Source organism: Neobacillus sp. DFD-2R (genome assembly GCF_057747865.1).
Genome location: NZ_CM173228.1, coordinates 3744950 through 3802620 on the forward strand (window position 1 = coordinate 3744950; position 57671 = coordinate 3802620).

The 57671-nt window shown below is 37.5% G+C and carries 58 protein-coding genes (1 of these 58 cut by a window edge); 15 read left to right on the forward strand and 43 right to left on the reverse strand.

The genetic code is table 11. The features are described 5' to 3' along the window. From AC3ANV_RS18710 to AC3ANV_RS18755, 10 genes are all read right to left on the reverse strand, one after another. A protein-coding gene (locus AC3ANV_RS18710) for a glycosyltransferase family 2 protein (protein WP_488310189.1) crosses the window boundary here: on the reverse strand, positions 1-338 show its 5' portion. Its footprint begins 544 nt before the window's first position; 338 of the gene's 882 nt are visible here — the first part of the coding sequence; it begins with the start codon at positions 336-338; its stop codon lies off the left edge, out of view. Between the two features lies 1 nt (position 339). After that, a complete protein-coding gene (locus AC3ANV_RS18715; RefSeq protein WP_488310190.1) occupies positions 340-1662 on the reverse strand; it encodes a UDP-glucose dehydrogenase family protein in 1323 nt (440 codons plus the stop codon). Beyond that, positions 1659-2483, reverse strand: a complete 825-nt coding sequence (locus AC3ANV_RS18720; RefSeq protein WP_488310191.1) for a glycosyltransferase family 2 protein — start codon at positions 2481-2483, stop codon at positions 1659-1661. The genes AC3ANV_RS18715 and AC3ANV_RS18720 overlap by 4 nt, the downstream gene beginning before the upstream one ends. Before the next feature lie 150 nt (positions 2484-2633). Further along, positions 2634-3800, reverse strand: a complete 1167-nt coding sequence (locus AC3ANV_RS18725; protein ID WP_488310192.1) for an ABC transporter permease — start codon at positions 3798-3800, stop codon at positions 2634-2636. Further along, entirely contained in the window at positions 3778-4488 is a 711-nt protein-coding gene (locus AC3ANV_RS18730) for an ABC transporter ATP-binding protein (protein WP_488310193.1), read from the reverse strand. The genes AC3ANV_RS18725 and AC3ANV_RS18730 overlap by 23 nt, the downstream gene beginning before the upstream one ends. Beyond that, complete coding sequence (locus AC3ANV_RS18735; protein WP_488310194.1) at positions 4488-5522, reverse strand: efflux RND transporter periplasmic adaptor subunit; 1035 nt, start codon at positions 5520-5522, stop codon at positions 4488-4490. The genes AC3ANV_RS18730 and AC3ANV_RS18735 overlap by 1 nt, the downstream gene beginning before the upstream one ends. 225 nt (positions 5523-5747) lie before the next feature. Beyond that, complete coding sequence (locus AC3ANV_RS18740; RefSeq protein ID WP_488310195.1) at positions 5748-6680, reverse strand: C40 family peptidase; 933 nt, start codon at positions 6678-6680, stop codon at positions 5748-5750. Between the two features lie 54 nt (positions 6681-6734). Beyond that, entirely contained in the window at positions 6735-7658 is a 924-nt protein-coding gene (locus AC3ANV_RS18745; protein ID WP_488310196.1) for a S66 peptidase family protein, read from the reverse strand. 184 nt (positions 7659-7842) lie between these two features. After that, entirely contained in the window at positions 7843-8433 is a 591-nt protein-coding gene (clpP, locus tag AC3ANV_RS18750) for an ATP-dependent Clp endopeptidase proteolytic subunit ClpP (protein ID WP_488310197.1), read from the reverse strand. Between the two features lie 30 nt (positions 8434-8463). Beyond that, positions 8464-9186, reverse strand: coding sequence for a sigma-70 family RNA polymerase sigma factor (locus AC3ANV_RS18755; protein ID WP_488310198.1), 723 nt, complete (start codon positions 9184-9186; stop codon positions 8464-8466). A 249-nt stretch (positions 9187-9435) separates the two neighbouring features. Here AC3ANV_RS18755 and AC3ANV_RS18760 point away from each other — a divergent pair, with 249 nt between their 5' ends. Beyond that, positions 9436-10824 carry a TerD family protein gene (locus AC3ANV_RS18760; protein ID WP_488310199.1) on the forward strand — a complete coding sequence of 463 codons (1389 nt, stop codon included), beginning with the start codon at positions 9436-9438 and terminating at the stop codon, positions 10822-10824. Positions 10825-10867: 43 nt separating this feature from the next. Here AC3ANV_RS18760 and selB read toward each other — a convergent pair whose 3' ends face one another. From selB to AC3ANV_RS18790, 6 genes are all read right to left on the reverse strand, one after another. Beyond that, positions 10868-12748 (reverse strand): selenocysteine-specific translation elongation factor, encoded by a 1881-nt coding sequence (gene selB / locus AC3ANV_RS18765; RefSeq protein WP_488310200.1) that lies wholly within the window; start codon positions 12746-12748, stop codon positions 10868-10870. Between the two features lie 71 nt (positions 12749-12819). Further along, positions 12820-13617, reverse strand: a complete 798-nt coding sequence (coaW, locus tag AC3ANV_RS18770) for a type II pantothenate kinase (protein ID WP_488310201.1) — start codon at positions 13615-13617, stop codon at positions 12820-12822. Positions 13618-13949: 332 nt separating this feature from the next. Beyond that, complete coding sequence (locus AC3ANV_RS18775; protein WP_488310202.1) at positions 13950-14177, reverse strand: hypothetical protein; 228 nt, start codon at positions 14175-14177, stop codon at positions 13950-13952. Continuing rightward, on the reverse strand, positions 14177-14497 hold the full coding sequence (locus tag AC3ANV_RS18780) for a YbjQ family protein (protein ID WP_488310203.1): 321 nt from the start codon (positions 14495-14497) through the stop codon (positions 14177-14179). Before AC3ANV_RS18780 ends, AC3ANV_RS18775 begins: the two co-directional genes overlap by 1 nt. Before the next feature lie 311 nt (positions 14498-14808). Next, positions 14809-15318 carry a hypothetical protein gene (locus tag AC3ANV_RS18785; protein ID WP_488310204.1) on the reverse strand — a complete coding sequence of 170 codons (510 nt, stop codon included), beginning with the start codon at positions 15316-15318 and terminating at the stop codon, positions 14809-14811. Next, positions 15305-15799 (reverse strand): hypothetical protein, encoded by a 495-nt coding sequence (locus tag AC3ANV_RS18790; RefSeq protein ID WP_488310205.1) that lies wholly within the window; start codon positions 15797-15799, stop codon positions 15305-15307. The genes AC3ANV_RS18785 and AC3ANV_RS18790 overlap by 14 nt, the downstream gene beginning before the upstream one ends. A 232-nt stretch (positions 15800-16031) precedes the next feature. On the opposite strand from AC3ANV_RS18790, the gene AC3ANV_RS18795 reads away from it, so the two are divergent. Beyond that, positions 16032-17336 carry an Nramp family divalent metal transporter gene (locus AC3ANV_RS18795; RefSeq protein WP_488310206.1) on the forward strand — a complete coding sequence of 435 codons (1305 nt, stop codon included), beginning with the start codon at positions 16032-16034 and terminating at the stop codon, positions 17334-17336. A 78-nt stretch (positions 17337-17414) separates the two neighbouring features. Here AC3ANV_RS18795 and AC3ANV_RS18800 read toward each other — a convergent pair whose 3' ends face one another. Continuing rightward, positions 17415-17867 (reverse strand): GNAT family N-acetyltransferase, encoded by a 453-nt coding sequence (locus AC3ANV_RS18800; protein WP_488310207.1) that lies wholly within the window; start codon positions 17865-17867, stop codon positions 17415-17417. Between the two features lie 109 nt (positions 17868-17976). On the opposite strand from AC3ANV_RS18800, the gene AC3ANV_RS18805 reads away from it, so the two are divergent. After that, complete coding sequence (locus AC3ANV_RS18805; RefSeq protein ID WP_488310208.1) at positions 17977-18657, forward strand: hypothetical protein; 681 nt, start codon at positions 17977-17979, stop codon at positions 18655-18657. Between the two features lie 139 nt (positions 18658-18796). On the opposite strand, the gene AC3ANV_RS18810 is transcribed toward AC3ANV_RS18805, so the two are convergent. Continuing rightward, the gene (locus tag AC3ANV_RS18810; RefSeq protein ID WP_488310209.1) at positions 18797-19117 is read right to left on the reverse strand and encodes a hypothetical protein; all 321 of its coding nucleotides are present in this window, start codon (positions 19115-19117) and stop codon (positions 18797-18799) included. Positions 19118-19486: 369 nt separating this feature from the next. Here AC3ANV_RS18810 and AC3ANV_RS18815 point away from each other — a divergent pair, with 369 nt between their 5' ends. Further along, a complete protein-coding gene (locus AC3ANV_RS18815; RefSeq protein ID WP_488310210.1) occupies positions 19487-19828 on the forward strand; it encodes a DUF3889 domain-containing protein in 342 nt (113 codons plus the stop codon). Positions 19829-19932: 104 nt separating this feature from the next. Here the strand turns inward: AC3ANV_RS18815 and AC3ANV_RS18820 are convergent, their stop codons facing one another. The 5 genes from AC3ANV_RS18820 to AC3ANV_RS18840 all read right to left on the reverse strand — a co-directional run bounded on the left by AC3ANV_RS18820 (position 19933) and on the right by AC3ANV_RS18840 (position 27334). Next, on the reverse strand, positions 19933-23070 hold the full coding sequence (locus tag AC3ANV_RS18820; protein ID WP_488310211.1) for an AAA family ATPase: 3138 nt from the start codon (positions 23068-23070) through the stop codon (positions 19933-19935). Further along, complete coding sequence (locus AC3ANV_RS18825) at positions 23067-24212, reverse strand: exonuclease SbcCD subunit D (protein ID WP_488310212.1); 1146 nt, start codon at positions 24210-24212, stop codon at positions 23067-23069. The genes AC3ANV_RS18820 and AC3ANV_RS18825 overlap by 4 nt, the downstream gene beginning before the upstream one ends. A 198-nt stretch (positions 24213-24410) precedes the next feature. Then, complete coding sequence (locus AC3ANV_RS18830) at positions 24411-24611, reverse strand: cold-shock protein (protein ID WP_007083969.1); 201 nt, start codon at positions 24609-24611, stop codon at positions 24411-24413. A gap of 601 nt (positions 24612-25212) precedes the next feature. Continuing rightward, a complete protein-coding gene (locus tag AC3ANV_RS18835) occupies positions 25213-25569 on the reverse strand; it encodes an ArsR/SmtB family transcription factor (RefSeq protein ID WP_488310213.1) in 357 nt (118 codons plus the stop codon). Between the two features lie 19 nt (positions 25570-25588). Then, complete coding sequence (locus AC3ANV_RS18840; protein WP_488310214.1) at positions 25589-27334, reverse strand: SulP family inorganic anion transporter; 1746 nt, start codon at positions 27332-27334, stop codon at positions 25589-25591. Positions 27335-27676: 342 nt separating this feature from the next. Between AC3ANV_RS18840 and AC3ANV_RS18845 the strand changes: the two genes are divergently transcribed. Next, positions 27677-28465 (forward strand): TIGR00266 family protein, encoded by a 789-nt coding sequence (locus tag AC3ANV_RS18845; protein ID WP_488310215.1) that lies wholly within the window; start codon positions 27677-27679, stop codon positions 28463-28465. Positions 28466-28764: 299 nt separating this feature from the next. Here the strand turns inward: AC3ANV_RS18845 and AC3ANV_RS18850 are convergent, their stop codons facing one another. The 10 genes from AC3ANV_RS18850 to pruA form a co-directional block, all read right to left on the reverse strand. Then, positions 28765-29829, reverse strand: a complete 1065-nt coding sequence (locus AC3ANV_RS18850) for a DUF3900 domain-containing protein (RefSeq protein WP_488310216.1) — start codon at positions 29827-29829, stop codon at positions 28765-28767. Positions 29830-29959: 130 nt separating this feature from the next. Further along, positions 29960-31420, reverse strand: coding sequence for a DUF4153 domain-containing protein (locus AC3ANV_RS18855; RefSeq protein ID WP_488310217.1), 1461 nt, complete (start codon positions 31418-31420; stop codon positions 29960-29962). Between the two features lie 69 nt (positions 31421-31489). After that, positions 31490-32128, reverse strand: coding sequence for an HAAS signaling domain-containing protein (locus tag AC3ANV_RS18860; protein WP_488310218.1), 639 nt, complete (start codon positions 32126-32128; stop codon positions 31490-31492). Further along, entirely contained in the window at positions 32109-32456 is a 348-nt protein-coding gene (locus AC3ANV_RS18865) for a PadR family transcriptional regulator (protein ID WP_488310219.1), read from the reverse strand. The genes AC3ANV_RS18860 and AC3ANV_RS18865 overlap by 20 nt, the downstream gene beginning before the upstream one ends. 115 nt (positions 32457-32571) lie before the next feature. Further along, on the reverse strand, positions 32572-32748 hold the full coding sequence (locus AC3ANV_RS18870) for a hypothetical protein (RefSeq protein WP_488310220.1): 177 nt from the start codon (positions 32746-32748) through the stop codon (positions 32572-32574). Between the two features lie 92 nt (positions 32749-32840). Next, a complete protein-coding gene (locus tag AC3ANV_RS18875) occupies positions 32841-34277 on the reverse strand; it encodes an amino acid permease (protein WP_488310221.1) in 1437 nt (478 codons plus the stop codon). Between the two features lie 386 nt (positions 34278-34663). Next, positions 34664-34918 carry a biotin/lipoyl attachment domain-containing protein gene (locus tag AC3ANV_RS18880; RefSeq protein WP_488310222.1) on the reverse strand — a complete coding sequence of 85 codons (255 nt, stop codon included), beginning with the start codon at positions 34916-34918 and terminating at the stop codon, positions 34664-34666. Between the two features lie 101 nt (positions 34919-35019). Beyond that, positions 35020-36312: a Glu/Leu/Phe/Val family dehydrogenase gene (locus AC3ANV_RS18885; RefSeq protein ID WP_488310223.1), complete on the reverse strand. Its 1293-nt coding sequence runs from the start codon at positions 36310-36312 to the stop codon at positions 35020-35022. Between the two features lie 47 nt (positions 36313-36359). Continuing rightward, positions 36360-37562: an ornithine--oxo-acid transaminase gene (locus AC3ANV_RS18890; protein WP_488310224.1), complete on the reverse strand. Its 1203-nt coding sequence runs from the start codon at positions 37560-37562 to the stop codon at positions 36360-36362. 41 nt (positions 37563-37603) lie between these two features. Next, entirely contained in the window at positions 37604-39148 is a 1545-nt protein-coding gene (gene pruA / locus AC3ANV_RS18895; protein WP_488310225.1) for an L-glutamate gamma-semialdehyde dehydrogenase, read from the reverse strand. Between the two features lie 226 nt (positions 39149-39374). Here pruA and AC3ANV_RS18900 point away from each other — a divergent pair, with 226 nt between their 5' ends. The 3 genes from AC3ANV_RS18900 to AC3ANV_RS18910 all read left to right on the forward strand — a co-directional run bounded on the left by AC3ANV_RS18900 (position 39375) and on the right by AC3ANV_RS18910 (position 42534). Continuing rightward, positions 39375-40793 (forward strand): sigma-54 interaction domain-containing protein, encoded by a 1419-nt coding sequence (locus tag AC3ANV_RS18900; RefSeq protein ID WP_488310226.1) that lies wholly within the window; start codon positions 39375-39377, stop codon positions 40791-40793. A 348-nt stretch (positions 40794-41141) separates the two neighbouring features. After that, positions 41142-41348 carry a methionine aminopeptidase gene (locus AC3ANV_RS18905; protein ID WP_488310227.1) on the forward strand — a complete coding sequence of 69 codons (207 nt, stop codon included), beginning with the start codon at positions 41142-41144 and terminating at the stop codon, positions 41346-41348. Positions 41349-41535: 187 nt separating this feature from the next. After that, the gene (locus AC3ANV_RS18910; RefSeq protein ID WP_488310228.1) at positions 41536-42534 is read left to right on the forward strand and encodes a transglutaminase domain-containing protein; all 999 of its coding nucleotides are present in this window, start codon (positions 41536-41538) and stop codon (positions 42532-42534) included. Positions 42535-42668: 134 nt separating this feature from the next. On the opposite strand, the gene AC3ANV_RS18915 is transcribed toward AC3ANV_RS18910, so the two are convergent. Further along, positions 42669-43676, reverse strand: coding sequence for a VanW family protein (locus AC3ANV_RS18915; RefSeq protein ID WP_488310229.1), 1008 nt, complete (start codon positions 43674-43676; stop codon positions 42669-42671). A gap of 227 nt (positions 43677-43903) precedes the next feature. After that, positions 43904-45232, reverse strand: a complete 1329-nt coding sequence (locus AC3ANV_RS18920; RefSeq protein ID WP_488310230.1) for a GntP family permease — start codon at positions 45230-45232, stop codon at positions 43904-43906. A 210-nt stretch (positions 45233-45442) separates the two neighbouring features. Here AC3ANV_RS18920 and AC3ANV_RS18925 point away from each other — a divergent pair, with 210 nt between their 5' ends. Next, the gene (locus tag AC3ANV_RS18925; protein ID WP_488310231.1) at positions 45443-45772 is read left to right on the forward strand and encodes a hypothetical protein; all 330 of its coding nucleotides are present in this window, start codon (positions 45443-45445) and stop codon (positions 45770-45772) included. A 62-nt stretch (positions 45773-45834) separates the two neighbouring features. Here the strand turns inward: AC3ANV_RS18925 and AC3ANV_RS18930 are convergent, their stop codons facing one another. Then, on the reverse strand, positions 45835-46260 hold the full coding sequence (locus tag AC3ANV_RS18930; protein WP_488310232.1) for a MarR family winged helix-turn-helix transcriptional regulator: 426 nt from the start codon (positions 46258-46260) through the stop codon (positions 45835-45837). A gap of 204 nt (positions 46261-46464) precedes the next feature. Here AC3ANV_RS18930 and AC3ANV_RS18935 point away from each other — a divergent pair, with 204 nt between their 5' ends. Together AC3ANV_RS18935 and AC3ANV_RS18940 are read left to right on the forward strand one after the other, a co-directional pair. Then, positions 46465-46920, forward strand: coding sequence for a CBS domain-containing protein (locus AC3ANV_RS18935; protein ID WP_488310233.1), 456 nt, complete (start codon positions 46465-46467; stop codon positions 46918-46920). 32 nt (positions 46921-46952) lie between these two features. Further along, positions 46953-48194: an MFS transporter gene (locus tag AC3ANV_RS18940; protein WP_488310234.1), complete on the forward strand. Its 1242-nt coding sequence runs from the start codon at positions 46953-46955 to the stop codon at positions 48192-48194. Positions 48195-48311: 117 nt separating this feature from the next. On the opposite strand, the gene AC3ANV_RS18945 is transcribed toward AC3ANV_RS18940, so the two are convergent. Beyond that, a complete protein-coding gene (locus AC3ANV_RS18945) occupies positions 48312-48509 on the reverse strand; it encodes a hypothetical protein (RefSeq protein ID WP_488310235.1) in 198 nt (65 codons plus the stop codon). Positions 48510-48951: 442 nt separating this feature from the next. Here AC3ANV_RS18945 and AC3ANV_RS18950 point away from each other — a divergent pair, with 442 nt between their 5' ends. Both AC3ANV_RS18950 and AC3ANV_RS18955 read left to right on the forward strand, forming a co-directional pair. Continuing rightward, positions 48952-49086 (forward strand): YjcZ family sporulation protein, encoded by a 135-nt coding sequence (locus AC3ANV_RS18950; protein WP_488310236.1) that lies wholly within the window; start codon positions 48952-48954, stop codon positions 49084-49086. A gap of 235 nt (positions 49087-49321) precedes the next feature. Then, the gene (locus tag AC3ANV_RS18955; protein ID WP_488310237.1) at positions 49322-49924 is read left to right on the forward strand and encodes a YitT family protein; all 603 of its coding nucleotides are present in this window, start codon (positions 49322-49324) and stop codon (positions 49922-49924) included. A gap of 58 nt (positions 49925-49982) precedes the next feature. Here AC3ANV_RS18955 and htpG read toward each other — a convergent pair whose 3' ends face one another. Then, on the reverse strand, positions 49983-51863 hold the full coding sequence (gene htpG / locus AC3ANV_RS18960) for a molecular chaperone HtpG (protein WP_488310238.1): 1881 nt from the start codon (positions 51861-51863) through the stop codon (positions 49983-49985). Between the two features lie 422 nt (positions 51864-52285). Further along, the gene (locus AC3ANV_RS18965) at positions 52286-52486 is read right to left on the reverse strand and encodes a cold-shock protein (protein ID WP_027322326.1); all 201 of its coding nucleotides are present in this window, start codon (positions 52484-52486) and stop codon (positions 52286-52288) included. 296 nt (positions 52487-52782) lie between these two features. On the opposite strand from AC3ANV_RS18965, the gene AC3ANV_RS18970 reads away from it, so the two are divergent. Next, complete coding sequence (locus AC3ANV_RS18970) at positions 52783-53259, forward strand: glutathione peroxidase (RefSeq protein ID WP_488310239.1); 477 nt, start codon at positions 52783-52785, stop codon at positions 53257-53259. A 128-nt stretch (positions 53260-53387) separates the two neighbouring features. Here the strand turns inward: AC3ANV_RS18970 and AC3ANV_RS18975 are convergent, their stop codons facing one another. The 4 genes from AC3ANV_RS18975 to AC3ANV_RS18990 form a co-directional block, all read right to left on the reverse strand. Further along, positions 53388-53942, reverse strand: coding sequence for a DUF2062 domain-containing protein (locus AC3ANV_RS18975; protein WP_488310240.1), 555 nt, complete (start codon positions 53940-53942; stop codon positions 53388-53390). 227 nt (positions 53943-54169) lie between these two features. Beyond that, positions 54170-54388 (reverse strand): helix-turn-helix domain-containing protein, encoded by a 219-nt coding sequence (locus AC3ANV_RS18980; protein ID WP_488310241.1) that lies wholly within the window; start codon positions 54386-54388, stop codon positions 54170-54172. A 73-nt stretch (positions 54389-54461) separates the two neighbouring features. After that, entirely contained in the window at positions 54462-55379 is a 918-nt protein-coding gene (locus tag AC3ANV_RS18985) for a TIGR03943 family putative permease subunit (protein ID WP_488310242.1), read from the reverse strand. Positions 55380-55383: 4 nt separating this feature from the next. Continuing rightward, entirely contained in the window at positions 55384-56400 is a 1017-nt protein-coding gene (locus AC3ANV_RS18990) for a permease (RefSeq protein WP_488310243.1), read from the reverse strand. 227 nt (positions 56401-56627) lie between these two features. Here AC3ANV_RS18990 and AC3ANV_RS18995 point away from each other — a divergent pair, with 227 nt between their 5' ends. Beyond that, entirely contained in the window at positions 56628-57608 is a 981-nt protein-coding gene (locus AC3ANV_RS18995) for a CobW family GTP-binding protein (protein ID WP_488310244.1), read from the forward strand. Positions 57609-57671: the final 63 nt, after the last annotated feature.

Genomic DNA, 57671 nt, shown 5'->3' on the forward strand with positions numbered 1-57671 from the left:
GTTTCATCCCGGTAAGCAACATCCTTTAAGATAGTTAACCACGATTTTGTCACTAATGTATCACTGTTGATAACAATTACGTCATTTTCGCTTACAGAAAAACCATTATTCACATTACCGGGGAATCCTAGATTTTTTTCATTTTGAATCATGATAATATTGGAATATTTATTAGCATAGAAATTTATTAATTCTTGTATTCGATAGTCCGGACTACAATCATCAAGGAGAAATAAATTAAATGAATCCTTGTCTGTATTTTGTAAGATACTTACAATACAATTTCGTGTTTCTTCATATGAATTATAAATAGGTAACAAAATATCTACTTTTCCCATACTACCGTCTCCCGACTGGAAAATAATTGAACAACTGTCGAACAATTTTATTATCAGCATGTAAATTTCGTAAATCAAAAATGTAATTATCTTTCATTAAGCTTTTCACCTTCGTAAGGGATATGTCACGAAATTGATGCCACTCGGTTACAAAAACTGCAGCATCCGCATTTTTAATTGCTTCATATTCATCTTCACAGTATGTTAAGGATTGAGCAAATCCTTTTAGACGCCACTTTGCTTCTTTCATACCTTGAGGACAATATGCCTTTATTTTGGCTCCGCTTTCGACTAAGCCCCTAATAATATCAATACTCGGAGCATCACGCATATCGTCCGTTTCCGGTTTAAAGGATAATCCCAAAATCGCAACGGTTTTGCCATTCACACCGTCCATTGTTCTTACCATTTTTTCAACCATACGTGACTTTTGTTTCTGATTGGCCTCAATTGCCCCTTGAATCACCTTTAATTCTTCCCCATACTTTTTGGCAATCTCGACGATGGCATTTGTATCCTTCGGAAAACAGGATCCCCCATAGCCTGGACCGGCTTGTAAAAATCTCGGAGAAATACGCTCATCCATTCCCATTGCAAGAGCAATTTTCTGGACATTGGCATCCACTTTTTCAGCTAAAAGTGCGATTTCATTAATAAAGGAGATTTTCACTGCCAAAAAGGAGTTTGCCGCATATTTAATCATCTCGGCAGTGGGGATATCTGTGAAGACAAAAGGAGTTTCATTTTGATATAGGACTTCATACACTTGTTTCATGATTCCGGCTGCACGTTCACTTTCACAGCCAATTACGACGCGATCAGGGCTTAAACAGTCAGAAACAGCTTTCCCTTCGCGTAAAAATTCCGGGTTGGAAACAACATCAAAAGAATATTCTTGGTTTCTCTCATTAAAAACAGTTTGAATCGTTTCTCTTACCAGCTCTCCTGTTCCTATTGGTACGGTTGATTTATTTACAACTACTTTATAGCCATCCATAAACTTTCCGATATTCTTCGCGACATCAATTACATAAGATAAATCAGCACTTCCATCCTCTTTCGGCGGTGTGCCGACCGCAATAAAAATAACATCACAATTCCGGACGGTATACTCTATATCAGCTGTAAACGTTAATCGTCCTTCCTTAACATTCCGATCCATGAATTCTTTTAATCCCGGTTCATAAATGGGGACGATTCCATTATTTAATAAATCTATTTTATCTTTCGCAACATCCATACAAATGACCTGCTGACCAAACTCAACAAGGATGACACCCTGTACAAGACCAACATATCCTGTTCCAACTACGCCTATCTTCATACCCTATCCCTCTCATTAAAAACTTTATCAACCACTTTATAAAATAAATATTTTGAGTAATGTTTTGTTGAATTGAATCTTATGCCTTTTTGACTATCTGAGTGATATAAAACCTTATTGTAGAGGGATTTATTTATCAAATGGGATTCTTTTAATTCCGGATACTTCTTAAAAAACTGCTTAAGAGCTTCTATTTCACTAACTTTACTGCTAATGCTGTCCGTTTGAATTTCAACCTTTACCAGTACCTCGTCAAGATGATGTACGAGATATTTTTTAGAAACCCTTAAGCAGAAATCCCAGTCCTGATACCTCTTTAAATTTTCATCAAATAAATTATTTTCTGCTACTTCCTTTTTCATAAAAATGGTTTGTGTGCTAATAAAATTCCCCCGCCCCAGCAGGTGGTGCATTTCTTCAGGTTCAATTTTACGATTAGGTACAAAACCACGGGAATTATTTATGAGGTTAAGGCTGCAAAAACACATATCCACTTCAGGGTTTTCCACCATATATTGAAGCTGTTTTTCCAGCTTAGTGGGTAACCAAAGATCATCGCTGTCCTGAAAAGCAATGTAGTTTCCTTTTGCCATTAAAATCCCTGTATTTCTTGCCCCATTTGCCCCTTTAAGACGTTCATTGCGTATATATTTTAATCTGTCACTATGAAATGACTCGACAACTTCCTGTGTATTATCTGTTGAAAAATCATCAACAATAATAATTTCCTTTGGAGAAACAGTCTGATCAAGGACGCTTTTTATCGATTTATATAAAAGATTAGCTCTATTATAGGTTGGAATAATGACTGAAACATCCATTAAAACACTTCCTTTCTCATTAACATTTTTATCATGCAAACTTGGTTGAAATACATGTTAATGATAACATCATTCAGGAGATCACGGTTTCCAAGCACATGATGTTTCGCTTGGAAACCCCTTCTCCCTTGAACAAAACGCTACAGCTAACTATTCATAGCGAAGTGCTTGAATAGGGTTTAATTTCGAAGCTTTATTAGCCGGGAATACCCCAAAAACAACACCTACAACAACTGAAAATAAAAACGACATGACGATCACAGATGTTGAGTAGGTTACCGTTAAGCTTAATGCTGAGGATAAAACTTTTCCTAGACCAATTCCTAATAGAATCCCGATAATTCCACCCATCGAGCTCAAAACGGCAGCTTCAATTAAAAATTGCAGCAGAACATCTCGCCTTTTAGCACCAATTGCCTTTCTAATCCCAATTTCTTTTGTTCTTTCTGAAACGGAAACGAGCATGATATTCATAATTCCGATTCCGCCAACAAGTAATGAAATACCTGCGATTCCCCCAAGCATCATTGTCATCGTATTGGAAACGGAACTCAACGTATCCATTAAATCTTTCTGATTAACAACCGTATAGGAATCACTTTTGTTTGGAAACAAGGACGCCATTTCCATTTCAACCTCGGTCATGACGAAATCCATTTGTTGTTCACTTTTACCCTGAAGGTACACTTGATTAATATTGGTTGTTTTTACTAAGCGTTCTCCTGTACTCAGTGGGACGATAACCACATCATCACCACTTGAACCAAGCGAGCTTCCTTTCGATGCCAAAACACCAACTACTTTGAAAGAAGTACCATTAACCTGGATATATTGGCCGACAGGGTTATCGGTTCCAAAAAACGTTTCAGCTGTATTGGCACCGAGAACAGCTATCTTCTGTCGGTATTCGATATCAAGGTCCGTTAAAAAACGCCCTTGACTAACCTTGGTATCCCGAACAGATGAATAAGCCGCATTCGTAGCAGTTAAGGAAACTTGAGAAGATGTCCGATCCTTTTTGACATTAACACGACCTGAGACGACCGGGGAAATGGCTTTCACGCCATTTAATTTGCTTAGCTTAGCAATCTTATCTTCTGTTAACGCTAAGTCGGTCCCAAAGGTATTCACCGTTAATAGGTTTGTCCCTAATTGATTGATTTGGCTTGTTACATTCGAGGCAGAACCCTGGGCCATCGATACCAAAACAATAACCGAGGATACACCGATAATAATCCCCAGCATCGTTAAGACTGAACGAAGCTTATTGCTTTTAATACTGCGGAGCGCCATTTTAATAGATTGAAAAATGCCCAATCAGCTCACCCCCATTCTCTAACAATTGACCGTCCTGGATGCTGACCATTCGCGTTGCTTGCTTCGCAATCGCTAAATCATGAGTAATTAAGATGATGGTATGACCTAATTCATTTAGCTCTTTCATAACCTCAAGGATTTCCTTGCTAGTTTTGCTGTCTAAAGCACCGGTAGGTTCGTCAGCCAGGAGAATCGCGGGATTACCAACAAGTGCTCTTGCGATTGCTACCCGTTGCTGCTGACCCCCTGAAAGCTGGGAAGGCAAGTGACCGGCACGTTCCGCCAAGCCAACTTTTTTAAGACCTTCCAGAGCCATTTCCCTACGGGCTTTGGCTGATACCCCACCATATAAAAGTGGTAGCTCCACATTCTCAAGTGCGGTTAATTTTGTTAATAGGTTAAAATTTTGAAAAATAAATCCTATTTTTTGATTTCGAATTGTTGCTAATTGGTTATCACTCATTTTTCCAATGTCTTTCCCATCTAGCAGATACTCACCTGATTCTGGCCGATCAAGGCAGCCAATCATGTTCATTAATGTCGATTTCCCCGACCCTGAAGGACCGATAATTGCTAAAAATTCGCCTTTTTTTATTTCAAGAGAAACATTATTTAATGCATGAACGGTTTCACCGCCCAGCTTATAGGTTTTCATAAGGTTTTTGATTTGTATAATTGGTGTTCTCATTAGTTTCCACTCCTTCTACTAGCTGAGGCGCTAGATGAACTATTTCCACCTCCATTTCGGAACTGTCGGTTCATGCCACCGCCCAAACCTCCAAAGCCACCAAATCCACCTTGCATCATTTTGGCATTTGTTGAGGAATTTCCGATGACAAGATTAGGTAAGCGAACAGTTTCTCCTTCTGTTAAGCCTTCCGTAATTTCTACATAATCTTCATTGGCAAGCCCTGTTTTTACAAACTTACGTGAATTTGCACCCCATTTATTACCTTTGTTATTTTGATTGTTTTGATTGTTTTGGCTGGTTTGGTTATTCTGGTCTGCATTAGTGACCATAACAAATTTTTGACCATTCATCGTGTGGACTGCATCCACCGGTACAAATAGAGCATTATCCTTACTTGCTGTTAAAATACTAGATTCCGTACTCATTCCTACTTTCAAGCCTGTAGGTTTGTCAATATGAATGGTAACATCAAAAGTCGAAACACCGTTTGTAGATGTACCTTCATTTGCAATTGCAGTTACTGCTCCAGTGAATGTTTGGTCAGGAAGAGCATTTACCTTGATGCTGACTGTTTGTCCAATACTAATTTTTGGAATATCGAGTTCATCGACTTGAGCCACTGTCTGTAAATCATTGTAATTGGTTAAATGAGCGACTGCTTGTCCGATCGAAACCCTTTCTCCTGCTTGAACAGCAATTGTGGTAATAACACCATCTGCAGGTGCCGTAATCGGATCACTGCCATCGGTAAATGTAATTAGGCTTTCTCCTTTTTTAACTGTCTCACCGGCAGAAACTAAAACTTCTGAAATACTGTTATTATTGATTGTAGACTTAATATCCTCTGTGGTAACTGGTTGAACCGTACCAGATCCACTAACTTTTACTTCAAATTTACCTTTTTGAACAACCGCAGTTCGAGCTTGCGTTGTTGCTCCCTGTTGCGCAGCACTCGTTTTCGATCCATACCATTGATAGCCGACAAAACCTACTACAATGACAATAATGATAGTAAAAATCCATTTCTTCATCTGCACTTTCTCCCTTTCTGACTCTGGCTTTTCAGTAAATTGGCCATCCATTAAAAATTTTTGTGCAACAAGAGTATTATTATTTTCTTTCCTTAACTTTTCCTTAATAAAATTAAGGCACCTTAAAAATCACCGTGTTCACTAATATTTTTTTCGAAAAATTAAAAGGACTAACTTTGGGAAATTCCGCCCTAATCAGCCCTTTTCTTGTTAATATTCGAATTATCAATAATTTCTCCCTTCACTCTCTACCCAATAACGCCTGACAGAACAAATTTCACGTTCATAAACTGTCCCTGCTAATGGAATAATCTCAATCGACTTGCCTGTTTTCGGTGCATGCAACATTCGCCCATTCCCATAATAAATTCCGACGTGGTGAACCCTTCCTTTCCCCTCTTCATGGGCGAAAAATATCAAATCTCCTGGCATAATATCTGACAAGTTAACCTTGAAGCCTGAATTGGCTTGATCCCTGGCATCCCGTGGAATCAGATAACCATTAGCTTTGTACACCATGTAGCAGAAGCCTGAACAATCAAAACCGTAGCTGCTTACCCCTCCCCATAAGTATGGTAAATGAAGAAATTGTTCTCCTGTGGATACAAGGTTAATCCCATTTCCTCTTAAAATTTCTCCAGTTGAATTAAATACAACCACATCAACTAAATCCAACACGCCAGTGCCCGTTGGTGTTTTAACGTACACTTTCCCATCATGTTCATTTAAAAATGGCAAGTTAGTCTGAAAGGATAATTCCATCAGAAACTGAAGTGATTCAGTGAATAAATTTGCTTTTGGACTTGTAACGACAGCTATTGGCCGTTTTTGAAATCTCCACTCTTCAGCACAACAAACCAATTGGGATTTAGGTACCCAACCGGGATAGCCGCGTTCGTCCTTTGAAGTCGGTTGATCAGGAATAATGATTTGGGCCCAATTATCCTTTTCTTCGATGAGCAAAACTTCTTGTCCGAATAACACTTGAGTTTGAACAAGGTTTTGTTCAAATAGGTCAAGTCTGGTTTGATAGTTCAACCCCGCTAACCAAGACTCAATATGGGCTGGATTGGAAACGGCATCCATGTCTATATCTCGTGCCGAATTATACGAAGTCCAAACAGTCGCAACCGGGACATTTACAAGCCATCTATCCAATAAAAATTCCCCCCTCAAAATTTCCCCGAAAACCAAGTGCTTCTAAGGTGATTTTTAAATAATCCCATTCTCGACAACCATTTTTTTTTCAAAAGTATTCATTGTCGCAGGTACACCAAGCGGTACTGAAAAATGCGGATTACTGTGGCCGATCAAAAATCCTTTTAATGCAGGTTTATTGGCGAGCTTAACATAATGGAGGATTATTTCCTCTAATGATAAAGATAAACCTTTTTTTGGCGTGCAATCACAAAAGTCTCCAACTAGAATTCCATTTACCTCATCAAGCTTCCCTGCCATATAAAGCTGATTCAGCATCCGATCCACAGCTCGAGGTTCTTCGCCGATGTCCTCAATCAATAACAGCTTTCCTTTTGTATCGATTTCATATGGGGTGCCAAGCGTGCTAACTAAAAGAGACAAGTTACCTCCAACAAGAGGACCGGTTGCCACACCCTCCACCAATGTTTCCAGCGCTGCAATTTCCTCTGAATAAGTCAAAATGGTTTGTTCGAATAATTGTTTAAACCCCTCTTTTGATAAAGGGTGTGTATCTACTTGACCAATATCTGATCCAAGCATTGGACCGTGGAAAGTCACGAGGCCGGTCTTTTGGCGGATTGAGGTATGTAAAAAAGTAATATCACTGTAGCCCCAAAAAATTTTTGGGTTGGATTTGATTATTTCATAGTCAATATTCGCTGCTATCCTACCTGTTCCGTATCCTCCGCATGCACAGATGATAGCTTTTACCTCCGGGTCTTCGAACATTTCATGTAAATCTTCGAGTCTCTCATGATCAGATCCAGCTAAATAGCCATTTGCTCCGGCGACATTTTTGCCCATTTTAACGTTTAGATCTAATCCTTGTAAAAAAACAATCCCGCGTTCAAGATTTTCTTGATTTGGCGGACTGGCCGGAGAGATCACACCAACAGTATCCCCCGGTTGCAGACGCTTCGGTTTAATTATCCTCATAAATTCCCCTCCAAAATAATCTCCTATTACCACTCTATGTTTGTTGGACAATAGTAATGTTCAATCAATTAAACCTCCATAAAAAAAGAAGCCGGACCATGTGATCAAGCTTCTTTTTTGAATTAGTACTCTTTTTATTAAGGCTCTTTTCGTAAACTTTGTTGCTTTTGAAGCTTAATAAAGTTCATTTACTAAGTTTCGGATAAAGAATCTCATCTATGATCCCGTAATCCTTTGCTTCTTCTGCGCTCATAAAATAATCCCGATCTGTATCCTTCGCAACTTTATCAAAAGCCTGCCCTGTTCGATCGGCAATGATTTGATTAATATGCTCCCTTAATTTTAGAATTCTTCGTGCGGATATTTCGATTTCAGTCGCCTGTCCCCGTGCTCCGCCCAATGGTTGATGAATCATGATTTCACTATTCGGCAGGGCATACCTTTTTCCTTTTGTTCCTGCTAACAGTAACATGGCCCCGAATGATGCAGCCATTCCAGTGCAAATGGTTCTAATATCAGGCTTAATGTATTGCATCGTATCAAAAATAGCAAATCCTGCAGAAGTAGATCCTCCCGGGCTATTAATATAGAGAGAAATTTCTTTATCCGGTGCATCCGCTGCTAAAAATAGTAATTGGGCAACAACGCTGTTTGCCACATGATCATTGATTTCATCACCAATAATAATAATTCGGTCTTTTAAAAGCCGGGAATAAATATCATACGAACGTTCACCGCGATTTGATTGTTCAATAACATACGGAATTGTACTCATTCAAAAATCCTCCTAAATAGCGATATTTGGCTATGCTGCCATACAGAGAGTGCTTGAAGGAGAGTGAGTTTTAATTGATGGTAAATTCCCAATGACAAGCTTTGGACCCACAGCAACGCTTTTTAATGAAGGAATACAATCAATCAGCACAGTCGGGTCTTGGTCTTTTAACACATCATAAAAAAGTGCCGTTAGCTGCTCTCGTTCTTCATCATCCCGGAAATACTCAACAGAAACGGTTTTCTCCTCTCGATTATTTTTTTCCAGGCGTTTTTTTGCACGATGTAAATTCGATTTGACAGCCATTTCTGTATTGCCTAAAATGTCTGCAATTTCCTTCGTCTGATATTGAAACGCTTCTTTTAGCAAGAAAATGACAGCTTGCTTTGGTGTTAGATTCTTTAGTAATAGCTCAACGGTATTTTTAATTCCATCAAGCTGATTAATTGACATATTACTTGCTAATTCAAAATCTGTTTCAATTCGTTCATTTTTTCTTTTACGAAGGATATCGATCCAATGATTGTAGGCAATCTTATTCAATAAAGCTGAGGTCAATTTTTGCTGATGAAGATCATATTTTTTTGCTTTAAGAAATGCTTCTTGTGCAATATCGTCTCCATCCCATTTATTTTGGGTAAGAAAGTGACAATATCGCTGTAACTTTGGATAATATTCCATCCATAAGGAATCCTCAGACCTTTCTTCCTGCTGAATGCTATCTGTGGTTTGCCGGCTAAGTTTGTAAGACATTATGTTCACTCCTTTAGCAACTCTCTACCCTTTAAACGTTTAAGAAGGATAAAAAGATACGGTCTCATTAAATTTTTAATTTTTTAAATAATATATTGATTTAAATATATATGCTTTAATGAAACTTTTCATCTGGATATCCGTACTGTTTACTAGTTGATATACTTCTTAAACCATCTAGAAATTTTTCCCTTTTATAAAATAGATTTATAATAAGTATACGCAGAAAAAAATGAGGAGTGAAAAAACGTGGGTGTAACACTTAGTAAAGGGCAAAAAGTGGATTTAACCAAATCCCACCCCGGCCTGAAAAACGTCGTGGTCGGATTAGGATGGAATGTGAGTAATCTTGGTTCTAATTTTGATTTAGATGCCTCCGCCTTTCTTTTAGGTGAGACCGGGAAGGTTCAAAGTGATTTGGATTTTGTCTTTTATAACAACCCTTCAGGGGGAAATGGCTCTATTTTATACAGCGGTGACAATCGTGTCGGTTCAGGAGTCCGTGATGATGAACAAATTAGAATTGACTTAAATCGAGTTCCTTCTCATATCCACAGGATTGCCTTTACGATTACGATTCATGAGGCGCAACTGAAACGGCAAAATTTCGGACAAGTATCTGATTCCTATGTGCGTATTTTCAATGAAGGGACCAATGAAGAGCTGATAAGATTCAACCTTGGAAGAGATTTTACGATTGAAACAGCAATCGTGGCAGCAGAACTTTATCGGCATAATGGGGAATGGAAATTTAATGCGATTGCCAGCGGCTTCCAGGGTGGATTAGCAGCTCTATGCCGTAACTTCGGGGTAACAGTGGATGATGTCCCTGCCAATGGTTCAACAAACACGCCTATGCATCAGCAGCAATCACAAACTACCTATAATCCATACCCACAAGACCAACCATATTCGCAGCCGCCTGTCACAACTTATCAGCAGCCTGCCTATGGTTATCCATCACAAACCTATCCATCCACACCGAACGCAACACGTACATATGGAGGGGAAGACATTATTTGTCCACGCTGCCATTCTTCTAATGTCCGAACAGGTCAAAAGGGCTTTGGTCTCGGAAAAGCAGCCATTGGCGGCTTGATTCTGGGGCCGGTTGGGTTACTGGGCGGTTTTATTGGAAAAAATCAACTAAAGTTTACCTGTAACAGTTGTGGAAATTCCTGGTCTCCATCGCAAACGGATTATGCTGAATGGGCAAACAATCAAAAAAGGAGAGCACAAGAATTATTTCACCGATATAAAGGCCAAGATACATTAGAGGCAGTGGTGGCCGGCTGTGCCTTAGTTTCAATGGCTGATGGCTATTTGGATGCATCTGAACACCAAAAGATGCTTGAATTTGTTAACCATAGTGAAGAATTGCGGGTATTTGACTCTCAAAAAGTGATCCAGAAATTTAATATGTTTGTATCCCGAATTGAACATGATCCGATGACGGGCCGTGCCGAAGCCTTTAGAGCTCTTGGAAAAATGAGAACTAAGCCTGAGATGGCAAGATTAATTGCCCGTTATTGCGTTGCAATCGGTTATGCTGATGGCAATTTCGACCCGGGTGAAAAGCAAATGGTTAGCGATATTTGTCGTGAACTTGGCTTGAACCCGGCTGAATTTCTTTCTTAACAAAATAAAACCTCAATCCGAACCAAGGATTGAGGTTTTTCTATTATTGCCAAACACGTTTATTTTCCACACGTTTTGTAAGGCCAAGTTCATCCAATCGTTCTAAAAATGGTATCATGTATTTTCGCGAGAGGTCAAGGGTTACTTTTGCTGCTCCGACTTCAAACTCTGCTTCCGTATAACGACGGAGTTTTTCGACTGCTGCCTTAAATACCTCGCCATGATAGGCAAACTGTTCGTCTAACATCACGATTAGCTTTTGGTCTTCGAGAAACCGTTTTAAGTCGGCCTCAAGATTTCCGGGAATGCCCGCTAGAGAAAAATAATCCTTTAAATATCGAACTTTCAGGGCGTCCGCGTTGATATTTTCAAGCATATTTTCAGTCCGCTTTTGCCAGTTTTTCGGAACATGAGGAAAAAAGTCCGCCAAAGAAACAAATTGCTCTTTTCGTTTAAAAGTTCCTAAAGAAATTCCGTTTTCAACCACATAATCAAGCAGTGGTTTAGGAAATCTCTTTTGCATTGTTTGTAAAAGTTCTGCTTTATTAATTCCCGTTTTCATCGGATACAATTGATGAAATCCCTGCAAACGGTCATAAATGTCTTCTTCAATCGACTGAATCAGCACTTGCAGTGTATATTCTTTAGTATTATATAAAACAAAATCATCTTCCACTAAATGCTCTTTTAAGGTAACTTCATCAAGTGCTGTCCGCTTAATCAACTCATTAAGCGGCAGGCTTTTAGCTTCAATTAACGCGGCAGTAAGACGTTCCTTCGGTGCCCCTGCCTTCTTCTTCTCGAGTTCTTCAATCGTCTGTTGGCCAAAGCGATATTTATTCCCGCGTGGATCTATCACCCAGCCGCCGCCAATCGTTTCTTGCGGACTTGGTCGCCTTAAAATAAAACGGTCGCCGCGTTTCGTGAGGATTTCTTCCTCAAGTCTAAGCTGACAAAGAATTTCGCCATTTTCTTCTTTAAGTTCATTGCGGTCAAAGAAAACGATACGCCCCATTACCTCTGCTGTTCCGATATGGAGTTTTATTGGCGTCCGCTGTTTGACCATATGATCTAAATCCCCCACAACACGAAGGGATACATCCAAAGTCTTTGTTACGATAAAATGCTCCGACGAAACAAGAACATCCCCCCGTTCCAAGTCCTCTTTTGAAACCCCTGAAAGATTAATTGCCGTTCGCTGTCCTGCATAGGCTTTTTGTGCAGATTTTTGATGAACCTGAATTTGCCGGGCACGAACTTCGAGACCATTTGGCATTATTTTAAGTAATTGTCCTTCTTCAACCGTTCCCTCATAAACGGTACCGCGAACTACTGTACCCTGCCCCTTCACCGTAAATACCTGATCAATCGGCAAACGAAAAGCACCTTTGGCATCCCGCATCTCTTGTTCTTTCAAGGTCTTAATGATTAAATTTTTGATTTCATCAATTCCTTTATGTGAAAGGCTATCAACCGGCACAAAAGGAGCATTCTCAAAGACAGTCCCAGTTAACTCTTCTAAAATATCACCCTTGACCAGTTCAATAAATTCCTCATCCACTCGGTCAATTTTTGTTATGCCAATCAAACCGTTTTTTACCCCTAAAAATTTAAGGATATCCAAGTGCTCCCTTGTTTGCGGCATAACACCTTCATCCGCTGCAACGACCAATACAACCAAGTCAATTCCGGCTACACCGGCAATCATTTGCCTGATAAAGCGTTCATGCCCTGGTACATCAATAACAGAAATTTGAATTTCATGATCTTCATATAAAGGAGCAAACCCGAGCTCAATCGAGATTTGTCGTTCTTTTTCTTCCTTTAAACGGTCAGTATCAACATTGGTTAGCGCTTTTGTTAAGGACGTTTTCCCATGATCGATATGTCCTGCCATTCCTATGGTAAAATATCTTTTTTCCAAGTTTGCCACCTGCTTTATCGGTTTTCCATTTAACTGTAGCTTGAATGGCTTGAATGTTCAAGCTAACATTTTTAGACAGAAAAATAGGCACCGGCAGCGCCGCAGTATTCACCATTATGTAAAAACAAAGAAGATAAGCCGAACATTCCGGTATATAACTCAAGGTTTTTCCTTAATGAAGGATTGTCAACCAATGTACTTCCAATATAAACCACCTTATTTATTTTGTGGATAGCTCCTGCCTGTAATGTAAGTAATACTACCGTCTCAGCAATCATATTCGAAAGAGACGCCATCCGGTCGGAATCCATATGCTTCACTTTTGTTCCTTTGGCAAAATTGGCTGCGGTTAAATTTCCATCAATTGGCGGTTCGTCAGATTCATAAATATCGCGAACAAGTAAATCAATGTTCCCTTTTTCCCCTTCATTCGCGAGGAATGTCAGCTGATGATACTCATCTTCATCCGTTAATAAGGCACCCAGTCCGGTGAATGTTCCTCCGCCTACCCCGCTGCCAAGAATCCGTTCATACTTATCATCATTAACCACATGCCATGACGTACCAGTTCCAATGTTTACAAGTAAAAATGGATGATCAAATTTATTGTTTTCCTCGAGTAAGAATAAACGTGCACCTTCACAAGTTGCTTTGAATTCAGGAATGATGATGCCCTCTGGAAAATATTTTTTCTGAATGAAATGAGACTTCCCTCCTGTTAAAGCAACGGTTACATTAGGGGCAACTAGTTTGAACCACGAAATAGCGCTATCCAACTCTTCAATCGAAAATTTTTTATAATGCATCTGATGGTTTTCCTGATAAACAATCTTTATTAAAGAACCCCCAGCATCAATTCCAGCTTTCATTAATTACACTCCTTCATTTAAAATCCGGGTTTCCTTATGTATTTGACAGACAGCTATTTTTTCCTGCCTATCTTTTCACGATTCCTCCACATTCGCAACGTACAGGGAGTTTACCGAAGTCCACTAGCCGCTGGGCGCTCCTCGAAAAAGCTATCGCTTTTTCTTCGTGCGATGCAAATGCTGCCGAAGCTTTCCTTATGGAGCTGGATTCAGATAACTTTTTCAAGTTATCCACACCAAATTATTTTATAGTTTCCTAAAAGATAAAAAAGCCGCGTTTTTGTATAAAAATCGCGGCTTTCTAAAGTATTTTAATTTCTCTGCATTTGTAATTATTTTTCTTTTCTATAAAAGCGTTCACCCGTATCAGGATTATAATACACCCTTGTTTTTTCGCCAGTCACAGGGTCAATATTTATTTCCTCTGTCGATTGAAATCCATCGGGCACTTTTACACCGTGATTACGATTAAACCGTTTGTCATAGATAAAGTATCCAAGTAAAATGCATAAGATAATTATAAAAATTTCTAAGACATAAAAACCTATGACGAAATTCATTATATTGTCTCCACAACAACAGCAGTTCCATATGCTACAATTTCACTCATATTTTTACCGATTTCACCAGAATCATATCTCATCATTACAATTGCGTTTGCACCCATTTGATTGGCATTTTTAATCATACGGTCCAAAGCTTCTTTTCTTGAATCTTCAAGCATAGCTGTATATTGCTTGATTTCTCCGCCTACAAGGGACTTTAACCCTGCCATAATATCGCCGCCAAGCCCTCTGCTTCTTACAATTAGACCAAATACAGGTCCTTTTATTTTTACTATTTTGTAACCTTCAATTTTTTCTGTGGTAACTACCAACACATTAATCGCCTCCATTACATATTAAACAATATAATAATTATTTTTTCTGCAAATATTCCCCTTTTTCAAGTACAAAAATACTACATAAGATTACGTTTATCCTGCTAAATAATCAGAAATTCACTTATTTGCCACGGAGTATATTTAGAATAAACATAAAAAACCCCATTTCGTCGAAAAGAAATGGGGTAAATTTTTTCAGTGTTACTATCTGCTGATTTAATTGTTATTTGTGAGAAAATTTATAATGCTTACATATTTTTTTCCTCTTAAAAATGAATTTTTTTTCCTCACAAGTGTACCCGTTAAAATTATCCTTCTGTTTTTTTTGTTTGCGGCAAATTCTTTTTTATCAATTTAAAAAATAAGATAAATGTGCTTTGAACAACAAGATACACACAAACTGAGTAAATAATGCTATAGCCGTTTTTATAATGAAACACGCCCATTTTATTGTTCACCCATTCAATGATAACGGAAAAAAGAGTGAATAAGGAAATAAACAAGATGAGAAAACGATTACTTATTTTTAGCTTTTGATAGAGTAATAAGAAAATGTAGCCAAATGGCGGATATAAGAAATAAACGACAACATCCATTACAGTATAGGCAGGACCGTCCATGATATCATAAAAATCAAATGGCGCTACCCCAAAGGAGTTATCTAATAAACCCGCAGCCGTCAAACTAAAAAGGAAGATGAGTACAGTAACTTGCTTTGAAAAAATTTTAGGCAAAAAGAAATATAAAGTCCAGGATGCAAGTACGGCACCAATGACAAAAAAATCATTCAAGCCAAAGCCTTTTTCAGTCCACATCATCCGCTGTTTTCACCTCTGGACCTACCCTTTCCAAACTCCTAAACCACCTCAACGCAACCATGGCAAAGCCCAAAAAGATAAGATAGTATAAAATTGTAAAGAAAAGGTTCCATTTTTGAAAAACAAACATATTTGAGGTCAATCCGATTTTATCAAGAATTAGGATGATAACACTGTAAATGAAAATAGAAAATACTTTCTTTTTCAAAGGCTGGTTAAAAATCAGCAAGGTAAAATATGAAATAAAAAATGGAATAAAGACACTGCGAAAAAAAAGGAAGGCAACATATAATTTAGGATTTGTTGTTGTTTTGATCCATTTGAAGGTTTCAAACAGACCCAGATAGGTGTGGGTATTAATGAGACAGGATAATAGGATTAAAAAAGAAACTTCGCGAATGGAACCCCAGGATTTTTTTCGATTAAAAATAAATAATCCCATCATCGTCCAGCTAATGATGAAATAAAAGGTAATTACCATGGAATCCCCTCTCATGAAACTCATCCTAAGCTTTATCATCTCCTTTTTATGAAATAAATTACACATTCATTCTTATTTTAAAAAATAAATTCCAAATTTTTTAAGCAAAAATGTACACAAATATTCAAAAATTTAATATAATAATCTTATAAATTTGCATTAAGGAAACATTTATTGACGAACGAACAAAGCTTGCTTATACGAAAATAACAGCAAAAAAGGATGGTGTCTTATGAGCCAAGCGAATTCAATGGCTGTTGAAAGGTCTAGAGCAACAGAACACCGGACAGTTTCGGCGGCAAGAGATGCCATTAATGGGAAAGTTAAAGGCATCCGTGCGCTACTTCCGTTTCTCGGACCTGCATTTATTGCCTCAATTGCATATATAGATCCTGGAAATTTTGCAACTAACATTCAAAGTGGAGCCCGTTTCGGCTATAAAATGCTTTGGGTGATCGTTTTAGCCAATTTGATGGCAATGCTTCTTCAAAACATGTCTGCTAAACTCGGAATTGCAACAGGAAAAAGCCTACCGGAGGTATGCAGAGATAATATGCCGAAAGGGCTCACTATCACGATGTGGGTGGTATCAGAGCTGGCGGCGATGGCCACTGATCTAGCCGAATTTTTAGGGGCAACACTCGCCTTAAATTTACTTGCCGGCATACCGATGTTGTATGCCACAATTATTACCGGCATCGTTACCTATCTGATTTTAATGTTAGAAAAATTCGGATTCCGGCCGTTAGAAAAATTCATTGCGGCATTCGCAATACTAATCGGCTTATGTTATTTGGTCGAAACAGTCCTTTCAAAGCCAAATTTTTCATTAGTCGCATATCACAGTGTCGTACCATGGCTTGGAAATAGTGAAAGCATTTTGCTGGCAGTCGGCGTTATCGGAGCAACTGTTATGCCACATGCCATCTATTTGCACTCAAGCTTAACTCAAGGGCGGATCATTCCACGTAATGATATGGAAAAAATCAAAATTCAAAAATTTAGTACAAAAGAGATTCTGATTGCCATGACACTCGCCGGTTTCGTCAATTTATCGATGATGTATATGGCTGCATCAGTTTTCAACTCATCAGGTCACAGTCAAATTGCAGATATTACATCTGCCTATCATACACTAACACCGCTGCTTGGCTCTGCCGCAGCTAGTGTATTCTTGATTTCCCTGCTTGCATCAGGAGTTTCAAGCTCAGTAGTAGGAACGATGGCGGGGCAAGTTATTATGCAAGGATTTGTCGGTTTCACGATTCCATTATGGATTCGCCGCTTGGTTACGATGCTTCCTACTGTTATCATCGTCGCAATGGGTGTCGACCCAACCCGGACACTGGTTATCAGCCAAGTGGTTCTCAGTATCGTGTTACCCTTCCCGGTCATAGCGTTAATCTATTTCACCCAAAAAAGAGACTTAATGGGTGTACTGGTCAATAAGCGGATGACAACTGTTACCTCCACCCTATTTGCCATCTTAATACTAGGTTTAAATATCTGGTTAATTATCCAAACGTTCTTTGGATAATAGACCCCTAACCACAGTTTTTGTATCGGACTGTGGAATTTTTTTTGAGGAATTTGATTCAATTTTTGGGTATTATTTTTATCTTCTTTTTTCAAAAAGACTAATAAATAAGCCCGGCACGACCTCCATGTCACGAACTAATTGAAAGCCATTTTTGAAGTATAGCCTCTTGGCGGGAAGATTGTCCTTTCCTGTTGATACTTTTAGAACCGGCAATTCAGGATGAATTTCTTCCAATACACTCAACAATTTTTTTGCGATTCCTTTGCGAAAATGGTTGGGGTGAACGAACATGCGGCAAATCGTGAGCTCCTCTTCATCGATTGTATAGGCAAGTGCACCTGTTAGTTCTTTCCCTTCAAAATAGCCCAGAAAGGTTTCATCGCACTCCATTAGTTCCTCCAAGGACTCTTTAAGTGGCGGAATACCAAAAAAACCAATTAAACTTGCTTCAACGAGATAGGATGCCTTTTGCAGCTCATACAATACTTGAACTAACCGTTTATTTTGAAAATCTATTATGTTAATCATGTTCAATATTCCCCTTTGATAATTACAAACATTTGAATCAGTCTTTTTCAATAAGAACATAATAAATGCTAATATGAAGCACAGGTTTAGGAGAACTGGAGTTGTTAATTTGAAAAAGCTGTTATCATTTGTTTTAAGGATACTGTCATTAATTGCCATTGTAATCATAACACTAGCCTTTTATGTATTAATAGGGGTTGTTCAAGAAAAGCTCTTTGTACCAAAAGAATATTTAATATGGATTTTTAAATATCCTGTTTCGAGGTTGGTATTTATATATGAATTGTTTATAGCATTGGGGTTTTTCTACCTATTTAATAAGGGCTTTAGGGAGGCTGTTATTTTCAAGCGACATCGAATATCAAGCCTTACCGCTTTTGTAATATTAAATATACTTCTTTTATATACTTTATTCACTGATGTTACTGTTATCACAAATAAAAAGATAATCGACTATTCATTTCTTTCGCCCCAGGGCAAGAAACACAGTTACCATGATGTCGTAAGGATTAACACAGGGGTGTATGGGAAGAAACTATACTTACCCTTTACACACTCCAAAGGTGATTTTTTTTACGTTATCGAATTAAATGACGGAACTATAATTGATTTAACAGAAATGGGCGGAGCAAAAAATGATATCGACGAACGTTTTATCATTGAGAAACTTGATAAACAATTTGTCAATATGGGTATACCTAAGAAGGCAAGTATAGCTAATTTCGAGTACAATACCTTAGGTAAAATTTATAAGGATAAGATACGAAATATATTACAAAATACCAAATGAAACCCAAAATCCTTTTATTTTAAACTGAGAAAAATTATCACCCAAAAACTACAAGGCATTTTTTTCCCTAAAATAAAAATAACCCTTATGGCAGAAAAACAAGTTTTTCTCCTACAAGGGGTCTTCCTAACTTATAGCCCTAAATAAACATGGTTCCTGCAACAAAAAAGCTAAAAAGTGAGCCAAGTATTAAACCCGAAGCAGCAAAAAACATTAATATTACGCCGTGGACCTGACTTTTCTCACTATATGTCATAAAGCCCATTAAGAAGGCTATTCCCCCGAATAAAATCGGCATAAATAGAAAGGAAATAATGCTGAAAAACCACCCTAAAACAACATAGATAATTCCATTCTTTTTGTTTGAAGCTGTTTCTTCATATATCCCGGTAACACTTCCACAGCTTTGACAAATATTAGATTTTGCTACTTCGTAAGATCCACTTTGAGAATTGTCCATTTCATCCCCTCCATTTTATTTTCATTTCAATAAAAACTGAAAGTAATAAAATCAACATGAAGTGTTGTCAAGAGGTTTTTAAAAAATTAAAATCCCCTCCAATCACATTTATTTTCCCAGCGAAATACAACGCAAGAAATAATGAATTCATAATACAAATAAGTTGAGGATAATCGTAATTAATGTTAAGAATGAATACTCGTAATATATAGAATATTATAAAAATTTATAATCAGACTAACATAATTTCCTGAAAATTCAATTAATACACACCAAAAACCTCCAGACTTTTATTTAGATAAATTACATTTATACATAAGTTATTGCTTGCAATGTCATGATAATAACAAAAACAAAGAGGGTTCTAATGTGAGAAAGCGATTAATTAGTTTATCTGTACTATTTGTTCTTTGCTTAAATTGTTTTAATTCAATAATTCTATTAAAGACGGCATATGCTCAACAGAAACCGATACCTTCCTATGCAAAGTGGGGTACTTTAGCAACGAAGATGACTCAAGAAAAATATCCGAATGCCCGAATCATTGATTACCTTCATATCGGAAGAATAAGCGGCCCAAATTCTTCAACAGAAAGATTTAAATTATGGTTAAAAGATAACAGAAAAGAATTCGGTGTATTCGTAAATATTGAATTTAACAAAGAAACTGAAAAAGTCATTAAAGTTACTTTTACGGAGACAGCTAAATAAAGCTTTTCGACTATTTACACCTTCTTATTAAAGCCATTAAAAAAGGAAAGTGGTGTTTAAACAATACCACTTCCCTTTCAACAGCTCTTGCACTTTTCTTAGTTTTAATTTGTAAAAATGAACTCCGTCCTGCTTCCCGTTTGACCCGCGATAACTTCAAGTCTCACATCAATTCGTTCTTTAAGTTCAGGAACATGTGAGATTATTCCAACTAAGCGGCCGCTGCTTTGAATGTCCATTAACGCTTCAATGGCCTGGTCCAGAGATTCTGGATCAAGCGTTCCAAAGCCTTCATCGATGAACATCGTTTCCAAAGATACGCCGCCAGCATAATTCTGCACCACATCAGCCAACCCTAAGGCTAGAGACAATGCTGCCTTAAAGCTTTCTCCGCCCGATAACGTTTTGACATGACGCTCCTGACCGGTATACTGGTCAAAAACAAGCAGCTCCAAACCACTTTGGACATTTCCTTTTGAACGGTCAGTTTTTCGAAGAAGCTGAAATCGGCCCGCGGTCATTTTCCTCAAACGGCTATTGGCTTCTCGTAAAATATCGTCCAAAAACGCAGCAAGCACAAAACGCTCAAAAGTAATCCGATACGTATTCTGACCTCTCGCAATATCATATAGATGACCGATAAGCTTGTATCTTTCCTCCAGAACCTTCATCTGTTCATTTAATCGTTCCACTAGATTATATATTTCTTCATTGTCCCGCTTTTTCACAAACAAATCCGTGCGTTTATGATTTAATGACTCAATTTCTGCAGCCAGTTTACCAAGTAAAGCTTTCAATCCATCCACATCGGGCTTTTTCACATTTGCTAATCGTTCCGTTAATTCTTTAAGGCGATCCGAAACAGAGCGTAAATCCTCATGATATTTGCGGATTTCATTTTCTAGCGCGCGGATTTCCCCTTCCGGCTGCTTCGAAGCATGATACACTCCATAGTTTTCAAAGCCTTTTTCAGAAAGCTGCTGTTTAAAAATTTTCCGCTCTGTATCTAGTTCACTGTGTTTATCCCTATGGTGTTTCTCTGCATCTATTAATCTAGCTGCTTCCGCTGAAAGCTTTTCTTTTACAGCCTGAAAACGCTGCTGTGCTTCCTCCAGCTGTTTAACTAAGATTTCATAATCATTTTTTGCAGCCGCCAAAGCTTTTTCGTATTCCGATTCGGAACGGAGATTTTCCGGAATCATATTGGTCATTCTCGTCAAATTCGTTTTCTTTTCGGTAAAATGAACCATTAATTCGTTTACTTCACCCAAATACAGTTGAATGGCTTTTTGTAGCGACTCTTTTTCAGTTTCTATTTTCTCTAATTGTCGTTTTAATGAATCAAACTGTTTATTTTGCTCAAAAAGTTTACGCTGTGTATGCATAAGACGATTTTTAGTAATTGACACCGCTGATTTTAAATCATGCAAGTCCGTTACACTAAAATCTTCTCGATAAGTCCGAATTTCGTTTAACACTTCTTCCATCGCTTCCTGCTGCCGTTTCTCAACAGATTGACTGTCGTAATAAGCGGATTCCGCTTTGGACTTTTCTTTTTCCAGCTGTTCAAGTTGCTCCTTGGCGGCCTTTAAGTGCTCCTCTTTTGGAATAATACCATCATTAAATGGCGCCGGAGAAGGATGGTGTTCGGAACCGCAAACCGGGCAAGCCTCTCCTGTTTGAAGCCTTTTCGCTAGAAGTGATGCCTGTCCATGGAGCCATTTCTTTTCAAAATCTTCGTTTATCGCCTTCATATCCAAGTATCTTGCAACCGTATTTTCGTAGCGGTCTGTTATTAATTTGAGATTCTCCTTCGCTTTTTGATGCTGCTCAAGCAATGTTTCAAATTTTTGAAACCGATCAAACTCAGCCTGCAGCTTTTCCACTTGTCGCTCATTTTCTAAGAAGGTTAGTTGCCCCTGTTCAATTTCCGCCTTTTGTTGAAGAAGATTTTTTTGTTTTTCATCTATTAATAATAGATTTTTTTCGGAATAGTGATGTTTTTCCTTGGCAGTATTTAGTGAAGATTCAACCAATGCAGCTTCTTTTACCAGGGCTGCAAATGAATAGACATCTTCTTTCATATTGGAAAGACGATTGATATACTCAAGAGCTGCTTCCCGCTCTCCTTCTCGCTCAAGTTCACTTTGCAGCTTCTGTTCAAGCTGGTGCGAAATCCCGTGCAATTTTTCTATTTCCGCTTTAATCGCAGAAACATTTGCTTGTAATTGGTCTGCTTCCCGCTTTAAGCGGTGGCAGAGCTCCTCTTGTTTCGCGAGGAGAGCTGCCTTATGCGCCATTTGCACCTGCTTTTCTTTTTCCGTAAACACATCCTTCTCTTGATCAAGACCAGCTTTTTGCAACTTCAGCTCTTCTTTTAATTGAAGCTGCTTGAAAATTGCCTCAGCCTCAAAAAGCTGCCCCTTCACTTGATCCTGCTCCAGTTCCTTTTCTTTTATTTGGCTGTTCAACTGATCAAGTAATTCCGACATCCCGGTTATTTCTGCTGATAATAACGGTATAATAATTGTATCATTGACGCTGCCGGCATTGAGGTAGTTCGCAAGTTCTTCATTCGTTGTCGCCTGTATGCGGCGTATGGCTTCACTTCTTGCTTGCACTTGATCCTCAACTGATTTTTTTAATTCTGATGCTTCGGCTTTTAGTTTATCTTCTACTAATTTATAGATTTGTGTATGAAACAGTCGCTGTAAAATGACTTCCTTATCTTTGCTATCAGAAGTTAATAGCTTGCGGAATTCACCTTGAGGAATCATTAATATTTGCCGGAATTGATTGCTATCGATGAGCATGATTTCTTTAATTTTTTCTTCAACTTCATTAACCTTAGAGGCAATGAGTTTTTTTTCTCCATTTTCATCCCATTTATATAATTCAGCTTTGGCCCCAATTTGGGTATAACCGTCACCCTTTTCTTTCTTTTTCTGCTGTTGAGGTGACCTTGTGATGGAATAACCTTTATTTCGAAGGGAAAAATCAAGCGAAACCTCTGTTAACAATTCCTCTTTGGCAAATTGGCTTCGAAGTTCGGGCCCATTGCGATCCTCACCGCTCGCTTTTCCATATATAGCATAGCTGATGGCATCGAAAATCGTAGTCTTTCCGGAACCTGTTTTTCCGGAAATCACAAACATCGTGCGGTTGCCAAGGATAGTAAAGTCAATTGTCTCTACGCCGGCGTATGGTCCAAATGCTTGCATCGTTAATTTCAACGGCTTCATTTAATAACCTCCTCTTTCAGCACTTTTCCGATCACATCTGCCATCGCATCTTTTTTCTCAATGGTAAATTCTGAAGTAGTCATTTCTGTGTAAAATTGTTCAAACAGTTCAATTTCCGACTTTTTCTCACTTTGAGCAGCGTTAAAGGACTGCTTTTTCTTCATGTCGGTTACATCGATTTTCCGCTCAAGATGCAATACATTCGGATATACCTGGCGCAACTTATTGATAGGATCAATTAATGCCCCTTCATCAAGCAAAGTAATTTTCAAATAATCATGTAATCTTTCTTTTTCATAAAATGCCGGATCCAGTAATTCCTCCAGATGTCCTTCTAACTCGCGCATATCATGAGTGGGGTTTAGAGATCGATAACGATGGGTAAACTGACCTTTCTCATCCATTTCAATGATAGAAATTGATTTTTTTTGCTTTGCTTCAGAAAAAGAATATTTCAATAGCGAACCTGCGTATTTAACCTTTTCATGTTTGATGGCATCCGGACTATGAAGATGTCCTAGTGCTGTATAGGAGAAGGGATTAAAAAGCTCTGCTCCGACACATCCGGATCCTCCTACAGAGAGTATGCGTTCAGAATCTGAAGTTTGTCCACCAAGCACAAAGGCATGTCCCACCAATATGTTCGGCTCACTCGGATTTAAAGTTTCTTCCATTTTTCCAATCAATGCTTTCATAGCATCCTGATGGGAATGAATCGAATCATCCTCAAGTAGTTGGCGAACGACCCCCGGCTCTGCATACGGTACAAGATAAAAATTTACTCCGTTGATCTGTGTTGGTTTGAAGCAATTATCAAGCTTCCCTGTAAGATAGAATTGACTGTGCTTATACCACGAGCTGCCGAACGAAAGGCGCTCTGCACTATCATGGTTCCCGGCAATGGCAACAATCGGTGTTTTCAGCTCAACATTGATTTTAAACAGTATTTCATCTAAGAGCTCCACTGCATCCGTTGGCGGAACGGAACGGTCATAAAGGTCTCCGGCAATGACAACCGCATCCGGCTTTTCTTCACCGACAATGGCAACAAATTGCTCGAGTGCTTCCCGTTGGTTCTCCGTCATATAAACACCATGTACCAATTTGCCTAAATGCCAATCTGCTGTATGGATAAACTTCATATTCTTCACCTCATTATTTATAAACCATGTTTTGCAATAATACTATTATAGCAAAATACTATTGATTAAGACCTTGGAAAACCAAGAAATTACAGGGAACACGGGTGGTTTTATCCCGGCGTGAGGATCTATTAAACACTTTAAACAACAAAAAACAGCCCGGCAATTAACCGGACTGTTATCAATAGTTATGTCAAATTACTTTTTAGTTACGTTAGCAGCTTGTGGTCCACGAGCTCCTTCAACTACTTCGAAAGATACTTCTTGACCTTCTTCTAAAGTTTTGAAACCTTCTGTTTGGATAGCAGAATAATGAACGAATACGTCGTTACCGTCTTCAGCTTCGATGAATCCGAAACCTTTTTCTGAGTTAAACCATTTAACTTTACCGTTTTTCATGTAAAAAAATCCTCCTATTGGCTTAGCAATAAGCCATGTGTAAAATTCACCAAATCACAACGTAGATAGCTTTACTTTCATTTCCTCATCCAAACTTCGGTTAAAACTTTGAACAAAGCGTGTAACATAAATCTAATCACGTGCAACGGCTGTTTAAAATTTAACATTTTATATTAATTCTGTCAAGAAAGGGAGGGCGACAGAAAACGACAACATTCATGTTCTTTCCTTTATTCGTTCGGGCAGATTTTGTATCGATTGGACCATCATATCAAGCTTTGTTTCTATCCGATAAAGTAAGTATAATGACATAACTATATTGGGGATCCTACCTGACTAATGATGGGTGTAAGCTCATCAACGATTCTATCTCCTTTCTTCTATTTTTTAATTAGAGGATAAAGAAAGACCATATGAATCCAGCCTTTTCTCTATTAATTATGCAAGTTCATACTGGTTCTACTTCGTTCTACAACTCTAGCACCTTGAGCGGAGATTAAAGACTTCTTTAAAAATCAGCAAGAAAAAAATCATACATTCATCGGGATTTGTATTAATTTGTAGAAAAAAATTTCTATTAAAATAAAAAAAGTCGAAGATATTAATTCTTCGACAGTGTTATTATTTCATCTTCTTCATCTTTAAACTTATCCAATATTGTTATCGTATCAACGAGATGATTATTAAAGATTTGCCGGGCAACTGCTAATAGTTCAATAATCATTGGATCCTTTAATGTGTAAACGACCTTATTCCCATCCTTTGTACCGGAAACTATATTCTTGGCACGTAACACCGTTAGCTGCTGTGAAACGGCAGACCCTTCACTACCAACGAGGGTTTGAATTTCATTTACATTTTTATCCCCTTCTGCTAATAGTTCTAGAATGCGGATTCTCAAAGGATGTGCAAGAGCTTTGAAAAATTCCGCTTTAAATTGCTGCATTTCAAGATTCAATTTGGTCTCTCCTTTACTACTAAAAACTAGGCGAAAGCTTTGGTTTGTTGTCCACCGTCTCCGAAACCGAAAGCTTTTGACATTCTCTAAAGGCAAAATGCTTGCACCCCAAGCACTTATTTTTATCAAGCTGGGTAAGGGCATATTGAATGGCTTCACCTGTGTGTTCAAAAAAATGTTCATCGCCGATAATTTGATACAAGCCTGTTTTCTTCAAAACATTCTCTGGTTGTATATTAAGACCCGATATAATCACTATACCATTTTTCGAAAAATGGCGTACAATACTGGCTAAATTAGCTTCTCCTGTCGTGTCCATTAAAGGAACCTTACTCATACGCAATAACAGAATCTTAGGCCGATAGTTAATAATATTCATAATGGTTTTCTCAAAGGTTTGTGCGGCTCCGAAAAATAGTGGACCTTCCACATTATAAATACTTATTTGCGGACAGTCATGCGTATCCGTTACCATCTGCGTTTCCACTTTTTCATGTATATGTCCTCTATTTGGTAGTGCCTTCGCCGTAACCATGACATCACTCATCCGTTTGGTAAATAGAATGGCCGACATTACTAAACCGACTTCAACAGCTGTTGTTAAATTCACAAAAACCGTTAATAAAAACGTAACTAAAAGGACAAGAGAATCCGTCGATTTTGTTTTTAATATATGGGAAAATACTTTTCTTTCACTCATATTCCACGCAACCACCATCAAGATTGGTGCCATACTTGCGAGCGGTATATACGATGCATATGGAGCAAAAAACAGTAAAACGAGCAGAACGACAATACCATGAATAATCCCTGAAAAAGGAGAAACGGCACCATTTTTTATATTCGTCGCTGTCCGGGCAATAGCACCTGTTGCCGGAATCCCTCCAAACAATGGGGTAATCATATTGGCAATCCCCTGCCCGATTAGTTCTTTGTTACTATTATGACGGCTATTCGTCATCCCATCTGCCACCACTGCGGAAAGAAGTGATTCAATTCCACCAAGCATAGCAATGACAAATGCCGGTCTCAACAACTTAACAATCACATCAAAATTCACACTTGGTATATGAAGCTGAGGTAATGAGCTCGGAATCTGCCCATAGCTGCTTCCGATTGTCGCCACATGAGTTGGATAAAATAATGTGGCAATGAGTGTTGATACGACTAAACCAATTAATGGACCGGGTACTCTCGGTGCCACTTTAGGAGTCAGGATTACCGTTACTAAACAAATTACCGCTGTGAATAGGCTAAAAATATTTACTGAACCAAGATGTACGAAGATTTCTTTAAGGTTTAATATGAACTCCTCATGCTTTTTTAAACCATCCAATCCTAAGAAACTAGCCATTTGACCTGCGAAAATCGTGATTGCAATTCCCGTGGTAAATCCAATTGTTACAGGTCGTGGAATATACTTAATCAATGAGCCCAGTTTAAAAACTCCCATTAGCAAAAGGATAACACCTGCTAAAAATCCTGCTATGAGGAGGTTTTCATAGCCATATGTCATCACGATTCCAAACAAAATTGGGATAAATGCCCCTGTTGGACCCCCAATTTGATATTTTGACCCGCCACATAGAGAGATGAGAATTCCTGCAACAATGGTTGTGTAAATCCCATACTCCGGTTTAACTCCTGAAGCAATTGCGAATGCCATCCCAAGCGGAATCGCGATGACACCAACAATTAATCCTGAAAGCAGATCCTTTGGTACGTTTTTTAAGGAATAATGATGAAATCTCTGGTCAATAAACATATGAACCCTTCTCACTTTATATTTTTGTATATCTGATTATTTGAATATAAAATAATAGCATGTAATAATCAAGACTTTTTTTCAAAAAAAATACACTTGTTTCATTTAATATAAAGTGATATAATTATTAAGCGATGAGCTGAGTTGTGTAAGCCGAGAAGCATTCCTTATCGGAACACACTATGTGGAGTGTGGTTTCTCGCCTCAATACGCAAAGACGTCTGTGAATACAGGCGTCTTTTTTATTTTTTGAAAACTTCTCCAGTTTATAATAGCGCTTTTCAAAGTAATCTTTTAAAATGAAGTTTGAGGCTTTGATTTCAAAAAAGTGGAGGGTCTGAAATGAATAACCACGATATCGATTATAAAATTTATGGCGATGATATGCAGTTCGTTGAGGTAGAGCTTGATCCTCAGGAAACGGTTGTTGCAGAAGCCGGCGGTTTTATGATGATGGAAGATGACATACATATGGAAACCATCTTCGGCGACGGATCTGGCGGCGGCGGCGGTCTAATGGGCAAATTGTTTAGTGCCGGAAAGCGCATGCTTACTGGAGAAAGCTTATTCATGACCACCTTTACAAATCTTGGGGCAGGCAAAAGACGGGTTTCATTTGCAGCACCTTACCCTGGGAAAATCATTCCATTGGATTTAAGTGAATTAGGCGGAAAAATAATCTGTCAAAAGGATGCTTTTCTTGCTGCAGCAAAAGGGGTTTCCGTCGGGATTGAATTCCAAAGAAAAATCGGTGCAGGATTCTTTGGCGGTGAAGGCTTTATCATGCAAAAACTTGAAGGTGACGGTCTTACTTTTGTTCATGCAGGTGGCACGATTACAAAAAAAGAACTTCTTCCAGGGCAAACACTACGAGTGGATACCGGCTGTTTGGTAGCCATGACCAGTAATGTCAGCTATGATATTGAATTTGTAAAAGGGGTTAAAACAGCGCTCTTTGGCGGTGAAGGCTTATTCTTTGCCACACTAAGAGGACCGGGTACTGTTTGGATTCAATCACTGCCATTTAGCAGACTTGCAAGCCGGGTATTTGCCGCCGCACCATCTCGCGGAGGAGCCAAGGATGAAGGCAGTATTGCAAAAGGAATTTTTGATATTTTTAGTGGGGATTAAGTAGGTGTTTTTGGGAATTGGACTAATTTTAGCGAGCGGGATCACTGTGATCTTGCTCTCTTTAATTTACTAAAGCGTTCTAAAGTAAAGATTAAGGCACTTCTTAAAATGAACAAGCTATCCAAAAAGGAAAAAATGGCCCGGAGAAGACTTCGAGCCATTCTGTTTGTGTTTTATACTGCGTTTTAATTTAAAGTTTGTGATTAGTAGTGAGAATCTACCTTCGATATACAGTTTTGCACCTCACAAGTTAACCCGTTAGCTTCAGCCCGGTTTTCACTTAGTTTAGCCTCAACTCGTTATCCATGTTTCCTGCGAATTTTTTCAATCACATTTTCAACATCATCCGGTCGTAAAAACTCAATTGGAGAAAATCCTTTTTCAAAAACGACTGAGTCTGCCTCTACCATCAGTAAATATTTCCCATTCACCTTCGCTAAATGAATGGTATCACCAAAATCAACAAGCAACCCTTTTACAGAAACATGGTCTAACTTCATTTTCAATTCCAGCTCAGGGCTGTGCTCGATAATTTGCGCAGCTGCTTCGATGACTTGTTCAGTTTCAAAATGTTCTTGTAACTCCCGCTTTTCGCTTGCAGCCCAAATTTCCATCGCACCTTCAAATTGCTGCCGCTCTTCACTCTCCGGTTCGAATGCTTCTTCCACATGCCCTCTGACCATCTCTAATACCTGCGTCTTAACAATTTCGGGCATTGATTGGGAATATTCAACATATTTAAGGAAATCTTCAAAATATCGGGCATGAGAGGATTGATTTATTTTCAATTCATTTTCCTCTAAAATTCCTTCCTCGGGCATATAAGGATATTGAATTGATTTCATATTTTTCGTTGTGATCGCCATCTCCACGTGACGAATAAGTGTTGATTCATCTGAAATGGAAGCAACCTTCGGCTCGAAATCACATTTTAAAATAAAAACAAAAGGATCATCAAAATAGCGTGCAAGTTTTGCTGAAGCAACCAAAAATACCCCTCCACGAACCGCACTTGTGTTCAAATAAGTATTTACAAATTTTTCTGATTCTACTTGGAAGTCTTCCTTAGACTCTGCAAAACGAGTGCGATAAAACAGATTATAATTTGGATTCGATGTTACATCATGTCCTTCCTCTACGACAAAGTAGCCAATCTTAGTCGGAACTTCTTCTGCCTTCGGATGTCGTTCTACCTTTCTTTTAACGATCTTGGCAAATTCACCATCGAGGAAATCTTTCAAAGAACTATTTTCATATTCCTGTTCATCCATCGTTTGAAAATGCTTGTAGTGTTTATCAGCCTGTTCCCCTTTTCCCTCCACTTGGATTAGAAAAAAGGATAAGTATTGTATTTGAAAATCCATTATTTTCACCTGTTTTCTTAAAATCAACTTTTTCAAGTATAAAAAAGAGGCCTGCTTTCGTCAAATGGACTATTGCTTATTTCCAACCAAAAAGGGCTACTCATTTTGAGTACCCCTTAATTTCAACAAATTAAAAATTAATTTGCTTTAATTTTTCATAAGCCTGAGTTTTTTTCAAATTGGATGACTGCCACGGTTGGTGTATTTTCATCGTTTCATTTTTTCGTTCAATTAAAATGGCCTTCAAATCCATTACATGCGGATTTTTTTCATAGAGGTCTATCAGCCCTAGAACGCCTGTGTAAGACAACTCATCAAGGTAATGTAAGTCAATTTTACCGCTTGTTTCGTATCGGGCCAAATTTTCCTTTACTACAATTTTATCTAAATCTATTACGGTAATTGCCGTGTAATAAATTAAGGAAGCAATAAAATAAAAGTGGAATAATGACAGCTTTTCAACCCAGATTTTCACCAATGTATAGGTAAAGATAATAACTAGAAAGATCATAAACGAATGCACAAGCACACGTAGGAATGTAAACCCGTAGGCTTCCTCATACATTCCCATGCGCAAAAATGCGGAACTCAACATCACGCAGCTTGAAAGAACAAGGATAGTCAACATGATTTGCTTGAATCGTTTTAAAACACCTGTTACGGAGTCAACTAGAGTTAAGACAAAAACTGTCATCGATAGATTGATTAATGTAACAAACAAAAGCTCAAAAAATCCTTTTCTTGCATACTGAGCATAGGTAAAATCTCCTTGCAATGTGCCGCTAAAGAAATATTTAAATTGTACGATTGTAAATAGAATATATACTGCATTGATAATGACAAGAACAGTTACGGCAATAATCGAATCAATTTGCGGGATGATTAACTTTAACTCCGCTTGAACGGCCTTTAATTGTTTTTTCATAAGTGTCTGCATCAATCCGAAAAAAGCAAAAGTATAGATTAAAATGATAACCATTCTGAAAACACTCGCAGTATCAATCAAGTGGAACCATTGGGGAACCCCGCCAATTAATCGGTCAAATTGACTGTCTGCGGACATGAGCAAATTGAGAACAACTGCAAGGACTGGAACGGAAATCAAAATCCCAATGAGAACCTTTTTCCATACTAAGTACTTGCTTTGTTCAACCCCCTGCCTTATCCCTTTTCCTAAAAAAGAGGCGAAGACTGCATTATATTTCATCGACTCCAAAAGCCTTGAGAGCATATATGCTGCAAAGACCGGGCGATTCCACTGCCAACTTTTTGGACTTGTTATCAAAACAAGGTGGAAAATGACCAAGCTTGGAATCACTAGTAAATTAAGGATGTAAAATAGCTGGCTATTATTGATATAATAGCTGCCTGAAAGTAGCCAAATGCAAATTAAAACTAGGTATCCTATTCTTTGATGAGAAAAAGAATAGTGACGATATCGCCAAAAAAACACCGAATAAAATGCTGCAATAAATAAAAAATAGGAAATACCGATATAACCGCCGAAGAAAAAGGCTTTTTCTGCTACTATTCCTAATAGTAGACATAAGAAAAAAAAGATCCAATCTGATTTACCAATTTTCGTTTCCATATTCATCCCTCTTTTGCACAGATTTTCTATATACATAGTTATACTAGGTAAAAAAACAAAAAAAAGTGCTTATATCGAAGCTTTTTTCCCCCACCGATATCCAAGCCAACTTACGGGATAAAGAATGATGGTAAAAATGATACAAGCGATAATAAACTGGTTTGTTAATAACGGGTCAAACCAAGCGTGCGGAATAATCCGAAAAACAGTTAGGACCATTAACAGGATATTGGGTATAAGCGAAAGTAGAAATGTATTTTTTAAAAGTCTTCTGCCGCTATGTCCAAAGCCTTTGCCAATTTCATATCCAAGCAAAGCCCAGAAGAACAAATATAAAATGGCAATTAAGGTTGGAATAGCAGTTAAGTGACTCCAAATGGCCGATAGCCAATCCCATTGATACAAATTATGTGCCAAGGTTAACAAGCTGCCGCCGCTAAAAAATAGGATATTCATGAGGATAAACATCCACTTCATGTTACTCGGCGTTACCGATAATTCATCCCTCCACATCAAAGCGATTTCATTAGGAGTGCCAAGCCTGGAAACGATGCGTTCCATTAGCTCATCCTCATGATGACAATCAAAGGATTCGATCAGGATTTCATCGATATGCGTCTCATATTCGGCTAATATATTCTCTTTATCTTGATGGCTTCCAAGACCTTGGGACAATTCTTTTAGAAACCTATTCTTTGGCCGTTCCATGCTTCGATCTCCCTATTACTTTGTTCATCACTTGAACAAAATCCTGCCACTCACTCACTTTTTCCTCTAACACTTCTTTCCCTGCTTGGGTAATCCGATAATACTTCCGTGCCGGGCCCTTTTCCTGCTCCTGCCAATAACATTCAATGTACTCCTGCTTTTCAAGCTTGTGGAGTGCCGGGTACAATGTCCCTTCTTTGACACTTAAGCCATTGTCACTGCGTTTCTCTAACTCTTTTACCAACTCATAGCCGTACATATCTCTCTCGTTTAATAATTGAAGCAAGATTAGCGACGTACTGCCTTTTACCAATTCACGATTAAACATTTTATCACCTACCTAGTTTTATTAGGTATATAGAAATTCTATAACATTTGAATTTCATTGTAAACAATTAGTAAAAAAATAGTGACGAATTTTTTTCGTCACCTAGAAATAACACTTATTTATTTTTCGAATTGTTCGTTTGCCGCTGAATTATACGATCTCTTTCTCCTCCATCTGCAAGCTCTTCTGAAAATTCATGGCTAGCGTTCTTTCCTACTAACATCTCGGATGAACCGATTGTGTTCGAAGGTAAATTATTGTTAGCTGCAGCCTGCTCGTTCCATTTTCCCATTTAAGACACCTCCTGGATTTCTCACTATTATGGTTTCCTTTAAAGTTTCAATAAATGCAGAAAAAACGCCTGGTAAAACCAAGCGTTTTTTATTAGATGATCATTTTCTTATCTGATTGTAATTGAAGTTCTTGTTCGTTCATTCCATCCTGCACACGATTCTTTTTGATTCTGAAGTGATAAATAAGGTAGCAGGCAGCAACAAATGGAACTCCGCAATAAATTGCAATTCTCTGATCCGGATCAAAGGCTAAACTAATGAGAACAATGCAGTTTAATACTAAGCCTAGGATTGGCAGGAATGGAAAAAGTGGTGTTTTAAATTTAAGTTCGCTTACTTTTCCGCCCTCACGGATGAATTTTCTACGGAAAGCAATCTGTGATGCTGTTATCGAAATCCAGCCAACTTGAGCACCTAATCCTGCAACTGAAATCAGCCATACAAAAACAGTTTTAGCTGCTACAACACTTGATAATAGTGATAACAAGGCAATTCCGATTGTTAACACAAGGGCATTAAACGGAACACCTCTTTTTGTTACTTTTGTTAACATCGGACTGGCCATTTTCTCTTTTGACATTGCGTATAACATCCGCGTTGCAGCATAAAGCCCTGAATTTGCAACGGAAAGTAATGCGGTAAGAACTACAAAGTTCATAATATCAGCTGCGTAAGGAATTCCGATGCTATCAAATACGACAACAAACGGACTTTCAATTACTCCTGCTTTCGACATAGGAATTAAACCGGATAAAACAAAGATTGCTAAAACAAAGAAGAAAAGCGTACGCCATACCGTTTGTCGAATTGATTTTGGAATCGTCTTTTCAGGATCTTCACTTTCACCTGCAGCAATCCCGATTAATTCTGTCCCTTGGAATGAGAAATTTACGGTAATCATTGTCATTAGCAACGCTGTAATGCCGTTTGGAAAAAGGCCGTGTGCCGTAAAATTCGAGAAAAACGGTGCTGATTGTCCGCCCTTCATGTGAATCATTCCAAACATAGCGGCTCCACCAAGTAAAATGAATGCTAAGATTGCAAAAATTTTAATACTGGAAAACCAAAATTCAGTCTCCCCAAACGCTCTTGCAGATAGGGCATTGAGCGAAAACAAAACAACTGCGAAAATCAGACACCACATCCAAACCGGTGAATGCGGAAACCATCTTTGCATGGACTGACCTGCAGACAAGAGCTCCAAGGCAACCGTTACGGCCCAACCTAACCAATAAAGCCAGCCTAGTGCAAATCCCGTTCCGGGACCAATAAATTTGGTTGTATACGTTTGAAATGAGCCGGATATCGGCATGGCTACTGACAATTCCCCAAGGCAAAGCATTGTTAAAAACATGATAAAGCCGCCGACAATATAGGAAAGAATTGCACCGGCCGGTCCCGCCTGGTGAATGGTATATCCGGAACCTAAAAATAGGCCCGATCCAATTACCCCTCCTAGCGAAATCATAAATAAATGCCTGGCCTTCATCGTTCGTTGTAATTCATTGTTATTTCCTGGTAACTGCATTTACTTTCCCCTCCATACCCCTTTAAATTGAATACGCTTCCAAAAAGTTGAAAATAACATTATTATGATAATTCTTTTTCTAAAGGGCATAGTTTATACTGACCTACAGCAAAAAGAAAGTCAATAGCCTATGCCAAATAATGCCGAAAGATCCTCCTCCAGAATTATCACTATTTTCACTTATTTAATATGCAATTATCATGCCAACACGAAAAGTGCTATTTGTGAACATTTAGTGAATAACAACTGCAAAAAAAATTTGCACAATGCTGATTTTTTTGCACAAGATGTGCAAAATTTAAAGCTATCCTATTAGAAAAGGGCCTGCCCTCGAGAGAAACTTAAAGTTTAAATCAAGAGGGTCAGACCCTTTTAGAAATATTTTTTTAATCGCTTCCAGTTATCAATAAATCATCCTGGATGGTAGCTAATATGGTCTCGGAATTTACTTTTTGACCTGTTTCTACACGTAAAGACGTAATATATCCGCTTATGCCGATCGAAATCTCTTCAATCCTACCGCTATTTGTTTTAATTAAAAACAATTTCTCCCATTCATATACATGGTTGTTTTCCCTCGTTAAAACTACTTCTACGGTGCCGGACCAAGGACTGTAAATCGTTTCTTCCTTTACAAACAAGTTCTCCACTCCTTAATATGATTCCAAACAGTCATAAAACGGTTGACTCTAAATGGGATTGAAACTTTCCTTTTATTCCATACTACCATCCTTAGTGCGCTTTATACCCAACCGCGGAAACGAGAAGCTTCCGCGACTTTCCTGATTCCAACCATATAAGCTGCTAAGCGCATATCCACATGGTGTGCCGCAGCAGTTTGATAAATGTTTTCAAATGATTGAACCATAACCTTCGCTAATTTTTCCTCAACTTCTTCTTCAGACCAATAATACCCTTGATTATTTTGCACCCACTCAAAATAAGAAACCGTTACACCACCGGCACTGGCAAGAATATCAGGAACAAGAAGAACTCCCCGCTCTGTTAAAATGCTAGTTGCTTCAAGTGTTGTTGGTCCATTGGCAGCTTCGACGACAATCGCAGCCTTAATATTAGCCGCATTTCCAGCAGTAATTTGGTTAGAAATAGCTGCGGGAACAAGAATGTCACATTCCAATTCAAGAAGTTCTTCATTCGTAATCGTATTTTTATAAGTTTTCGAAAATGTTCCGAAACTATCTCTTCTATCTAATAAGTGGTCAATATCCAGTCCGTTTGGATCATAAACACCGCCGTAAACATCAGAAACTGCGACAACCCTTGCTCCAGCATCATGCATAAATTTAGCTAAGTAGCTGCCGGCATTTCCAAAGCCCTGTATGACAACTCGAGCACCTTGTAAATCAATTCCTTTTTTCTTTACAGCTTCTTCTATACAAATTGTAACTCCTCGTGCAGTTGCTGTTTCACGTCCCTGAGAGCCTCCAAGAACAAGTGGTTTCCCTGTAATAAATCCCGGTGAATCGAATTCACGTAAACGGCTGTACTCATCCATCATCCAGGCCATTATTTGCGAATTAGTATAGACATCAGGTGCCGGAATATCCTTTGATGGGCCGACAATTTGACTGATAGCACGAACATAACCGCGGCTTAAACGTTCCAGTTCTCTAAAGGACATTTTTTTAGGGTCACAGATGATGCCACCCTTTCCTCCGCCATACGGAAGATTGGTAATTCCGCACTTTAAACTCATCCAAATAGAAAGTGCTTTTACTTCTTCTTCATTTACTTCAGGATGAAAACGGACTCCGCCTTTTGTTGGACCAACCGCATCATTGTGCTGGGAACGGTAGCCGGTAAAAACTTGTACAGTACCATCGTCCATTCTTACAGGGATACGAACAGTTAGCAGCCTGATCGGGTCCTTTAAAAGTTCATACATTTCGTTTGTATATCCTAATTTAGATAACGCCCTTTGGATGACCGTTTGAGTGGAATAAAACAGATTTAATGACTCATTCTCTTCTTGCTGTTCTTTTGTCAAATTATCAAGCACATTTTTAACGGACATGACAGACACCTCGTCAAATTAGTAGATTATTTGTATTTAATAAATTCTTAAGATAAAACTTTTTGAATTTTTTCAAAGGCCCAATCGATTTCTTCTTTTGAAATAATGAGCGGCGGTGCAAATCGAATAACGGTATCATGAGTTTCTTTACATAATAAGCCTTCTTCTTTTAGTTGTTCGCAATAAGGTCTTGCTGCTTCCGTCAATTCAACCCCGATAAACAAGCCCCTGCCTCTTACTTCTTTAATCATTGGATTATCAATTGTTTTTAATTGATCGATGAAATACTTACCTAACTCAAAAGAGCGCTCCGCTAGTTTTTCTTCCTCGATTACTTCTAAAGCCGCAAGAGATACGGCACAAGCAAGTGGATTTCCTCCGAAAGTTGAACCGTGGGATCCCGGATTAAATACTCCTAAAACATCAGAGTTGGCGACAACACATGAAATTGGGAATACTCCTCCGCCAAGTGCTTTACCCAAAATAAGCATATCAGGTGTTACTTCTTCCCAGTCACAAGCAAACATTTTACCTGTACGTGCTAAGCCGGCTTGAATTTCATCAGCTATAAATAAGACATTGTTTTCTTTACACAAATCAGAAGCTGCCTTTAAGAATCCTTCCGGTGGAATAATAATTCCTGCTTCACCTTGTATAGGTTCGATTAAAAACGCTGCCGTATTCGGAGTAATAGCTGCTTTTAACGCTTCAAGGTCACCGTAAGGTATTAATTTAATTCCCGGTAACATCGGTCCAAAGCCACGTTTATATTCCGGATCAGAAGATAAGGAAACAGCACCCATTGTACGGCCATGGAAGTTACCTATGCATGCGATAATTTCGGCTTGATTTTCTTCAATTCCTTTTACATCATAGCCCCAGCGACGAGCCGCTTTAAGTGCTGTTTCAACGGCTTCTGCACCCGTATTCATTGGAAGCACCATGTTTTTATTTGTTAACTTACTAACTTTCTCATACCAAGGACCTAGTTGATCACTATGAAAAGCACGCGATGTTAATGTTACTTTATCGGCTTGATCTTTTAGTGCCTGAATAATTTTTGGATGACGGTGCCCTTGGTTAACAGCTGAATAGGCACTAAGCATATCCATAAAACGATTACCTTCCGGACTTTCTACCCAAACTCCTTCTGCCTTTGCAATAACGATTGGCAGTGGATGGTAGTTATTTGCACCAAATTTATGTGTTTGCTCAATAATAGTGGTTGATTTTGTTGTTGTTCCATTCATAGGTTGTTTCCTCCTTTAATGAATACATGTTTTTTTGGAAATTAGAGCATTTCTGATGTTGTTTTAGCCTGCATATGCAGTAATAAATAATCAGGGCCCCCTGCTTTTGAATCAGTACCGGACATATTAAAGCCGCCAAATGGCTGGTAACCCACGATTGCACCCGTACATGTTCGGTTAAAATAAAGATTTCCTACATGGAATTCTTGGCGGGCACGCTCAATATGCTCACGGCTATTGGAGATCAGCGCTCCAGTCAAACCATAATCAGTGTTATTCGCGATTTCCATCATATGGTCAAAATCACGTGCTTTACAGAATGCAACAACCGGTCCAAAAATCTCTTCCTGCATCAAGCGGGATTTTTCATCTAAATCAGCGAAAATCGTTGGTTGGATAAAGTATCCCTTCGATTCGTCACCTTCTCCGCCTGTGACAAGTCGGCCTTCTTGTTTGCCGATCTCAATATAATTCATGATTTTTTTGAAAGATTTTTCATCAATCACCGGACCCATGTACGTATCTACTTCTTCAGGGTTACCAAGTGTAAGTGTTTTCGTTAATTCTGCTGCTTTTTCAAGAACTTCCTCATAAACATCCTGATGGACAACTGCACGGGAACCTGCTGAACACTTTTGGCCCGAGAATCCAAAGGCTGAATACACGATAGATGATGCAGCTAAATCTAAATCAGCATCCTTATCCACAACCATTGTATCCTTTCCGCCCATTTCAGCGATTACGCGTTTTAACCAAATTTGGCCAGGCTGAACTTTTGCTGCGCGTTCATAGATTCTACAGCCGACTTCACGTGAGCCTGTAAAGGATACAAACCGAGTTTTCGGATGATCTACTAAATAGTCACCGATTTCTGCACCGCTGCCCGGAACAAAGTTTAATACACCATTTGGAAGACCGGCTTCATGCATAAGCTCAACAAACTTCGCTGCAATAATTGGTGTTGAGTTTGCAGGTTTTAGAAGGACAGTATTACCTGAAACGATTGCTGCAACTGTCGTTCCGGCCATAATCGCTAATGGGAAGTTAAATGGCGAAATAATGATCCCTACCCCAAGTGGGATATAGTGGAATTGATTGAATTCCCCAACTCTGCTTTGGACTGGCATACCATCTTTGATTTTCATCATTTGTCGGCCATAATACTCGATAAAGTCGATTGCTTCCGCTGTATCTGCATCAGCCTCTTTCCAAGGCTTTCCGGCCTCTTTTACGAGGTAGCTGGAAAATTCATGTTTACGACGGCGCAGGATAGCAGCAGCACGGAATAAAATGTTTGCCCGGTGTTCCGGTTTCCAATTTTTCCATGTTTCAAACGTAGCTAGTGCCGCCTGCATTGCTTTTTCGGCTAATTCTTGACTTGCCATTGAAACGGTTCCAATTACTTCCTCTTTATTGGCAGGGTTAATCGAAACGATTTTTTTATCCGTTGAAATCTCTTCTCCGCCAATCACTACCGGGTAATCTTTTCCAAGCTGTGATTGAACGAATGCTAATGAATCTTGAAAAGCTTTTTTGTTTTTTTCATCTGCAAAATTAGTAAATGGTTCATGTGTATAGGTTAGCAATTTGGTTACCTCCTAAATTTGTATACACTATTTACTATGCAATTACCGTGCCAACCTTAAATGTATGAATATTTTGCGGTTTTTCATGATGTTAACGGTTTCAAAGCATAAAAATTTTGCGCAAAATTTTTATTTTTTTCATTTAACGCAAAAATATTTTGCGGTATGTTAATTTTAATGTTTAAATAATAGGGAATCCATTTTGAGCAAGGAAGAAGGAAGACTTATGGAACAAACCAAAGAAGTTCACTATTTACAATATATAAACCGAATATATGAACGGATTTTAGACGAGGTGGATATTGGAGTCCATGCCGTTGACGTAACAGGGAAAACGATTATTTACAATAAAAAAATGATGCAAATGGAATCCATGGATATTCAGGATGTACTTTATAAAAACCTCCTGGAAGTATTTATGTTTAAAGACGATCAAACTAGTACGTTAGTAAAAGCGTTACAGGATGGTAAAGAAACCAAAAATGTTAAACAAACTTACTTTAATAATAAAGGTCGGGAAATTACGACGATAAATAATACCTTTCCTATTTTTGAAGAAAACAAAATTCATGGTGCCGTGGAAATTGCCAAAGATGTTACGAAACTTGAACGTCTGATGAAAGGCAATATTACCCAAAAGGGGACAACAAGATTTACATTTGACAACATTACCGGAAACAGTCCTGCTATAAAGGAAGTGATTGAGGCGGCCAAACGTGCAACAAGAACCTCCTCTTATGTATTAATCGTCGGGGAAACAGGCACCGGGAAAGAGCTTTTTGCTCAAAGCATTCATAACGCCAGTACTCGTCTTTCCGGTCCGTTTATTTCACAGAACTGTGCCGCCCTGCCGGATAATTTGATTGAGAGTTTACTTTTCGGGACAAAACGCGGAGCTTTTACCGGGGCAGTTGATCACCCGGGGTTATTTGAACAGGCGGAAGGCGGGACCTTATTACTGGATGAGATAAACTCTTTAAATTTAAATCTACAAGCCAAGCTACTCCGGGTTCTTCAAGAAAAAACAATCAGACGGATTGGTGATACGAAGGATACACCTATAGATGTTAGGGTCATTGCCAATATGAATGAAGATCCCATTGATGCGATTGCTAATAATCACTTGCGCAAAGATCTTTATTACCGCCTTGGGGTTGTCACTGTTTTTATTCCTCCATTAAGGGAGCGTAAACAGGATATTCCGCTTTTAGTCCGGGATTTTATTAAAAAGTATAATGAACGGTTCCATATGCAGGTAAAGGGATTGAGTGATGAGGTCAAACAATCCTTTCTTGAATATGATTGGCATGGGAATGTTCGTGAGCTTGAACACATTATTGAAGCCGCAATGAACAATATGTTAGATGAAGATGTGATTTTGTACACACATCTGCCCTTCCAATACCGAAATAAAATGCAATTAAAGGAGCGGATGATTCCTATTTCGACTGTTGAATCGTTCATTAATGAGAGTGTTGAGGTCGCTGTTCCGCTTAAGGATCAATTGGAGATATTTGAAAAATCCTATATCGAGCATGTCTTGAAAAAGAACGATTCTAATATTTCCCGAACTGCGAAATTACTTGGTTTAAGCCGCCAAAGTTTACAATATCGAATGAAAAAGTTAAATATTGATTTAAAGTAATAGGTTATTAGAATAAGTCTTTCTACCCTTTGGAATCTAGCATTTCTTTTGTAGGTTTTATAAACGCTATTCAACCTCCGGCATAACAAATTTGTGCCGGATTTTTTATTGTTATAATAATATCGTTTTGAAAAAAAGCCCAAAATTCTTTTCACAAACTATAGATTATTTACATAAAATAGTAAAAAGATGGTTTTAGCTCTTAACGAAAAACATTATCTTAAAAAAGTAATATAGTGAATGAATGGGACTGGATTTACTTATAAATTCCCTTTTTTAAAAAGAAAGATACCAGCATAAAAATTCCATTTTTTCTCCATACTAAGAAGAAAAGATGAGGTGATTGAAATGGGATTACTCAACACTTATAATCAATGGAGAGAGTCAAAATATCAAAATCATGTCTCCAATATGAAAGATCAAGGCAAATGCCCAGATTGCCAAGGACGTGGTTACACGGTTTATCCCTACAATGAATTTGCCTATTTTAATTCGTTTGAATGTCCAGGCTGTCAAGGCAGCGGCTCCTATACTGATTGGGAAGAAACGAGATAAAGGAAACACGAATCGAGGTTTTTGCTTGTGGGGTTAGACAGTTATCTTCGCTCAAAAATTTAATCATATATTTTTATACAACCTCTTCAGCCAGCTACAAAACATCCAATCTGAAGGGGTTTTTGTTGTGCTTCCCGTTTTAACCGTTTATAGTATTAGTAAACTAAGAAAGTAGGGGTGACTTGACTTGAAGAAGCTCGTCTTTCTCTTTTTATTTTTTGTTGGATTTTCTTACCTTTCCAAGCAAAACATGCTTCCTTCTATAGAACAACTAAAAAGTTATCTAAATTTAAATGGGGACCAAGGAACGGGGCAAGTAGCTTCTCCGGCACAACAGGTTCCTTCGTCTCAACCAAATGCACAAATCAAGTCAAATCAAACTACGAACGCAGCTAGCATACCAACTCAATCCAAGGAAAAATATGCCCCAACAGACATCCAAACCTATCGGGTCACTGTGGAAAATGGGAAATTAGTGGTAACGGGAAAGCCAACACCCTATGGAAAATACAATAATGCCAACGGTGTAATTTTATATATTCAAGAACCAAGAGCCAATAAGAATATAACCATAAAGGTTCCTTTTACAAATGACAGCATTCATTATATGTATCCCCTCCATTATACAGTGGGTGACGTAATTCTCAACCTTGATGAATATTACAACGGGAAAGCCAATGACCCAAATACGGTATTAGGCTATGCACAATATCACTTAACAGATGGAGATCCTTATTTACTTCCAAGTTTTATGGTCCAAAGCGATAACCCGAACCTTAAGGTCCTTGCTCAAAAAATAACGAATGGGAAGCATTCAGATGTAGAGAAATCCCGGGCCATTTTTGAATGGGTTGCAAAAAACATTGCCTACAATGCGCCTTTGGTAAATAGTACAAATCCACCTTTGTATTCTGCACTACAAACCTATCAAACTCGTGTCGTATTATGTTCGGGTTATGCAGATTTAAGTGCTGCCCTTCACCGTGCCGTAGGGATAGAAGCCAAAGTGGATTATGGGGAAAATCATGCGTGGAATGAAATTAAACTAAACGGTGTCTGGCAATCAGAAGATCCCACATATGGTTCAGGATTCATAAATCTTAACACTAATAATTTTGTTCGCAGTTATCATCCTGCTTACTTTGCTAAAACGGATAAACATAAAGCTGGCGAATATGAATGGTAAACACGCTCCTCTGTTTAATAAACAGGGGAGTTTTTCTTATCATCATTAGTCATTTTATAGACAAGGGACACCCCTGGCTTTAATTAACTAAAGCATAAGGGTGCCCCAACTAATGATATGAAATAATTCCGGTATTAATGCCTTTTTTTAATAAGACTTTGATATGCCGCCGATGTTCTTACTTCTATTGTGATTGTCCCTTTTACTACTATTGCTTTAAGGAGTAAAGGAACACCCGTTGTATTTTGAAATCTAAAGTCAACCCCTCCATATGATACTGTTGCATCTCTTCCTGTTGGAACATATCCTACATGGATGGAATGATGATGCTTCTCTACATATGCAACTCCTAATTGATCAATCGCATTATATAATGTTGAAGACGTTTGACAAATACCTCCGCCAATCCCGGGGACCAGCTTTCCTTCCACCGCTTCCGGTGCAGATTGATATCCATGAGCTGCGTCACTCGGCCCGACTGTAGTATTAAAGGAGAATATATCCCCGGCTCCGATTATGATATTATTAATGGCTTGAGCAGATAGCTCAATATTTTTTGATCTCCCGACCACTCCACTATTAAAGTGAGTCGAATAGGTAGCGACAACCACTTCCGCTAAATGTGGAACGTCCTCAGGCTTATATCCACTTGGTGTAGCTTGTAAAGGTAACACCACATCTCCACCTTTTGCAGAAGCCAGGATTACTTTTTGAGATAACTGGGTCTCGTCTAATATAATTCTGGGAGTTCCCTTTACGACCTGTCCATTGGCAGCGATCCTATCAGGATTCATTCTTTTGTCATATCCCGGAGTGGATTGTGTACCTCTTGCAAGATCCTTTGCCCATTTCTCAATCTCTTCTTTATATTTTGCATCATTGGTTCCATATCCCATATCCTTCGGGGTAAAGGTTTTTATAACGGTCTTTGTGTTCGGATCAACCACATTTACCACAATCGGCTTTTGTTCTTCTGCTTTCTTTTGTTCTGCCGCCTTCTTGGCCTCTTCTTGTGCTTTCTTGTCAATTTGGTGAGTTGTTACTTTCTTCTCGAAAGGTACTTCCTTCGTTGTTTTTGCTGCACACCCAACTAAGCCTATTAAACTACCTACTAATAAAATTGAAATTAATCCGGTTCGCATAGCAATTTTCCCCAACTTTTCTATGTAATTTTCTAAATATTGTCCTTAAAACTAAAGATTCATGCCACTCATACCTAAGGAATCATTATCATTCTCCTATTCTATTCCATTTCTTATTTCATATTCCTCTAAAAAATTAATAAATTTTTACAAATTTATACACATAAAAAGAATTCACCTTGAAAGATGAATCCTTTTTTGTTTTGTTTATTCGATTTTGTCGTTAATTATGAAAAGAGCGTATTTAGTAATAATGCGCCACCAAAAGCGATGAAGGAGAGAAGCGTTTCTAATACCGTCCAGGTTTTAAATGTTTCAGGAACGGAAAGCCCTAAATATTCCTTTACCATCCAGAAACCGGCATCGTTAACATGGGAAAACATCAAGGATCCGGCACCCGTAGCGATGACAAGCAATTCCAAATTGACTCCTGACATGTGTTGAATAACCGGTGACACAATACCGGCTGCAGTTGTTAAAGCAACTGTTGCTGAGCCTGTTGCAATTCGGATTAGACCTGCGATTAAAAAAGCCAAAACAAGAGGAGAAAGCGATAAATTCTGGGCCATTTGCGCAATGGTATTCCCAACTCCACTTTCAATTAAGATTTGCTTGAATCCACCGCCGGCACCTATGATTAATGCAATAGAACCTACCGGAAGCAAACATTCTTCAGTTAATTTTTTAATAGCGCCTCTATCCATCCCTTTTCGGAAACCAAGAAGGTAATAGGCAACGAAAACGGAGATAAGTAGTGCAATCAAAGGACTTCCAATTAATATAAGTAATTTCAATAAACCCTTTGAAAGCGAAAGATATGGTGCAACAGCAGATAAAATCATGAGTAATACAGGGAGTAATATAACAAAAAATGAAACACCTGTCCCCGGCAATGATTTTGCCTTTGTAGTTATTCGGATTAATTCCGGTTCACCTTTAGGAATGACTCTTTTATGAACCCACATGGCAAACAAAGGACCCGCGATAATCGATGCAGGTATGGCAATAATAAGTGAATATAATAGAACTTTTCCAAGGTTGGCCTTGTAAATGCTGATTGCAGCTAATGCCCCCGGGTGTGGGGGTACAAGACCATGAACGATGGACAAACCGGCAATAAGGGGTAGTGCAATTAATAAAATATTTTGTTTTGATGATTTGTGAACGGAAATCACCAGTGGTAATAAAATTAAAATTCCAACTTCAAAGAATACGGGAATACCGACGATAAATCCGGATAGTAACATTGCCCAAGGTAAATTTTTAACACCAAAGGACCTCATAAAGAATTCTGCAATCTGCATCCCCGCTCCTGAGTCGGCCATCATTTTACCTAAAATCGTACCCAAGGCCAAAATCCCAATTAAATGCCCTAAAACACCTCCAACCCCTGTTTCATATGCAACTACGATTTTTTCTAATGATAATCCTGACACGATAGCTAAAAATAAACTAGCTACAAGTAAGCTGATAAATGCATGCCACTTTAACCAAGATACACCCAAAACAACTATCACGATGGCAATCAAGGTCATCAACAATAAATACGTATTCATTTTTCCTTCACCATCCAATCTTGCTCTGAATTTTATTTACAACCCGTTGAAGTTCACTGGCGCTGATACATAAGATCTAATTGTATTGTTTACCATGAAACCAATAGGGATGCAAAGATTTTCAAATAGATGATAAAAGATTTCTTATTTTTGGGAAATAATAAAAAGGATAAACCGGGAATGTTTTTATTTTTTATGGAGGTGGAACGGATGTCAGTTATTGTTTATCAAACCTTTGAGGTACGACAAGATAAATTTAAAGAAGGTATTGAAAATTTAAGAGAAATTAAGAAATTTAGAAACGAAAATTATGACCATCAGATTGAAATACTCACACCTATATCCGGAGAAGACCACAGATATGCACTTCTTTCAACATATGAAGGATTAGCAGAAATGGAATTACAGAATAAAAAAATGTTTGATGATGAGGATTACTTGAAATTGATCGGGGATCTCTTTTTACAAAATATTGTCCAAGGTAGTATGAATACCCAAATTTATCGGTCATTAAGTGAGAAAAAACAAACATCCAGATAAGAACACATATACGTAACAAATGAAAAGCCAGTCTGTGGACTGGCTTAACTTTCAAATTTTTTTCATCTTTCCTGGGAGGAACGGTTATATTTCCTCAGTAGTTGTCCGAATAGTTCCCGTTCTTCAGCGGTCCAGTTTTTCAAAATATCCTCTATTTTTTCAAATCGTATTTGTTGGTAATCATTAAATTCTTTTGTCCCCAATTCTGTTATTTGCAGCGAATATGCCCTTCCGTCCAAAGGATCGGGAATTCTATAAACATATCCTTTTTGCTCCAATGAGGCTACTTGTCTGCTTACTGTAGAAATGTCTAAGTGAAATTCATCTGCAAGAGCCTTAACACCTGCAGGCCCATGAGAGGTAATTTGATGTAGTAAAAGATATGCAGACCGATCAAGATTGCCAAATTTTTTAGTTGACATTGATGTGATACGGCGAAGTAGAATTGCCAGTTCAAGATCAATCGTTTCTAGAGAATTTTCATCCATTTTTTTCTACCCCACTTTTTTGTACATTCTATGTCTAATCGTATCACAACGCATCCATTTTTAAAATCTTTGATTCCTTTAGAGACAATGGTGTGATGGCTGCTGTAAATATTACTAAAATCACTATTGACACATTCTATTATGGTTGTATAATACAATTATATACTTTTATAATACAACTTTAGGAAACTCAGGAGGGTAATTATGCAAGCACATGAAGTTATGATTAGCCAAGTTCATAAAGTTAAAGAAACTGACACCGTACGGTCTATTATTGAAAAATTTATCAATTATCGGATTAGCGGCCTGCCTGTTGTCAATGACAGGAATGAAATTGTCGGTTTTGTTAGTGATGGGGATATTTTACGTTTTATCGGCAAGCATGAGGATCGTATCGTTGATTCATTTTACTTTGCATTTGTAATCAAAGGTGATAATGAGGAATTTGAAGAAAGGGAAAAAAGACTTCTGGATTTAAATGTTCTCGAAATCGCCAAGAAAAAGGTATATAAAGTTTCATGGGACGAAGAAATGGAGGACATTGCTGCTATTTTAGGAAAAAAACAAATTAAAAAAGTTCCGGTTGAACGTAATGGTGTATTGGTTGGAATCATCAGCCGAGGTGATGTGATTAGGCACTCATTTAAAGGGATACTATAAAAATTTTTACAAAACAACAAAGGGGTATTAGAATGTCATCGACACCACAATCTGTAGCAACACCGTCATCAAAAACAGCTTCGTCAGAAGAAAAAAAAGGATTATTAAGTCAACCTAGGTCTGTCTGGGCTGTCTTTTTTGCTTGTATCATCGCCTTCATGGGACTCGGTCTTGTTGACCCTATATTGCCTGCTATAGCCAAACAATTGAAAGCCACACCTAGTCAAGTAACCCTGCTTTTCACAAGCTACAATGCTGTTATGGCAGTTGCCATGCTTATTACGGGGGCGATTTCGTCAAGGCTCGGCATCAAATGGACATTGCTTACCGGTATTATTATCATTGCATTATTTTCAGCGTTAGGCGGATTATCAAACAATATTTGGGCACTCGTTGGCCTTCGCGGCGGCTGGGGTCTTGGAAACGCCTTGTTCGTTGCTACGTCGTTAGCCGCAATCGTTTCCCTCTCAACAAGCGGTACTGCTCAAGCTATCATTCTTTATGAAGCAGCAATCGGCATGGGGATTTCAGTCGGACCATTGCTTGGCGGCTGGTTAGGCGGTATTTCTTGGAGAGGCCCTTTCCTTGGCGTGGCTACCTTAATGGTAGTTGCTTTTATTGGTCTTATTACATTAATGCCAAAAGCCGCTAATCAAAATACTGTAAAATCAAAAACATCTTTACTTGATCCCTTCCGTGCTTTAAAGCACCGTTCCCTGCTAGTTTTCGGGATTACGGCTGCACTGTACAATTTTGGATTCTTCACCTTGTTAGCTTACGCTCCATTTGTGATGGGATTAGATGAGCATGGATTGGGCTTTGTCTTTCTCGGTTGGGGTATACTGCTTGCCATCACATCTGTTTTTATGGCTCCCAAACTTCAACAAAGGTTTGGAACCATTAAATCGATGTCTGTTATGTTACTCTTATTTGCTCTCCTTTTACTTGTAATGGGTATCTGGACATCAACGCAATGGGTGCTGATTGCTGCTGTTATTTTAGCCGGTGCAATGTTAGGTAATAATAACACATTAATTACAACAGCTGTCATGAATGCAGCCCCTGTCGAACGCTCAACTGCATCTGCTGCATATAGCTTTCTTCGGTTTATCGGTGGTGCAATTGCTCCCTATCTTGCAGGAAAATTGGCAGAATGGTATAATCCACAAGTTCCATTTATTGTCGGAGCCGGATTCGTACTCGTTTCAGTTTTGTTCATCCGGTTCAATTACAAACATGTAAATCATGTAGACCATGCAGGTAACGGTCATTGATTTTACTAGAAGAAATCCGGTGTCCATTCAAAAGCCACGCCCTAACTTAGGGCGTGGCTTTATTAAACCTTAAGAAGCATTTTAAGTGATTGCTATACTCATATATTGAAACTTTACCTAACTAAAAATTTGAATAAGTAATACAATTACGCCAATAATAATTGCCAGCCATGCTAATACCTTTTGAGGACTTGCAAAGGTTATTAACCCTAAAACCACAGCAATAATACCAAGCCAAATTGGGGCAAAGAAAAATCCAATTACGCCTACAACGATGCCTAACCAGCCAAGTACCTTACCTGTCATATCGCTCATTCTTAACAGCTCCTTATTAATCAGATTAGAAACTGCACCGAAACCTCCAGAATCAAAATACCCCTACTACTATAATAAAAATTGATATTTGGGAATTTAAAATTCATTGAACACCTCCTTGTATTTTCAGGAAATAATTAACTACCATATTTCCTGTATACAATTTTTTAATGCCCACAATATATCCTATGCAGAGGTTTAAAAGAATAACACAAACGAAAAGTTTCAATGAACATTTGTTAAGAATTGTAAGAAAATAGGTTGTTTGTAACAAAGATTGGATTTGTTTCCAAAGGTTAAGCTGTTTCATTTTGAAAAATTTTTTCTTTAATAATAAAATTTATCAAATACATTTTTAGCCTTGATTATCTCCGCACTAGCCTAGACCGACTAGGTACACTTGGCATAAGGTAAACTAACCCATTTGAAAGGCGGTGTATTTATGTACGGTTATGGTGGTTTTGGAGGTTGTTGCGGCTACGGCTACGGCGGTTATGGCTACGGAATTGGCGGTTTCGCTTTAATCATTGTACTTTTCATTCTATTGATCATTATCGGCTCGGTCATTTGTTTCTAAGTCAAATTAAAAAGTCAAACATTCGGTTTCCAATAGGGCTTATCACATGCTTAATTTAGCAGTACAACAATAAAGGACGCTGGGGCAGATATACTGTCCCGGCAATATTCTATTTACTGAAAGTTCGATTTGGTATCTAACGGGTATTTCAATTAGAGGGGACAAATAGAAGACTAACCCCTTTCTCGACTGTGATAAAGATACTTCTTAATTAAATGAGAGAGACATATAATAATTGAAAAAGACAAACAAGGTGATTGTTATTTTTCAGAAATTAATCGCAACTCTCATTGGCAGCTTATTATTAGGAATCGGAATTAATGGATTTTTAGTACCGAACCATTTGATAGACGGCGGTATAATTGGAATAGCCCTAATTTTTCACTATTACTTCGAATTTCAAACAGGAATGATTATGTTGATATTAAGTTTACCAATTTGCATCTTCGCCTCCATAAATAAAAGAGGGTATTTTTTTAGCAGCATTCAGGGACTCTTAATTTCTTCATTAATTATTGACTTGCTTTCTCCACTAAGCACACAATTTTCAGTTTCCCACTTAATGGGGGCTTTAATTGGAGGAATATTAATCGGCACAGGAGTAGCGCTTATGCTGCAATATGAGACAAGCACCGGAGGAACCGACTTACTTGCTAAAATTATTTCAAAGGCCACTTCTTTAGATATAGCAATTGTCATCATAATTATTGACGGACTTATCGTTGTAGCCGGATTTGCTGTACTCGAGCTAGAAAGCTTTCTTTATTCTTGTTTAGCTATTGTTATTATAGGTCTAACAACCTCCTTTCTCGGAAGGACATTAAACTATACCATTTAGAAATACGAAAGGAGCTGTCATACGACAGCTCCAATTTATTACACTATTTCACTATACTTTATACCATTATTTTACAGATGTTATTCGTAAACTCTACCGGATCTTGGATTGGTAAACCTTCAATCAGAAGTGCTTGATTGTACAGTAGGTTTGTATATAGATTTAATTTTTCTTTATCGTTCTCAAAAGAATCTTTTAATGATTGGAATACTTCATGATTGATATTAATTTCTAAGACTTTATCCGCCTTAATATTTTGGTTACCCGGCATTGCTTTCAATATTTTTTCCATTTCTATCGTGACTTCGCCATCAGTTGTTAAACATACAGGATGAGATTTTAATCTTTTTGACACTCTGACATCTTTAACTTTTTCTGAAAGGATTCCTTTCATATATTCAAAGAGGTCTTTGTTTTCGGTCTCTTCAGAAGCAGTATCATTTTGCTTTTCATCTGCTTCAATACCTAAATCACCGCTTGAAACAGATTTGAATTCTTTATCCTTGTACGACATTAACATTCTGATGGCAAACTCATCAATTTCATCTATGAAATATAAAATTTCATAGCCTTTTTCAGACACTAACTCTGTTTGCGGCAGCTTATCAATTCTGTCATATGAATCTCCGGAAGCATAATATATATATTTTTGTTCCTCAGGCATCCTGGATACATATTCATCTAAGCTGACCATTTTCTTCTCCTTAGAGGAGTAGAACATTAACAGGTCCTGCAATTCTTCTTTATGCATACCGTAGTCGCTATAAACGCCATATTTTAATTGTTTGCCAAAGGACTTATAAAATTCTTCATACTTTTCCCGTTCATTTTTTAAGATGTTTTGTAATTCGCTTTTGATTTTTTTGTTAATGTTTTTCGCAATCAGCTTTAATTGTCGATCATGCTGCAGCATTTCTCTTGAAATGTTAAGCGATAAATCTTCCGAATCAACCATACCTTTAACAAAGCTAAAATAATCAGGCAGTAGGTCTGAACATTTGTTCATGATTAATACACCATTGGAATATAGCTCTAGACCCTTTTCATATTCCTGTGAATAATAGTCAAAAGGTGTTTTCTCAGGGATATAAAGAATTGCATTATATCTTACAGCACCATCGACACTAATATGGATATGTTTTATCGGTTCGTCAAAACCGTAATGTTTTTCTTCATAGAAATTGTTGTAATCTTCAGTAGTAAGTTCACTTTTATTCTTTCTCCAAATTGGAACCATGCTATTGATTATCTGCTCTTCCTGATAATCTTCGTATTCGTTTTCGCTGCCTTCTTTAAGTTTTCTTTCAGCAACATCCATTTTAATAGGGTAGCGAATGAAGTCAGAGTATTTTTTGATAATCCCCTTTAAACGATACTCCTCTAGATATTCATCATAATTCTCATCTTCCGAGTTCTCTTTAATTTTCAGAATAATTTCGGTTCCTACTGAATCTTTCTCACATGGCACGATTGTGTAACCATCCGCACCCATGGATTCCCATTTGTAAGCCTCTTCACTGCCTAATGCCTTACTGATGACAGTCACAACATCAGCTACCATAAAAGCTGCATAAAATCCAACTCCAAATTGACCGATGATTTCATGCCCATCCTTTAGCTCATTTTCATTCTTAAATGCTAATGAACCACTTTTGGCAATCGTTCCAAGATTATTTTCAAGTTCTTCTTTAGTCATACCAATCCCGGTATCGGAGATTTTTAATGTTCTGTTTTCTTTGCTAGCTTCCACTTTTATGTAGTAACTGTCTTTATCAAAACTTAAAGTGTCATCAGATAATGCTTTATAGTATAATTTGTCAATTGCATCACTGGCATTGGAAATTAACTCTCTTAAAAATATTTCCCGATGTGTATAAATAGAGTTAATCATCATGTCTAATAATCTCTTTGATTCTGCTTTAAACTGTTTTGTTTCCATTAATATCTCTCCTTTCAATCTAAAACAACATTTTTTCGGATTTACATTTAATACAAACTGCGATTAGCACTCTATAGATTTGAGTGCTAACAATATTTTTAATAACATATAACGTCGTTTTCGTCAATACCTTCACTTTTTTTATGTTACTTGCTCTAGCCTTAAAAATTTGTTCGTGGGAAATTAGGAGATTCACAAATTTTATGCTACACTTAGTTTACCATTTGATTTACTGTTTTCATGTTCCCTACTCATTCGTGAGTAGGGTTTTTTTGGTTATTTATAGGCTCTGTTAAACCTGCCTGTCGATTTCCGCTCCAATCAACTAAGTGAGCTAAATCAACAATGAGTTTTAATATAGCCTATTTATAAAATAAAAAACAGACTCCATAAAAAGAGTCTGTCAAATTCGTACATATAGTTTAAGCTTTACGTACGTTAGCTGCTTGTGCTCCACGTTGACCTTGCTCAACGTCAAAAGTTACTTCTTGGCCTTCTTCTAATGTTTTGTACCCTTCGCCTTGAATCGCTGAGAAATGAACGAATACGTCTTCTCCGCCTTCACGTTCGATGAATCCGAAGCCTTTTTCGCCATTAAACCATTTTACTTTACCTTTTTCCATGTTTGTTGCCTCCTAATGTGTGAACACACATATATTTCTATCCTTGCTCTCAGTGATCATCAAGACGAAAAGTTGATACTTATACTATCCTTTACACCGAACAAAAATAATTCTTTATTAGAATAGCATTATTTGAAAGTGTTTGCAAGGATGCTATATCGTAAGTTGAATTTTACTTTATGGTGTTTTCCCTAAATCTAAAAAAGTATTTGACTTTGTACAATATTCGATATAAAACAAGATTAATAAAATGTGGCTCTTTAATATAGAGCTTCATTACTAAAGGAGATTGAGCTATGTCAGTTTATCCGTTTCGAGTAAAATCGATAGATGGAGAGGAAATTTCCGTCAAAAAATTCGAGGGAAAAGTGCTGCTCATTGTTAATACCGCTAGCAAATGTGGCTTTACACCCCAATTTCAGGACCTTCAAGGACTTTATGAATCCTATAAGGAAAGAGGTCTTGAGATTCTTGGATTTCCTTGCAACCAATTTATGAGTCAAGAACCGGGAAATGAAGAAGATATTAAAGCGTTTTGTCAATTAAATTATGGTGTAACCTTCCCGATGTTTGCCAAAGTGGATGTTAATGGGGTCTTTGCTCATCCTTTATTTGTCTATTTAAGGAAGCAAGCGCCCGGATTACTGGGATTCAATACGATAAAGTGGAATTTCACAAAATTCCTAGTTGATTCAAAGGGAAATGTCGTGAAGCGATATAATCCTACTACGAAACCATATGATATTGTCAAAGATATTGAGGCTCTTCTATAAGCAGCAGGCTTTTTATAAAATTATTAAAGCTTAGTCCTTTGTTAAGCTGATTTAAAAATAACTACACCTCCAATTGTTAGAAGTGAGTCTAACAATTGGGGTGCAATTCACACACATGCGGGTTAAAATTATTTTATAGTCATATTTCTTCGTATGAATTCTTTATTTCGTCTTTTATTTAATCTTCTAGTTTTTTCTTTTTCATATAAATAGTGAACAATAAAGTATGCAATAATTCCGAATACAATTCCGAAAATAGTCATTCCAATTAAAACATGCACACCCCCATGCAGGATACCCAACAAACTACGGAAATCACCGTGCATTAGATTTTGAAAAGAAAAAGGTGTATTATGTCCTACTTTAACTTTCATGGGAAAAATTATTTTCCCAATTTTTCTTGCAAACGGCAAAAGAATTACCGGGAGAAAGGTTAGTTTTCCAATAACGTTCCCAATTATTGAAGCAGGTAATGAGCCTTTAGCTAAGCGCACTATCGGGACAAACAGTATATAAATTAGAGAGGCTGTTGAAATTACTAACATTTCTAAGCCGAATCCAATTGCAAAACCCAATGATACCTTTTTTGCTCCCCCTGGAGAACGAAGAAGTTTAACAAAATTAAACTTAAAAGTACGGCCGATTTTCTGAAAAAAATTATACTTTTTGTGTTTGATACTCATTTTGCACCTCATAATAACAACAGATATTATAATTATATTCTATTTATGGAATAACTTCTAAACTTTCTGTTACTTTTATTTCTTAAAAAAACATTAAATCTGAAAAATGTTTCAATTGAGCTTTGCCGCAAAAACAAAAAACCCCTTCCATATTAAGCTTACGGAAGGGATTGAACGGATATTTCTTTCATTAAAAAAATTTTAATAAAGAAAAAAGGATGATTAATTCACCCTTTAATCACGTTCCATTCATAAAGATCTTCAATAGTACAATTTAGTTCTTTAGATATGGTCATTGCATTATTTAAAGTCATAACCTTCTTACTTAAATAGTCATTTAATGTAGATTTTTCGATTCCGGTGTTAACAGCTAACACATCAAGCTCAGTGTTATTTTTTGATAGGAGAATTTCAAGATTACTTTTTTTTGCTTTGTAATTGGTCAAAGTGACACCTCGCTTTTATATTACCTTACCATATTCCATTGGAAAAATAAAGGAGGATACCCATGAAATGTTATTACTTAAAATAAACATACGGATCCCGGAGTCTTGGAACCTTTTCAATCTTTATTATTTTTAAGGAAGGTAGCACAGTGCCTTGATAGGTTGATTTTTCAATCGTACCGTCTACTTTTACCCATTCATCCTCAATAACATTACTTACATTTCCGGAAGAAAGCATTCCTACAATATCTGAATCCGCTATGCAGCATGTAACACCGAATCTTGCGACGACAATTTGATTTTTAGGTACCCCTTGTTTATACACAAACCCTTTTAACTCAATTTCTTTCCCAATAAACTTATCCAATTTTTGCTCGATTGTGTTCATCGTAAAGATGAAATTATCATCATTAACAATAATTTTTTTACTAGATAGCAGTTCTTTCTCTAATAAATCATATTTACTTAGTGAATTATCTGTATTTATCGAAGGGTTCACATTCTTTGGTGTTTGATTACCATTTAGATTACTTGAATTTTGTTGGATTCCATTTTGATTTGGCTCATTCGTATTGCCTTGATTATTCGATGAATTAATTGGAGTTGCACTGCTAGTCATTTCTCCAAAATTCACCCCTCTTTTCGCCGCTACGGCACTATCAAGCGTATTAGTCGAAAAAAACATTCCTGTTAAAATAGGGATAATAAACATTGAATAAGTTAAAATTGACTTCTTTTTGGAAGAGGAAGTCCCATGATCACTCCCACAATCACAATCAATGTCATCATTCTTATTTCTACTTCTCCAAAATTGGCCAATACCCATTAATAAAAATGAAACCATCGAAAAATAAGATAAAGGGGCCATTTTAGGAGCAATAAAAAATTTTAAATCTCCGGCAATAATCAGCCTCACTAATAATAGGGTAAAACCTATTAAAATTACCCCTCTAATGAAGACATGGTTGATCCTACCCTTTTCTTGTTGCATCCTATCACCTCCAAACGAAAGATTGAAAAATATAAACGGAACTTAAAACCACAATCGTAGTAATTAGCATAAAAACAAGGACAAACTTTGTTTTAAAATAGCCAAAAAGCATCAATGTATTTTTAAAGTCCACCATTGGACCAAATAGAAGAAAGGCCAAAATAGATCCTTTTGAAAAGGTGTGAAGAAATGAAGCAGCAACAAAAGCATCTGCTTCCGAACACAATGATAAGGCATAGGCGAATCCCATCATTACAGGCGGGGATGACAAATTGTTCGAGCCTAAATGAAGAAGAATACTACGATCAAAATAGGTTTGAAATAAACTGGCGATAAAGGCACCAAAAATTAAGTACTTCCCCATTTGAAAAAACTCATCACTTGCATGATAAAGAACCATTTTTAGACTTTTAGATTGAACAGTTGGTTCTTTTTTGTTCGAAACGACAAGGTCTTCTTTTGTCCATTTTAGTTGATCCTTATTTTCAAACAATAAATAGATTACTAATCCAATAATTATGATGATCAAAAAAGCCAGTCCAAGTCTTGCATAAGCCATTTGAACATCCAAGCGAAAAGCAACATAAGTAGATAAAAACACGATTGGATTTAAAATCGGGGCACCTACAAGTAAAACCATTCCAACATGCAATGGCATTCCTTTTTTAATCAATCTTCTTACAACCGGGACAATTGCACATTCACAAACTGGGAATATAACACCCAAAAGGGCAGTCGGAATAAGCGCAAGGAACGGATTCTTCGGGATCAATTTCTGAATTCTTTCTTCCGATACATACATTTGTATAAGAGATGAAACGAAGACACCTATTAACACAAATGGAATTGCCTCTAGTAAAATACTAATAAAGATCGTATTTAAGTTACTTATCATTTTGGGAATATGGAAAGTGAAATTATGGGAATTAATAAATATAAAGAATTGGAATAATAATACCAATAAAACTAAACCAATTGCGAACCACATTAATTCTTTCATAAAATGATGTAATGCTCTCATCTATACACCTGCTTTTTTATTTCTGTACATTTTCAAAACAATACTTTAAATAATATCATATTTTATTCGTTTTATTAATCATTCCTAGCGGAAAGGTAAAATTGGAAATTCAATATTATTTTGTAAATACCTCTCTTTTAGTCCACATCGGTTTTAGCCTTGTCTAATTGATTGTTTTATTTTATATTTTAAAAAGTAGTTTTAGATAGCTTTAGGGAGGAATAGTCTTGAAAGAGAACAAAAAGATCCCCGTATATGTAATTAGTGGCTTTCTCGGTAGTGGAAAAACAACGATATTACTTAAATTAATAGAAGAATTCAGAATGAGAGGCTTAGTTCCGGGAATTATTTTGAACGAGCTGGGTGATATAAATGTTGAAAGTCATTTATTTGCTAAAGAAAACATGGTGGAATTATTAAATGGCTGTATTTGTTGTTCCATTCAAACGGATTTAAAATCTACTTTTGACTATTTTCTAAATCAATCATTAGATCAAGTTGATATACTTCTTATTGAAGGAACCGGCGTTGCCAATCCCTTAGAAATAGAGCATGCTTTGCAGGATCCGAAATACACTGACTATCTTTCTCTCCATTCGATTATTGGCGTGGTGGATGCTAGTAACTATTTAGAATATCAAAGTATTTTCTCTAGTTCCAGTGAAATTCGTGCTCTATTGAAACAACAAATTACTTGTTCTTCTATTGTCATTTTAAACAAAGTAGACTTAGTAAATCAGAAAAGGCTTAAAAAAATTGATGAAAAGCTCACTCGGACTCTTAATAAAGATATTCCCATCTATAAAACAGTATTTTGTGATATACCGGTCGATTTTTTAATTGATAATAATAACTTACAAGAAAAATCAAATATAGAAATATTCTCTAAAAACCATGATCATCAACATGAACATCATGATCAAATTCAAGCTATAAGATTGAAAAACATACCAATGGTAGATCAAAGAATGTTTGAAGATTGGTTGAAAGGAATGCCTAAGAATATTGTAAGAGGTAAAGGAATAGTTCATATTGAGGATGATGGTTTATTTTATAATTTTCAGTATTCTCCCAACCAATTAATTTTGAATAAAATAGAATCTGATCGGAATACTGAAACATCTCTAATCCTAATAGGATATGAATTAGACAAAAAACTAATCCAAAATTACTGGAGAAAATCTTTCAAAAAGAATGAACCCGAATAAAGGAATCCTTTATTCGGGTTCATTCTATTGTTCATAACGAACATAATTAAACTAAACAAAATT

Coding starts and splice junctions, on each gene's coding strand:
- AC3ANV_RS18800 (WP_488310207.1), bottom strand. CDS start 17,867: ATGATTAACATAATAGATTTTCAAAATAAACGGTTAGTTCAAGTATTG.
- clpP (WP_488310197.1), bottom strand. CDS start 8,433: ATGAGTACAATTCCGTATGTTATTGAACAATCAAATCGCGGTGAACGT.
- AC3ANV_RS18785 (WP_488310204.1), bottom strand. CDS start 15,318: ATGATGTGGACTGAAAAAGGCTTTGGCTTGAATGATTTTTTTGTCATT.
- AC3ANV_RS18870 (WP_488310220.1), bottom strand. CDS start 32,748: ATGGGAAAATGGAACGAGCAGGCTGCAGCTAACAATAATTTACCTTCG.
- AC3ANV_RS18985 (WP_488310242.1), bottom strand. CDS start 55,379: ATGCAACAAGAAAAGGGTAGGATCAACCATGTCTTCATTAGAGGGGTA.
- AC3ANV_RS18935 (WP_488310233.1), top strand. CDS start 46,465: ATGCAAGCACATGAAGTTATGATTAGCCAAGTTCATAAAGTTAAAGAA.
- AC3ANV_RS18775 (WP_488310202.1), bottom strand. CDS start 14,177: ATGAATTTCGTCATAGGTTTTTATGTCTTAGAAATTTTTATAATTATC.
- AC3ANV_RS18915 (WP_488310229.1), bottom strand. CDS start 43,676: ATGCGAACCGGATTAATTTCAATTTTATTAGTAGGTAGTTTAATAGGC.
- AC3ANV_RS18825 (WP_488310212.1), bottom strand. CDS start 24,212: ATGAAGTTTATCCATACAGCAGATTGGCATTTAGGCAAATTGGTACAT.
- AC3ANV_RS18790 (WP_488310205.1), bottom strand. CDS start 15,799: ATGGTAATTACCTTTTATTTCATCATTAGCTGGACGATGATGGGATTA.
- AC3ANV_RS18820 (WP_488310211.1), bottom strand. CDS start 23,070: ATGAAGCCGTTGAAATTAACGATGCAAGCATTTGGACCATACGCCGGC.
- AC3ANV_RS18950 (WP_488310236.1), top strand. CDS start 48,952: ATGTACGGTTATGGTGGTTTTGGAGGTTGTTGCGGCTACGGCTACGGC.
- AC3ANV_RS18830 (WP_007083969.1), bottom strand. CDS start 24,611: ATGAAAAACGGTAAAGTTAAATGGTTTAACTCAGAAAAAGGTTTCGGA.
- AC3ANV_RS18885 (WP_488310223.1), bottom strand. CDS start 36,312: ATGTCCGTTAAAAATGTGCTTGATAATTTGACAAAAGAACAGCAAGAA.
- AC3ANV_RS18810 (WP_488310209.1), bottom strand. CDS start 19,117: ATGGACAATTCTCAAAGTGGATCTTACGAAGTAGCAAAATCTAATATT.
- AC3ANV_RS18850 (WP_488310216.1), bottom strand. CDS start 29,829: ATGGATTTTCAAATACAATACTTATCCTTTTTTCTAATCCAAGTGGAG.
- AC3ANV_RS18945 (WP_488310235.1), bottom strand. CDS start 48,509: ATGAGCGATATGACAGGTAAGGTACTTGGCTGGTTAGGCATCGTTGTA.
- AC3ANV_RS18735 (WP_488310194.1), bottom strand. CDS start 5,522: ATGAAGAAATGGATTTTTACTATCATTATTGTCATTGTAGTAGGTTTT.
- coaW (WP_488310201.1), bottom strand. CDS start 13,617: ATGAAAGCTGGAATTGATGCTGGGGGTTCTTTAATAAAGATTGTTTAT.
- AC3ANV_RS18875 (WP_488310221.1), bottom strand. CDS start 34,277: ATGCAGTTACCAGGAAATAACAATGAATTACAACGAACGATGAAGGCC.
- AC3ANV_RS18845 (WP_488310215.1), top strand. CDS start 27,677: ATGAATAACCACGATATCGATTATAAAATTTATGGCGATGATATGCAG.
- AC3ANV_RS18745 (WP_488310196.1), bottom strand. CDS start 7,658: ATGAGGATAATTAAACCGAAGCGTCTGCAACCGGGGGATACTGTTGGT.
- AC3ANV_RS18925 (WP_488310231.1), top strand. CDS start 45,443: ATGTCAGTTATTGTTTATCAAACCTTTGAGGTACGACAAGATAAATTT.
- AC3ANV_RS18905 (WP_488310227.1), top strand. CDS start 41,142: ATGGGATTACTCAACACTTATAATCAATGGAGAGAGTCAAAATATCAA.
- AC3ANV_RS18920 (WP_488310230.1), bottom strand. CDS start 45,232: ATGAATACGTATTTATTGTTGATGACCTTGATTGCCATCGTGATAGTT.
- AC3ANV_RS18865 (WP_488310219.1), bottom strand. CDS start 32,456: ATGTTTAATCGTGAATTGGTAAAAGGCAGTACGTCGCTAATCTTGCTT.
- AC3ANV_RS18975 (WP_488310240.1), bottom strand. CDS start 53,942: ATGAGTATCAAACACAAAAAGTATAATTTTTTTCAGAAAATCGGCCGT.
- AC3ANV_RS18965 (WP_027322326.1), bottom strand. CDS start 52,486: ATGGAAAAAGGTAAAGTAAAATGGTTTAATGGCGAAAAAGGCTTCGGA.
- AC3ANV_RS18990 (WP_488310243.1), bottom strand. CDS start 56,400: ATGAGAGCATTACATCATTTTATGAAAGAATTAATGTGGTTCGCAATT.
- AC3ANV_RS18970 (WP_488310239.1), top strand. CDS start 52,783: ATGTCAGTTTATCCGTTTCGAGTAAAATCGATAGATGGAGAGGAAATT.
- htpG (WP_488310238.1), bottom strand. CDS start 51,863: ATGGAAACAAAACAGTTTAAAGCAGAATCAAAGAGATTATTAGACATG.
- AC3ANV_RS18715 (WP_488310190.1), bottom strand. CDS start 1,662: ATGAAGATAGGCGTAGTTGGAACAGGATATGTTGGTCTTGTACAGGGT.
- AC3ANV_RS18720 (WP_488310191.1), bottom strand. CDS start 2,483: ATGGATGTTTCAGTCATTATTCCAACCTATAATAGAGCTAATCTTTTA.
- AC3ANV_RS18940 (WP_488310234.1), top strand. CDS start 46,953: ATGTCATCGACACCACAATCTGTAGCAACACCGTCATCAAAAACAGCT.
- AC3ANV_RS18855 (WP_488310217.1), bottom strand. CDS start 31,420: ATGGAAACGAAAATTGGTAAATCAGATTGGATCTTTTTTTTCTTATGT.
- AC3ANV_RS18930 (WP_488310232.1), bottom strand. CDS start 46,260: ATGGATGAAAATTCTCTAGAAACGATTGATCTTGAACTGGCAATTCTA.
- AC3ANV_RS18900 (WP_488310226.1), top strand. CDS start 39,375: ATGGAACAAACCAAAGAAGTTCACTATTTACAATATATAAACCGAATA.
- AC3ANV_RS18730 (WP_488310193.1), bottom strand. CDS start 4,488: ATGAGAACACCAATTATACAAATCAAAAACCTTATGAAAACCTATAAG.
- AC3ANV_RS18890 (WP_488310224.1), bottom strand. CDS start 37,562: ATGAATGGAACAACAACAAAATCAACCACTATTATTGAGCAAACACAT.
- AC3ANV_RS18795 (WP_488310206.1), top strand. CDS start 16,032: ATGAGCCAAGCGAATTCAATGGCTGTTGAAAGGTCTAGAGCAACAGAA.
- AC3ANV_RS18860 (WP_488310218.1), bottom strand. CDS start 32,128: ATGGAACGGCCAAAGAATAGGTTTCTAAAAGAATTGTCCCAAGGTCTT.
- AC3ANV_RS18840 (WP_488310214.1), bottom strand. CDS start 27,334: ATGTTTATTGACCAGAGATTTCATCATTATTCCTTAAAAAACGTACCA.
- AC3ANV_RS18755 (WP_488310198.1), bottom strand. CDS start 9,186: ATGTCTTACAAACTTAGCCGGCAAACCACAGATAGCATTCAGCAGGAA.